Annotated in this window: 50 protein-coding genes (1 of these 50 cut by a window edge); 31 read left to right on the top strand and 19 right to left on the bottom strand. The window is 45.7% G+C overall.

Features of this window, described 5'->3' with window-relative positions:
- A protein-coding gene (locus QUB08_RS15540) for a phosphatidate cytidylyltransferase (RefSeq protein ID WP_333225564.1) crosses the window boundary here: on the top strand, positions 1-342 show its 3' portion. The gene continues 576 nt to the left of window position 1, outside the view; only the last 342 of its 918 coding nucleotides appear in the window; its start codon lies off the left edge, out of view; the stop codon is at positions 340-342.
- A gap of 156 nt (positions 343-498) precedes the next feature.
- On the opposite strand, the gene QUB08_RS15535 is transcribed toward QUB08_RS15540, so the two are convergent.
- Together QUB08_RS15535 and QUB08_RS15530 are read right to left on the bottom strand one after the other, a co-directional pair.
- Entirely contained in the window at positions 499-1,302 is an 804-nt protein-coding gene (locus QUB08_RS15535) for a DUF2993 domain-containing protein (RefSeq protein WP_333225563.1), read from the bottom strand.
- A gap of 621 nt (positions 1,303-1,923) precedes the next feature.
- Positions 1,924-2,082, bottom strand: a complete 159-nt coding sequence (locus QUB08_RS15530) for a hypothetical protein (RefSeq protein WP_333225562.1) — start codon at positions 2,080-2,082, stop codon at positions 1,924-1,926.
- A gap of 109 nt (positions 2,083-2,191) precedes the next feature.
- On the opposite strand from QUB08_RS15530, the gene QUB08_RS15525 reads away from it, so the two are divergent.
- Positions 2,192-2,986 carry a pseudouridine synthase gene (locus QUB08_RS15525; RefSeq protein ID WP_333157546.1) on the top strand — a complete coding sequence of 265 codons (795 nt, stop codon included), beginning with the start codon at positions 2,192-2,194 and terminating at the stop codon, positions 2,984-2,986.
- On the top strand, positions 2,983-3,864 hold the full coding sequence (locus tag QUB08_RS15520; RefSeq protein ID WP_333157540.1) for a RodZ domain-containing protein: 882 nt from the start codon (positions 2,983-2,985) through the stop codon (positions 3,862-3,864). The genes QUB08_RS15525 and QUB08_RS15520 overlap by 4 nt, the downstream gene beginning before the upstream one ends.
- A 371-nt stretch (positions 3,865-4,235) precedes the next feature.
- Here QUB08_RS15520 and malQ read toward each other — a convergent pair whose 3' ends face one another.
- The 4 genes from malQ to QUB08_RS15500 form a co-directional block, all read right to left on the bottom strand.
- Positions 4,236-5,744, bottom strand: coding sequence for a 4-alpha-glucanotransferase (malQ, locus tag QUB08_RS15515; RefSeq protein WP_333225561.1), 1,509 nt, complete (start codon positions 5,742-5,744; stop codon positions 4,236-4,238).
- Positions 5,745-6,208: 464 nt separating this feature from the next.
- Positions 6,209-6,334, bottom strand: coding sequence for a photosystem II protein Y (locus QUB08_RS15510; protein WP_333157538.1), 126 nt, complete (start codon positions 6,332-6,334; stop codon positions 6,209-6,211).
- Between the two features lie 175 nt (positions 6,335-6,509).
- A complete protein-coding gene (locus QUB08_RS15505; protein ID WP_333157537.1) occupies positions 6,510-7,268 on the bottom strand; it encodes a MinD/ParA family protein in 759 nt (252 codons plus the stop codon).
- 71 nt (positions 7,269-7,339) lie between these two features.
- The gene (locus tag QUB08_RS15500; protein WP_333225560.1) at positions 7,340-9,130 is read right to left on the bottom strand and encodes a CHASE2 domain-containing protein; all 1,791 of its coding nucleotides are present in this window, start codon (positions 9,128-9,130) and stop codon (positions 7,340-7,342) included.
- 336 nt (positions 9,131-9,466) lie between these two features.
- Here QUB08_RS15500 and QUB08_RS15495 point away from each other — a divergent pair, with 336 nt between their 5' ends.
- The 6 genes from QUB08_RS15495 (at position 9,467) to QUB08_RS15470 (ending at position 14,658) form a co-directional block, all read left to right on the top strand.
- A complete protein-coding gene (locus QUB08_RS15495; protein WP_333225559.1) occupies positions 9,467-10,207 on the top strand; it encodes a DUF928 domain-containing protein in 741 nt (246 codons plus the stop codon).
- 142 nt (positions 10,208-10,349) lie between these two features.
- Positions 10,350-11,084, top strand: coding sequence for a DUF928 domain-containing protein (locus QUB08_RS15490; RefSeq protein ID WP_333225558.1), 735 nt, complete (start codon positions 10,350-10,352; stop codon positions 11,082-11,084).
- Positions 11,085-11,219: 135 nt separating this feature from the next.
- Positions 11,220-11,960 (top strand): DUF928 domain-containing protein, encoded by a 741-nt coding sequence (locus QUB08_RS15485; RefSeq protein ID WP_333225557.1) that lies wholly within the window; start codon positions 11,220-11,222, stop codon positions 11,958-11,960.
- 37 nt (positions 11,961-11,997) lie between these two features.
- Positions 11,998-12,792: an HAD hydrolase-like protein gene (locus QUB08_RS15480; protein ID WP_333225556.1), complete on the top strand. Its 795-nt coding sequence runs from the start codon at positions 11,998-12,000 to the stop codon at positions 12,790-12,792.
- 402 nt (positions 12,793-13,194) lie between these two features.
- Complete coding sequence (locus tag QUB08_RS15475) at positions 13,195-14,412, top strand: DNA double-strand break repair nuclease NurA (RefSeq protein ID WP_333225555.1); 1,218 nt, start codon at positions 13,195-13,197, stop codon at positions 14,410-14,412.
- Between the two features lie 27 nt (positions 14,413-14,439).
- On the top strand, positions 14,440-14,658 hold the full coding sequence (locus tag QUB08_RS15470) for a hypothetical protein (protein WP_333225554.1): 219 nt from the start codon (positions 14,440-14,442) through the stop codon (positions 14,656-14,658).
- Between the two features lie 122 nt (positions 14,659-14,780).
- Here the strand turns inward: QUB08_RS15470 and QUB08_RS15465 are convergent, their stop codons facing one another.
- Complete coding sequence (locus QUB08_RS15465) at positions 14,781-16,832, bottom strand: ABC transporter ATP-binding protein (RefSeq protein ID WP_333225553.1); 2,052 nt, start codon at positions 16,830-16,832, stop codon at positions 14,781-14,783.
- Between the two features lie 209 nt (positions 16,833-17,041).
- On the opposite strand from QUB08_RS15465, the gene QUB08_RS15460 reads away from it, so the two are divergent.
- Positions 17,042-17,563, top strand: coding sequence for a GNAT family N-acetyltransferase (locus tag QUB08_RS15460; protein WP_333225552.1), 522 nt, complete (start codon positions 17,042-17,044; stop codon positions 17,561-17,563).
- A gap of 70 nt (positions 17,564-17,633) precedes the next feature.
- On the opposite strand, the gene QUB08_RS15455 is transcribed toward QUB08_RS15460, so the two are convergent.
- Complete coding sequence (locus QUB08_RS15455) at positions 17,634-18,956, bottom strand: tetratricopeptide repeat protein (RefSeq protein WP_333225551.1); 1,323 nt, start codon at positions 18,954-18,956, stop codon at positions 17,634-17,636.
- Positions 18,957-18,989: 33 nt separating this feature from the next.
- Here QUB08_RS15455 and QUB08_RS15450 point away from each other — a divergent pair, with 33 nt between their 5' ends.
- The 4 genes from QUB08_RS15450 to hisC all read left to right on the top strand — a co-directional run bounded on the left by QUB08_RS15450 (position 18,990) and on the right by hisC (position 23,391).
- Positions 18,990-20,291 (top strand): esterase-like activity of phytase family protein, encoded by a 1,302-nt coding sequence (locus QUB08_RS15450; RefSeq protein ID WP_333225550.1) that lies wholly within the window; start codon positions 18,990-18,992, stop codon positions 20,289-20,291.
- 414 nt (positions 20,292-20,705) lie between these two features.
- Entirely contained in the window at positions 20,706-21,560 is an 855-nt protein-coding gene (locus QUB08_RS15445; RefSeq protein ID WP_333225549.1) for an alpha/beta hydrolase, read from the top strand.
- Entirely contained in the window at positions 21,557-22,270 is a 714-nt protein-coding gene (locus QUB08_RS15440) for a glycerophosphodiester phosphodiesterase family protein (protein WP_333225548.1), read from the top strand. Before QUB08_RS15445 ends, QUB08_RS15440 begins: the two co-directional genes overlap by 4 nt.
- A gap of 74 nt (positions 22,271-22,344) precedes the next feature.
- Positions 22,345-23,391 (top strand): histidinol-phosphate transaminase, encoded by a 1,047-nt coding sequence (gene hisC / locus QUB08_RS15435; protein WP_333225547.1) that lies wholly within the window; start codon positions 22,345-22,347, stop codon positions 23,389-23,391.
- Between the two features lie 89 nt (positions 23,392-23,480).
- Here the strand turns inward: hisC and QUB08_RS15430 are convergent, their stop codons facing one another.
- The 7 genes from QUB08_RS15430 to QUB08_RS15400 all read right to left on the bottom strand — a co-directional run bounded on the left by QUB08_RS15430 (position 23,481) and on the right by QUB08_RS15400 (position 29,692).
- Complete coding sequence (locus QUB08_RS15430) at positions 23,481-23,948, bottom strand: type II toxin-antitoxin system VapC family toxin (RefSeq protein WP_333225546.1); 468 nt, start codon at positions 23,946-23,948, stop codon at positions 23,481-23,483.
- Positions 23,942-24,247 carry an antitoxin family protein gene (locus QUB08_RS15425; RefSeq protein WP_333225545.1) on the bottom strand — a complete coding sequence of 102 codons (306 nt, stop codon included), beginning with the start codon at positions 24,245-24,247 and terminating at the stop codon, positions 23,942-23,944. Before QUB08_RS15425 ends, QUB08_RS15430 begins: the two co-directional genes overlap by 7 nt.
- 46 nt (positions 24,248-24,293) lie before the next feature.
- Positions 24,294-25,094 carry a class I SAM-dependent methyltransferase gene (locus QUB08_RS15420; RefSeq protein WP_333225544.1) on the bottom strand — a complete coding sequence of 267 codons (801 nt, stop codon included), beginning with the start codon at positions 25,092-25,094 and terminating at the stop codon, positions 24,294-24,296.
- A gap of 143 nt (positions 25,095-25,237) precedes the next feature.
- Entirely contained in the window at positions 25,238-26,878 is a 1,641-nt protein-coding gene (locus tag QUB08_RS15415; protein ID WP_333225543.1) for a 2-isopropylmalate synthase, read from the bottom strand.
- A 227-nt stretch (positions 26,879-27,105) separates the two neighbouring features.
- Complete coding sequence (locus QUB08_RS15410; RefSeq protein WP_006633075.1) at positions 27,106-27,627, bottom strand: LabA-like NYN domain-containing protein; 522 nt, start codon at positions 27,625-27,627, stop codon at positions 27,106-27,108.
- Positions 27,628-27,964: 337 nt separating this feature from the next.
- Complete coding sequence (locus QUB08_RS15405; RefSeq protein ID WP_333105463.1) at positions 27,965-28,615, bottom strand: response regulator transcription factor; 651 nt, start codon at positions 28,613-28,615, stop codon at positions 27,965-27,967.
- 651 nt (positions 28,616-29,266) lie between these two features.
- On the bottom strand, positions 29,267-29,692 hold the full coding sequence (locus tag QUB08_RS15400; RefSeq protein WP_333105464.1) for a ferredoxin: 426 nt from the start codon (positions 29,690-29,692) through the stop codon (positions 29,267-29,269).
- Positions 29,693-29,949: 257 nt separating this feature from the next.
- Here QUB08_RS15400 and groES point away from each other — a divergent pair, with 257 nt between their 5' ends.
- The 7 genes from groES to QUB08_RS15365 all read left to right on the top strand — a co-directional run bounded on the left by groES (position 29,950) and on the right by QUB08_RS15365 (position 34,514).
- Positions 29,950-30,261 carry a co-chaperone GroES gene (gene groES / locus QUB08_RS15395; protein WP_332945088.1) on the top strand — a complete coding sequence of 104 codons (312 nt, stop codon included), beginning with the start codon at positions 29,950-29,952 and terminating at the stop codon, positions 30,259-30,261.
- A 138-nt stretch (positions 30,262-30,399) separates the two neighbouring features.
- Positions 30,400-32,040, top strand: a complete 1,641-nt coding sequence (gene groL, locus QUB08_RS15390) for a chaperonin GroEL (RefSeq protein ID WP_333130301.1) — start codon at positions 30,400-30,402, stop codon at positions 32,038-32,040.
- Positions 32,041-32,218: 178 nt separating this feature from the next.
- Positions 32,219-32,557 carry a flavoredoxin gene (locus QUB08_RS15385; protein WP_333225542.1) on the top strand — a complete coding sequence of 113 codons (339 nt, stop codon included), beginning with the start codon at positions 32,219-32,221 and terminating at the stop codon, positions 32,555-32,557.
- Positions 32,558-32,708: 151 nt separating this feature from the next.
- Positions 32,709-32,969, top strand: coding sequence for a hypothetical protein (locus tag QUB08_RS15380; protein ID WP_333225541.1), 261 nt, complete (start codon positions 32,709-32,711; stop codon positions 32,967-32,969).
- A 41-nt stretch (positions 32,970-33,010) separates the two neighbouring features.
- Entirely contained in the window at positions 33,011-33,337 is a 327-nt protein-coding gene (locus tag QUB08_RS15375; RefSeq protein ID WP_333225540.1) for a hypothetical protein, read from the top strand.
- 89 nt (positions 33,338-33,426) lie between these two features.
- Entirely contained in the window at positions 33,427-34,089 is a 663-nt protein-coding gene (locus tag QUB08_RS15370; RefSeq protein WP_333225539.1) for a glutathione S-transferase family protein, read from the top strand.
- A complete protein-coding gene (locus QUB08_RS15365) occupies positions 34,086-34,514 on the top strand; it encodes a hypothetical protein (protein ID WP_333225538.1) in 429 nt (142 codons plus the stop codon). Before QUB08_RS15370 ends, QUB08_RS15365 begins: the two co-directional genes overlap by 4 nt.
- A gap of 255 nt (positions 34,515-34,769) precedes the next feature.
- Here the strand turns inward: QUB08_RS15365 and QUB08_RS15360 are convergent, their stop codons facing one another.
- Positions 34,770-35,708, bottom strand: coding sequence for an SH3 domain-containing protein (locus QUB08_RS15360; RefSeq protein WP_333225537.1), 939 nt, complete (start codon positions 35,706-35,708; stop codon positions 34,770-34,772).
- Between the two features lie 640 nt (positions 35,709-36,348).
- Positions 36,349-36,534: a hypothetical protein gene (locus tag QUB08_RS15355; protein ID WP_333225536.1), complete on the bottom strand. Its 186-nt coding sequence runs from the start codon at positions 36,532-36,534 to the stop codon at positions 36,349-36,351.
- 319 nt (positions 36,535-36,853) lie between these two features.
- Here QUB08_RS15355 and QUB08_RS15350 point away from each other — a divergent pair, with 319 nt between their 5' ends.
- Positions 36,854-37,735, top strand: coding sequence for a glycerol acyltransferase (locus tag QUB08_RS15350; RefSeq protein WP_333225535.1), 882 nt, complete (start codon positions 36,854-36,856; stop codon positions 37,733-37,735).
- Between the two features lie 395 nt (positions 37,736-38,130).
- Here QUB08_RS15350 and QUB08_RS15345 read toward each other — a convergent pair whose 3' ends face one another.
- Complete coding sequence (locus QUB08_RS15345; RefSeq protein WP_333225534.1) at positions 38,131-39,516, bottom strand: 2-polyprenyl-6-methoxyphenol hydroxylase-like oxidoreductase; 1,386 nt, start codon at positions 39,514-39,516, stop codon at positions 38,131-38,133.
- A gap of 317 nt (positions 39,517-39,833) precedes the next feature.
- On the opposite strand from QUB08_RS15345, the gene QUB08_RS15340 reads away from it, so the two are divergent.
- Both QUB08_RS15340 and QUB08_RS15335 read left to right on the top strand, forming a co-directional pair.
- Positions 39,834-42,935, top strand: coding sequence for an MFS transporter (locus tag QUB08_RS15340; protein ID WP_333225533.1), 3,102 nt, complete (start codon positions 39,834-39,836; stop codon positions 42,933-42,935).
- 853 nt (positions 42,936-43,788) lie between these two features.
- Positions 43,789-48,402 carry a response regulator gene (locus QUB08_RS15335; protein WP_333225532.1) on the top strand — a complete coding sequence of 1,538 codons (4,614 nt, stop codon included), beginning with the start codon at positions 43,789-43,791 and terminating at the stop codon, positions 48,400-48,402.
- Between the two features lie 101 nt (positions 48,403-48,503).
- Here the strand turns inward: QUB08_RS15335 and QUB08_RS15330 are convergent, their stop codons facing one another.
- On the bottom strand, positions 48,504-49,682 hold the full coding sequence (locus tag QUB08_RS15330; RefSeq protein ID WP_333225531.1) for a WYL domain-containing protein: 1,179 nt from the start codon (positions 49,680-49,682) through the stop codon (positions 48,504-48,506).
- Positions 49,683-49,930: 248 nt separating this feature from the next.
- Here QUB08_RS15330 and QUB08_RS15325 point away from each other — a divergent pair, with 248 nt between their 5' ends.
- The 7 genes from QUB08_RS15325 (at position 49,931) to csx18 (ending at position 57,403) form a co-directional block, all read left to right on the top strand.
- Positions 49,931-51,490: a Cas10/Cmr2 second palm domain-containing protein gene (locus QUB08_RS15325; protein WP_333225529.1), complete on the top strand. Its 1,560-nt coding sequence runs from the start codon at positions 49,931-49,933 to the stop codon at positions 51,488-51,490.
- Entirely contained in the window at positions 51,466-52,452 is a 987-nt protein-coding gene (locus tag QUB08_RS15320; RefSeq protein WP_333225527.1) for a CRISPR-associated protein, read from the top strand. The genes QUB08_RS15325 and QUB08_RS15320 overlap by 25 nt, the downstream gene beginning before the upstream one ends.
- A complete protein-coding gene (gene cmr4 / locus QUB08_RS15315) occupies positions 52,452-53,285 on the top strand; it encodes a type III-B CRISPR module RAMP protein Cmr4 (RefSeq protein ID WP_333225526.1) in 834 nt (277 codons plus the stop codon). The genes QUB08_RS15320 and cmr4 overlap by 1 nt, the downstream gene beginning before the upstream one ends.
- A 3-nt stretch (positions 53,286-53,288) precedes the next feature.
- Positions 53,289-53,717, top strand: coding sequence for a hypothetical protein (locus QUB08_RS15310; RefSeq protein ID WP_333225524.1), 429 nt, complete (start codon positions 53,289-53,291; stop codon positions 53,715-53,717).
- Positions 53,710-55,338 carry a hypothetical protein gene (locus QUB08_RS15305; protein WP_333225522.1) on the top strand — a complete coding sequence of 543 codons (1,629 nt, stop codon included), beginning with the start codon at positions 53,710-53,712 and terminating at the stop codon, positions 55,336-55,338. Before QUB08_RS15310 ends, QUB08_RS15305 begins: the two co-directional genes overlap by 8 nt.
- Before the next feature lie 83 nt (positions 55,339-55,421).
- Positions 55,422-56,840, top strand: a complete 1,419-nt coding sequence (locus QUB08_RS15300) for a hypothetical protein (RefSeq protein WP_333225521.1) — start codon at positions 55,422-55,424, stop codon at positions 56,838-56,840.
- Positions 56,841-57,118: 278 nt separating this feature from the next.
- On the top strand, positions 57,119-57,403 hold the full coding sequence (gene csx18, locus QUB08_RS15295; protein ID WP_333225519.1) for a CRISPR-associated protein Csx18: 285 nt from the start codon (positions 57,119-57,121) through the stop codon (positions 57,401-57,403).
- Positions 57,404-57,671: the final 268 nt, after the last annotated feature.

The raw sequence follows: 57,671 nt of genomic DNA, 5'->3' as shown, positions 1-57,671 counted from the left end.
AGCCTATCCCACATCAGTCCTAAAAAAACCGTTGAAGGTGCCGTATTTGGAGTTTGCGGCAGCATCGCCGTGGCAGTCGCTGGTTCTTGGTATTTGCACTGGCCGGGGTGGCAGTATACTGGGGCTGCTTTTGGTCTGTTGATTGGCGTGGCTAGCCTGTTGGGAGATTTAACTGAGTCGATGATGAAGCGAGACGCCGGCGTTAAGGATTCGGGACAGTTAATCCCCGGTCACGGCGGCATTCTCGATCGCACCGACAGTTATGTTTTTACCGCGCCCTTAGTCTACTATTTTGTCACTTTACTCTTGCCCGCGATCGACTCTTTTTTAATTAATCGGTAATTGGGAATTGGTCATTGGTCATTGGTCATTGGGAATTGGGCATTGGGAATTGGTCATTGGGAATTGGTCATTGGCTATTTATTCCCAGGATCTACCGAGGAACCAGGTTAAAGTCAACTGTCAACTGTCAACGGTCAACTGTCAACTGTCAACTAACTAAGGCAAAACTCTAATTCCTCCCCGACAAACAATCTCCCCCGGACTCAAAATCAACTCTTCTATCTCAACTTCCGGCCCAAAATCAATTTTAAAACTATTGAAATCACTGCTCTTTAGTTCTCCATCCATTTCGATTTCTGGTGATTCAAACATCAATTCGCGACCGCTGGCTATCCGTAAACCAGTCCGCAATACAAAAGGAATTTGCGTACCGCCAGCGCGCAAAATTGTCGCCGAAAGCGTTAACAAACCCGCCTCAATTGCGATCTGCGAATTTTGCAACTTCAGCGAATTTTCCCTATCTTTTAGTGGCAGCATGGGGAGCAAAAATTCGCTCAAAGCTAAGCCAAGCAAAGGCGCTTTCAGCGACGCATTCAAATCCGCTTGGCTGACCCTCAAAACGCCTGCCACGGGAACGGATTCCAGGAGGCGCAGGGGTTGGCCTTTGAGAGCTTGACCGAGGTTGATGCGAATGCCACAGCCCTCTATGGCAACTTCAGTTAGGTGTAGTCCTTTATACACAGCACCGATCGCGGCGGCCGTGACTTTGGGGATCGCACCGCTGAAGATTTGTCGATCGCTCCCCTCAATTTTCACCTTCAACTCGTCCACATGCTGAACTTGCGATCGCAGCCACAACTGCACCGCCGGAGACAGCACCGCGCTCGCGATCCGGCTGCCTTGACTCGGCGAAGGTCTCCCCGGTTCCTCGCCGAGATTAACAGTCCCACCAGAGCCAGCAGCGCCATCTCTATTGTCAAATAGAAGAGAGTCTCGATCGACAGTCATAAACAATTTCATAATTTGACACTCCTCGCCCTGAAGGCACGAGGATTATTAAGACATTTCGATCTTAATATCCCTAGTAATAGGGTTCCCAGGCTGACCACGAAAAGCACATAGGTGTGTAGTCATATCTCAAGAGTGAATGTTTTGGGCGTAGACTTTCCCCCAGTCCGGGGGTAGGTTTTTAAATCTTGTCTGATCTGGTTATTGTACCATATTCATTTGTTGAGATGGATGTGTTTTTTTAGTGGAAAATGGAAAAAGCCGTCCGATCAGGACGGGGTTTTAAACCCAATCTTCTGATAAACCTTAATATTCAAGCACAGAAATTTAACTAGAGCTTGCACATCCAATCTCAAAAACCCGGTTTCTGCACAGATATATCGCCGTCAACCTCTGATTTTCCTTAGAAACCGGGTTGATGAACACAAGTCCGATTAACTCCAAAATCAAGCAGAAATCTGGCATCAGCCACGCCAGAAGCAGAAAAATTCTCACCTTTGTCACCTTGGGCTCTTTGGGTAGTTCACGAGTTGTGCGATCCCGATGAAAAATTCGCGATCGAGCGTATAAATTTAACCAGCAGTACGGGATTTATGGTAGTGTGGGTTTATGGTCGGGTCAGACCCACACCTTTCAAACCAGCCGCACATCAACGGTGCAAACCTGTGCCTGCCGCGAGTCTTTTCGTCGTAGTTTTTGCACAGCATTCAGGGTAATGCCATAAGGACAATCTGCACCGGGCACAAGGACAATCTGTGCCATGCCGGGCGTCCTGTAATAATTGGTCAGCACTATAATTTATTCCCAATCAGGAATTGAGCATTGCTAGTACGGTTAATCAATTAACCGTGTCGTGTTTCCTCCCCACCGTTCGCTCGTTGGGGATTTCCACACTCCCGTCATGTCTGATGAAAGGCTGCAAAAAATCCTCGCCCAGTGGGGCATTGCCTCTCGCCGTCTTGCAGAACAGATGATTGTAGCTGGACGAGTCCGAGTTAATGGCAATATTGTTCGCTTAGGAGAAAAAGCGAATCCCGATCGCGATCTCATCCAAGTCGATGGAGTCCCGGTGAAACCAACGGATAAACCCGCAAAGGTCTATCTGTTGCTCAACAAACCGGCAGGCGTAGTTTCTACTTGCAGCGATCCAAGATCCCGATCGAAAGTTCTCGACTTGCTGCCACCACAACTGCGCTCCGGTCAAGGCATCCACCCCGTAGGACGCTTAGATGCAGATTCCACCGGCGCCCTCTTGCTCACCAATGATGGTAAGCTGACATTTTGTTTGACCCATCCGCGTCACTCGATCGCCAAAACTTATCAGGTTTGGGTGAGCGGCGATCCCCCGGAACCCATACTACAAAAGTGGCGTCAGGGCATCATCTTGTCCGGCCGAAAAACTTTGCCCGCGAAAGTTAAAGTTATCGATCGCGCGCAAGACCAAACTCTGTTAGAAGTCATGCTATCAGAAGGCAGAAACCGACAGATTCGGCGAACAGCCGAGCTATTGGGATATCCCGTGGTGCGCCTGCACCGCACAGCCATTGGCCCGATTCAATTGCAGCGGCCTGGTTTGCCAATATTGCCACCAGGCTGCTGCCGACCCCTAGAAGATGCGGAAATTATTTATTTATGGAATCTAGTCAACCTAACATCAATAAGCGTGCCAGTAAATTCCCAGGAGCACAGCATATGACAAAGAATTTATTGTTTTTATTCTTCAAAACAACTAAGCAGAAACTGCACTCCCAAGAGCCAGAAACAGCTCAGAAGAAGCTAGCGGAAATTGGAACTCAACTCCGTCAGTACCGCGAACAGCAGTCGATTTGTTTGGACAAAGTAGCCGTGGTAACAATGATTCGGCGGAATCTGCTACAAGCAATCGAGGACGGTCAACTCGACCAACTTCCCGAACCCGTCTACACTCAGGGTTTGATCAAGCGCTACGCTGAAGCAATGGGTTTGGACGGAACTCAGTTTGCCGACTTTTTCCCGATCGAACCGGCGCCGCGATCGAGAACCAAGCTATCCTGGCAAGATGGGCCTCAGTTGCGGCCGATGCACCTCTACCTCTTTTACACCTTTCTAATTATCTGTTCGGTCAATGTCTTATCTCAGTTGATGAGCGGTTCTATTACCGCAAAAAACGGTGCGGGAGTCGAAGAATTAGCGCTTGGGCCGCAAGAACAAGCTCGCGCCGCTGCTGAGGCATCAAGAGCCTCACAAAATCAGAAACCGGATAGTTACGAGGCTGTCGAAGCAGTAAGAACAGGTCAAAGTTTAGATAAATCTGGCAATAAACCAGTAATGGTTAACGTCACTTTTAAAGCAGAATCGTGGATGCAGGTTAAAGTCGATGGTAAAACAGAGTTTGAGGGAACTTTGCCGACCGGGACTGTTCGCACCTGGGGGGCTCAAAAGCAATTGGTAGTGGTAGCAGGTAACGCCGGCGGGGTAATGGTTGCTGTTAATAACGGACAAGCCGAACAACTCGGAGATCCGGGAGTCGCCAAAGAAGTAGTTTTTAAAGCAAACGAACTCAATCCTGCAGCACCGCCCAAAAATGAAGGTTGAGTGTTAATTGGTAATTGTTAATGGCTAATAGGTAATAGCAGGCCCTCCACAGATTTTAATTAGAATGTCCCTCTTTATTGACTCATTACCAATTACCAATTACCCATTCTATCAAACCCGGTTGCATCGGAATATTCAAATCCACCAAACCGTAAACCACGGATGGTGCAACCGGAATTGCTCTAATTCATCTGCGTTAATCTGTGTTGATCTGCCCTCATCTGCGGTAAAAAAAAGAGAATGTATTAACCGCACCGGACAAGGGATTGACGCTGATTCACGCAGATAAAGAGTAGAGAGATAGGAAGAATTCCGATGCTAACAGATTTGATATTACCCATTAACAATTACCAATTACCCCTTACCGACGCTCAATGTTTATTAGGAGCGCGCCCGGAGATGTAAGTCATAGTTTTTAGCCGATCGCGCACTTCCCAATTCAAAGCTTCGGGTCGATACCGCCATCCCCAATTTCCCTCTGGTTTCCCCGGAAAATTCATCCGCGCGTCAGTATCTAAACCCAACAAATCTTGAAACGGCACAATTGCCATATTAGCAATAGAAATCCAACCCATGCGGATTAAAGACCAGTGAATTCCTTGGGGATCGATGCAGCCCAAATAACGCATAACCTCATCTCTTTCGTAGTTTTGCAGTTGATTGAACCAGCCGACAGTCGTGTCGTTGTCGTGGGTGCCGGTGTAGACTACGGAGTTGCGATCGTAATTGAAAGGCAAAAAAGGATCGCCCGGACCACCGGCAAAAGCAAACTGCAAAATCTTCATTCCTGGAAACTCGTATCGATCGCGCAAAGCTTCCACTTCTGGAGTAATTACCCCTAAATCCTCAGCGATAATCGGCAAGTTACCAAACTTCTCGTTAATTAGATCCAATAAAGCTGTTCCCGGCGCTTTAATCCACTCTCCCTCGATCGCAGTTTCTTCTCCGCGCTTCACCGCCCAGTAAGCGTCAAATCCTCGGAAGTGGTCGATCCGAGTTACGTCTACATAAGCGAAAATCGCTTCAAAACGCTGCACCCACCACTCAAAATTATTTGCTTGCAAATTCTCCCAATTGTATACCGGGTTGCCCCACAATTGACCTGTATTGCTGAAGTAATCAGGGGGGACTCCCGCCATTAAAGCTGGTTCTCCGGTGGCTTCATCCAAGCAAAATATTTCTGGATGAGACCATACATCCGCGCTGTCGTGAGCTACATAAATCGGAATATCGCCAATAATTTTAATGTCCCGCAGGTTAGCATAGCGTTTCAACTCCGTCCACTGGCGAAAAAACTCAAACTGGACGTATTTGTAGTAATAAATCTCAGCATTTAGCTGCTGGCGCCACTTCTCTAGGGACTTTGGTTCTCGACGGGCAATTTCTGGTTCCCAATTGTTCCAGCTAACACCGCCAAAGTGATCTTTTAGTGCCATAAATAAGGCGTAATCTTCCAGCCAATTCTCTTTGCTTTCGCAAAAACCTGAGAATTCTTTTTGCTGGATCGGGGATGCTTTGGCTTTGAAGTTTTCGCAAGCTTTTTTGAGCAAAGGCACTTTCAGGGCGATCGCCCGATCGAAGTCTACATAATCCAGCGGAAATTCTGGTAAATTAGCGAAATCTTCATCGCCGAGCAATTGCTCGTCCCGCAGCAGTTCTGGGTTGATCAGCAGCGGATTTCCCGCCATTGCTGAATAGCAGGAATAAGGAGAATTGCCGTATCCTGTCGGCCCCAGCGGCAATACCTGCCAGTATTGCTGGTCGCTCTCTACTAAAAAGTCAATAAAGCGATATGCTTCTATTCCCATGTCTCCAATGCCAAATCGACTGGGAAAGGACGTGGGGTGGACTAGCATGCCGCTCGATCGGGGAAAAAGCATAATCTATCTAAAGATATAGGAATTTAACATTGACAATTTGACCGATATTCCCTACCAGTTAAACTTCGTAGTTTTTAGGGGGATTGTTAGGGCAAATACTTTTGTGATTGTCTCATATTTTCTGCGATAACGTGCTTACCAAATATTTTTATGGAACTCTACTCATAAATCCTGAGTAAAGTTCAAAACATCAAAATCAGAAATTACACGATCGCCCTGCTTTCACAGCTAGGTTTTTTTACTCAGGCTCGTTTGCTGCAACAAAGTATTTTGCTTGAGCGTAGCCGGTTTTTGCTTAATTTTTAAATCTAACTTTTCTTTTGTTTTCGCCCCATCTCTCTACAGTCGTAAATTGCCCGCCAACAATCAGCCATCACTTAAGCAGAGGCAATGCACAAATCAGCCGACTGTTTTTGTATCTCAAAAAACAGTCGGCTGTGGAATTACCTGAAAAGAGGCTGAGTTTAAGCTTGCTTGTTCAACATTTTCTGCACTTGTTTGAGAGCTATACTGCCGATGTTGTAAGCAGCCCAGCCGCCCGCCAACAATACGGGCATCAATACTATTAGTATGCGGAAGTCAAATTCCATGAGTTCTCCTCCTAAAGTTTTTTAACAAATTCTCATAATCTATTTGTATCTCATTTTGTCGCCATTCTCTTGACTCTTTAACCAAATATTCGGGATACGCAGGAGGACATCGCTCCGCAAGAATTGAGAGCGAAAGCGAAACTCCTGGGCGGGATCTCGGCATTCGCTGCACCAATTATCCCACAATCTGTTTGGCAATCCCTTCCACCACCTTAGTTAGAGGGTCGTTAGGGAAGTGCAGCGCAAACACTCCCTTGCTGGCGAGTAGCATCATCTTGTCGCTGTGGGGCAGTACCCCTGCCACTGGGATGTTGTAGATACTCTCTACTTGCTGCTTCAAATCCTCGAAATCCAGGGATTCTGGGGCTTTATTGATCGTCATCAAAATCTTGGGAACTTCTAATTTGCGGGCCACATCTACCGTGACAGCCGTTCCCTGAAAATCTTGCTGATCCGGACGCAGAATCAGCAGCAGGATGTCGGAAATGGTGATGCTGAGGAGGGTTTCTTCGTTGAGGCCCGGGTGCGTGTCTATAAATAGGTAGTCTAAGTTCAAAACCTCGATCAGTTCTTGAAAGCCGTCGGTAAGCAGTCCCACGTCGTAGCCTTCCCGCAAAACTCGCGCTATCTCCCCTGCTTTAATGCTCGAAGGAATCAGGTAGAGGTTGCCGTTACTGGCTAATGGTGGCAGCAGCGAACTCACATTGTAGGCCGTATCCGCGATCGGACACCGGCCCCACAGGTAATCGTTCAGGCAGCGATCCATATTGCTCTCGCTGAAACCGAACAACACGTGAATCCCTGGTGATTGAATGTCTGTGTCCACAATGGCGACCCGATTTCCGCCGCGAGCGATAATAGATGCCAGGTTTGCTGTCGTGTTCGATTTGCCAGTTCCGCCCCGGTAAGAGTGGACAGAGATGATTTTGGACATGATCTGCGTATGAGCGTAAGAAACGGCGAGAATTAATTATGATGCAATTCTCGATGCAGTCGAGTTGCCTGTCATTCTTCCTTGGCCCCCAAATCCTCCTTGTCAGTTAAACTATCACTTTTTTCATCTTTTATCCTCTTTTCTGCGCCCCTGCGCTGTCGCATCTGTTTGGCTTTGGTTTGCAAATCGCTGAACTCGTCATCAGGTTTAGTTTCGGCTGAACTAGCACCACAACGGGTATCTATCGTGACACCCGTTTGAGAGCCACTTTCCGATTCAGTCAGGGCGGCGCGCTGCTTCTGCTGTTTGGCTTTTTCCTGCAACTGAGCTAGGTATTCGTCTGTCTGACTTTCGGCCTTGGGAAGCTCTGGGGTACTTGCAGTTATTTCTTGGGGCTCGGAAGGTACTTTTTCAGAGGTTTCTTGTTTGCTAATTCTCAGTTTATCTTTCTTTTTCTGCAATTCTTTAAAAAAATCAGATTCTGTGATTTCTGCGACTTGCTGTTCTTTTTTGGCTTGGTCTATTTCGATTTTGAAGACTTGTTTTACTCGATCGCTAATTGCTTTCCCGTATCCGGCTTTATTAAATCTCTCTGCTGATACAATGCTACCGCCAGTTACGATTAATGCTAATGCGGGCGCTGCCACAGGCACCCACCCTCCCAACATAAAAATCCCAAAGCCGATCGCGCAGCACCCGGACAGCAGTGCTCCAAATGTCACCGTCAACTTCGCTGGGTGAGCCATCCGCGATGCCAAGGTTCCTCCCACAATTGACCATCCCGAAATCCACATGATTTCTGCCCATTCCGGCCAAAACCACAACATCGGTCTGTTGTCTAAAACTGCACTCAGAATTTGGCTGACTACTTGTGCGTGTGCCACGATCCCCGGCATGAATTGGTTTTTTTGCTGTCGCCCACTATAAGGAGTATAAAATAAATCTTTAACGGTTTCTGTGGTATAACCGATGAGAACTATTTTATCTTTAACTAAATTCGGGTCTACTTTCCCTTCTAAAACATCGGTAATTCTGACTTGGTTTGCGACTTGCTGCTTGGAACGATAGTTAATTAATATTTGATATCCCCTGACATCGGCATTTTTGTATCCTCCGTCATTGCTTGCTAGTTGTTTTAATTGGGTTTTTCCCAGCCATAAAGATTGATCGGGTGCAAGTTTGGGAGAGATTTTTTGCCCTTGCAGGTAGCGGAGTGCTAGCTGGAGGTTGAAGGAAGCTAAAACTTGAGAATTGTCATTGCAAAGATGTTTTTGGGCCGAGGAGTTGCCGTCAATTTTCGGCGGTTTCATAAATAATAAAGCCCTGCGGAGTATGCCACCCGGATCGACTCCGAAATCTGCAAATCCCACCCGGTTTTGTGGCAGCCCCGGCGCAGGCGGAGAACCGGGATTGTCCGGGCTTCCGTCGGTGACTAAACATACCCCGATTATTCGATCGCTTTTTTGTAAAAGTTTAGTTAATTCCTCGCGCCCGTCTCCTAAAGGTACGTCTCGCAGTACATCTAAACCGATGACTGCCGGCTGCATTTTGTCAAGTTTTTTTAAGATTTCAGCTATTGTGCGATCGGATATCGGCCACTGTTTCAGTTTCTGAATGTCTGCTTCGGTAATCCCCACAACTAGCAAACGCGAGTCTGGCTGTTCATCGGGACGCCACCTCACCATTTGGTCGTAAGCGCTTAATTCTACTGGTTCGAGTATTCCTAGCTGTCTGGCACCCATCAAGGATAATGTTACTGCCGCGCTGGCAATTAATACAGACTTAGCCAATGCTAGTGATGGTTTATACATTTGACTCAATTGAGCCGCTGCCGATCGAATTTTGTTAGATATTTTACTCATTATCCCAGCATAAAAGTTTGACTCGTTTCTGGAACAGCAGTTGTTTCACATTTCCCGCCTGCTGGAGACTTCCTCCATCTTAGAACACTCGGAAACTCCGACCGCTTTGTTACAAAAATTTACAGTACGTGGCGAGCAACTGTATCTAATGATACTTGCGACCTAGGCAACCTGATTTTTCGGACGGAGAATCCACTTGCCGCTCGAATTAATTAATGTTATTGATGATATGTCAAGGTTTAAATTGTGTATTTGCGCCCTCGACTAGCAGCTCAAAAATATTTGTCGTCATCAGCGAATGCCTGTGTTTGCAATTATAGTGAAAGGTAAAACAAAATGAAACGTTTTCTACATCGGGCTACACTTGCGGTCGCCGTATCTGCGATCGCAGCTACCGTGCCCAGTTCACTGGCACCGATGCGCGCACAATCCCAGCCGCTTCTGCTGAGTCAAAATGTTAATTTCAAGCCTCCCGATGTAACAGCCCCCGCCAACCGACAAGGAGGAACACATCGCGGCAACAAGCTTTGTCCAGCGGGTTTATCTATTACTCCTTTAGTACCTCCAACTAATATCGGTTTAACCCTAACGGATTCTCCCACAATTTTTGTCTATGTTCCTCAAACCTCTGCAAAAATAGAGTTTACTGTGCTCAACGACAAGGAAGAGGAAGTGGTCTACGAAAAAACATTTAAACTAGACAAATCAGGGATTGTTGGAGTTACCATTCCTGCTACCGTGGACAACAACAAATCCCTTGAAGTTGGTAAGCGATACGTGTGGTCATTTTCGCTAGTTTGCGACCCCGAAGACCGAGCGGCAGATTTAGTTGTTAAAGGGTTCGTGCAGCGAATTGAACCGCAGGCAACTCTCAAGAGCGAGTTGGCAAATCCCGATCCGATGACTAGGCTCAACGTTTATGCTCAAAATGGGATTTGGTACGAAACTATCGCTACTTTAGCCCAAATGCGGCGCCAGACACCGGGGGATGTGAAGCTGACAGCCAAGTGGACGCAATTATTGCAGTCCCAAGGACTGGAATCTGTTGCAACTCAACCACTGGTTGCGCCTCTTTAAATCTCGCTATTTCTTGAAGTTTTGTCGGTCTGCCGATGGCGATGTGAAAAGTGACCCATTTACTCGATCGCGCCCGGGGCTAAAACTCCGGGTTAACATTTAGAGATGCGCTCTATAAATATTTCTACAAGTTGGTGGAAAAATGAAACGTTTTATAAATTTTACTGCACTGGTGATGACTGTATTGACGATCGCCGTTACTCTCCCCAGTTTGCTTACACCGATGCAGGCTGTGCCTGCACCAATCCTGCTGAGTCAGAATGTTAATTTCACACCTCCCGATGTAACAGCCCCCGACAACCGGCAAGGGGGGACGCATCGAGGCTGTAAGTTACGGGATGGTTTATTCATTACTCCCTTAATACCTGAAAGCAATATTGGCTTAACGCTAACAGAGTCGCCAACATTTTTTGTATATGTTTCTCAACCGGCTGCTCAAGTAGAGTTTATTTTGCTAAACGCAGATGAATCCGAAGTAGTTTACGAAACTACTTTAAAAAATGACAAAGCCGGAATTGTTGGAGTTAGCCTTTCTGAGAAAGACAAGACAAAAAATATTGAGGTTGGTAAGCGATATGTGTGGTCGTTTGCACTAGCCTGCGATCCTCTGGAGCGTTCTGGAGATTATATTGTTAAAGGATGGATGCAGCGAATTGAACCCCAGGCAAATCTCAAGAACGATTTGGCAAATCCCGACCCTATGGCTAAGGTGATGGCTTATGCTAGAAATGGGATTTGGTACGAGACTCTTGCTACTCTAGCCGAAATGCGGCGCCTCGCACCCAATGATTCGCGGCTGACGACCGAGTGGACGCAATTGTTGCAGTCCCAAGGACTAGAATCGATTGCCGCTCAACCGCTAGTTCAGTCTTTTTAAGGCTGGCTATCTCTCATGGCTTTGTGGTTCCTAATATGATAGGAAGGTTGACCAATTTTTGGGTTGCGCCAGGGGTTTTAACTCCTGACGCGCAGTAGACAGAGATCGGTAAAATCTCTACAAGTTGGTGAAAGAATGAAACGTTTTCTACATGATGCTGTATTTTCGCTGGCTTTATCGGGTATCGCAGGTATTTTCCCAAGTTTTTCGGCGCCAATGCTGGCAAACTCTGCGCCAATTCTGCTTAGTCAAAATGTTAATTTCAAACCTCCTGATTTCGGCGCCCCGGACAACCGGAAAAAGGGGACACCTGCTGGCGTGATCTGTCCGAGAGACTTATCTATTATTGCTTTAATCCCTCCGAGCAATCGCGGTTTAACGGTAGCAGAATCGCCAATATTATTTGCTTATATTTCTCAAGCTTCGACTCGATTAGAGTTTATTTTGCAAACTCAAGATACAAACCAAACGCTAATTTACGAAACTACTTTCACAGTTGAAAAAGCCGGGATTGTCGGAGTTAGCATTCCTGCTACTCGTGACAAAAAGAAATCTATTGAGGTTGGGAAGGAATATCAATGGGTGTTTTCGGTGGTTTGCGATCCAGAAGATCGATCTACGGATTATTATGTTCATGGGTTAGTGCAGCGAATTGAACCTGTGCCAAGTCTCACAAGCGAGTTGGCAAATCCCGATCCTATGGCTAGAGCGATCGCTTATGCTAAAAATGAGATTTGGTACGATACTGTGGCTACTCTAGCTGATATGCGACGTAAAGCTCCTGACGATGCGATGCTGACAGCCGAGTGGAGGCACTTGTTGCAGTCCCAAAAGCTTGATTCGATCGCTAATCAACCCCTGGTTCAGTTTTTTTAAGAATGACTCCTGACTCACAACTAATGATTCTTCACTAATGACTAAGAACTTGCCAAATATTCTAGCTCTTGATTTTGACGGTGTGATTTGTGACGGACTAATCGAATATTTCCAAACTGCTTGGCGTACCTACTGTCAAATCTGGAAACCAGTCGAAACAGTACCAGATCCAGATTTAGCTTTGAGTTTTTACCGAGTGCGACCCGCCATCGAAACTGGTTGGGAAATGCCGCTGCTGATCCGCGCACTGCTGACAGGAATTTCCCCAGAGCAAATTTTGCTAGAGTGGCCCAATATAGTACCGCATTTATTGACCGAAAATAATTTGAAAGCGCAATCTGTCGGTGCTATGTTAGACGGATTGCGCGATAATTGGATTGCTGAGGATTTATCTGGGTGGCTGTCTTTGCACCGCTTTTATCCAGGGGTTGCCGATCGCTTGTACTCCTTGCAGGAGAGTTCGGTGAAACTGGCGATCGTCACTACAAAGGAAGGCCGTTTTGTGCGGGAACTTTTGCAGCTAGCAGGCGTACAAATGCCGCCGGAGTTGATTTTTGGTAAGGAATACAACAAGCCTAAACACCAAATTTTGCGGGAATTTTTGGCCGCGTCTGGCAAAGATTCGACTATTTGGTTTGTGGAAGACAGGTTAAAAACTTTGCTGTCGGTGAAGCAGCAGCCGGATTTATCTCAGGTGAGGTTATTTTTGGCTGATTGGGGTTACAATACTTTGCCAGAACGGGAATCTGTGGCTCAAAATCCACCAGTTAAATTGCTTTCTCTGTCCCAGTTTGCCGGAGATTTTGCAGATTGGCTGCCGATCGATTGTTGATGTTAGATTGGTTTACAGTGGTAATATTTTTTTCGCTGTTCAGAGTCAAAAAAAATCACAAAATTTTACATCTTTTTTGTTGACTTTTGCGGCCTAGACATGGTATTTTAATATAATGGGATGTTGGCAAAAATAATATTTTTGCCACCATCCCATTATAAGATAAATATAACAGAAAATCCTCAAAAAAGCAAGGATATCGAAAAAAAAAAAAGGTTTTTTTTTCAGGTACTCTTGACCTCACCAACCCGGTTTTTTTACTATTTCTGGGGGCGGGTACGAAGTATTTTAGTTTATCAAACCGCGTGTGTGACAAAAAAACAAGCTTCGGAACAAAAAAATTGAAAAGTGTTTTGATAATTTCTCAGCTTCAAAGCTTTCTAATATTGAGACTTAAAACCCATGCTCGATTTAACTAAAGCAGCCAAGGCAATGCAGGGAATGAGCCAACATTTGAATGTGGAAGCGGCAGCCGCTCGCCAGCGTTTGGAAGTGGCTCAGAATTTGCTGGTAAAGGCTGCAGCGGAACAGGAAAAATTGGTGGAATTGCAAGAGAATTGGCGCGATCGCACTTTATTCAATGCGGCCACGCCGATCGAACCCTTAGACGATCGCACCGACATCACCGCACCCCCCGCCTCTCACACAGTCTTTGCCACAGACGGATCGCAAATTTCCCCCAACCATCACGAAATAGCCTACTGCTACCTGCTAAACGTCGGCACAGTCATGCTGCACTACGGGCAAAGCCGCCACCCAGTTTTAGACAGCGTGCCCGAGGTTTTCTACAAACCCGAAGACTTGTACGGTTCGCGACAGTGGGGAATTAGAACCGAAGAATGGATGGGATATCGGCGCGCAGTTTCCGAAGCAATTGCCTTAGCAGAAATGGGCTGCAATTGGGCAAAAGTTAACGACAATAAATTACCCGCGCCAGCTTTAGCAATGGTAGACGGTTCCCTGATTTATTGGTTTTTGGAACAGTTACCCACCGAAGCGCGCGATCAAATTTTGCTGCCAATTTTAGAAGCTTGGGACAAGTTGCGTTTAGCAGGAATTCCCCTGGTAGGATACTTAAGCGCTTCTCGCAGCAGCGAAAGCTTATCTTTTTTGCGGTTTGAAGCTTGCACCCACGAAGTACCAGACTGCATGACAAATTGCCCTAACGTCGGATTTGCCGCCACCATTTCTTTCGCCGAAAAAGCACCTTGTCAAGAATTTGAACCTCTACGGGATGCCATATTGTGGGCAACAATCCTGTCGCCCGGACAAAGAAGCCCTTTGTGGAAATCCCAAGCTCGAATTTTAGATTTATACGGTCTTAATTCCGTCTATTTCTGTTACGTTCACGTTGGCACAGAAATTGCTAGAATAGAAGTGCCGGAATGGGTAGCACAAGATACAGCACAGCTAGATTTAGCATTAGGAATGATGCTGGCTCAAGTACACAAAGGCGGCGGGTATCCGGTGACGCTAGCAGAAGCTCACAATCAAGCGGTAGTCACGGGGGGCGATCGAACTCGCTTTTTCGCTTTGTTAGAGCAGCAAATGATTAAAGCAGGCTTAAAAAATGTCGGAATTTCTTACAAGGAAACACGGAAGCGCGGCAGTATTGCTTAAATTTAAAATTAGAGTTGAAAATGTTATATGCCAATAGAATTAATCATTTTAATTGCTTCCTTACTTGTATCTTGGCTGGTGTTTAATTGGGCTTTTAAAGTGTTGAAAGCCAGCATCGGCACAGCGATTGCTTTAGCAGCAATTGTGCTGGTGATGCAGTTATTGTTTGGCATCGGGCCAAATCAACTTTTCCAACATATAATTCACCTGCCGGAAACCTTGGGTAAAATGATTTCGGGCAAGTGATCCGATTTGGGATTGTTGATTCTTTTAAATACCCGACTTCTTCCAGAAGCCAGGTATCGGGAGATTCCGAGAATTTTCCTTCTTCCTTCTTCCCTCTTCCTTCTTCCTTCTTCCTTCAGATATTAACTTCCCAGCATTTGCAACTTGTACAAACTGGCATACAACCCTTCTTGCTGCAACAATTCTTCGTGGCTGCCAGACTCTACTAACTGCCCGCGTTTGAGCACTAAAATACGATCGACATTTCGGATAGTCGAGAGCCTGTGGGCAATAATTATCGCCGTTCTGTCCGCCATCAAACGCTCTAGAGCTTCTTGAATTAAAGCTTCCGTCCCCACATCCAAACTAGCAGTTGCCTCGTCTAGAACTAAGATACTGGGATTGCGAATAGCGGCACGAGCAAACGCTAATAATTGCTTTTGTCCCCCCGAAAGATTGGTTCCCCGTTCCCGCAATTGCGTATCATAACCTTGAGGCAACTGTTCGATTAAACGGGCAACATTTGTCTTTTCTGCTGCTGCTTGAATTTCCTCAATCGAGTAACTTTCTCCCAGGCTGATATTGCTCTTCACGTCACCAGCAAATAGAAAGCCATCTTGGATAATCACGCCTATGTGCCTGCGTAACTCTGCTTGAGGCAAATCCCGAATATCCACATGATTAACCAGAATCCGTCCTCGGCTAGGTTCGTAAAGGCGGCACAGGAGACGGATAATCGAACTTTTGCCTGCACCCGTAGGGCCGACTAATGCTACTTTTTCGCCTGATTTGATGGTGAAATTGAGGTTTTGCAGGACATATTCGTCTTGTTTGTAAGCAAACCACACGTTGTCAAATTGGATTTCTCCCGATTCAGAATTCTGCGATGTGGCATTTTCTCCTCCCCGAAGCTTGGGGGGATTGGCGGAGGGTGATTGGGGATTTTTAGGCACTAAACGATATTCGGAACTTGCTGGATTTTGATGATTATCTGCCAATTCTCGATCGAACGGAGACAAGTTGTAAGCCGTTGCCTCTGGATGTCCAGTTATCAACAACGGTGAATAACCTGCCCTTCTTCCTTCTTCCTTCTTCCCTCTTCCTTCTTCCTTTTTCCCTCTTTCTTCTTCCTTCTTCCCGCTAGTTGGATCTTTAATTTCGATGGGTTCGTTGAGAATATCGCTAATGCGTTCGACAGCGGTAAATCCTGCTTGAATAGCAGTGAATTTCTCAGCAAATTGCCGCAGCGGATCGAAGAGACGCTGAGCAAATAAAATGAATGCCGAGAGAGTACCGAAGTTAAGATTACCAGCTAAAACCCTTTGGCCGCCCATCCACAAAACGGCTGCAATCGCTACTAAAGCAATCCATTCTAATGTCGCAGATACGGCAGAGTCGTAAAATATAGTTTTGTCAACTGCTTTAATGTAGCGTTTATTCGTGACGCGAAACAATTCCGAGTTGAATCTTTCGCGGCGGAATAGCTGCACTACGCCAATACCAGTCAAGTTTTCTTGCAGTTGGGCGTTGAGATCTGAAAGTTCTTCTCTGGTATTGTAATTTGCTATGCGATATTGGTACTGGAAATAAACTATGACTGCGGTAATGGGTATCATCATCAGCACCAACATTAAAGCAAGTTGCCACTGCATAGTAAACATGAAAATGGCAATTACTAAAATTGAAAATAAATCGCTGACAATGCCGATCGCCCCTGAAGAGAAAACCTCTCCCAAAGCTTCCACATCGCTGGTGAGGCGAGTCATCAGTTTACCGACAGGAGTGCGATCAAAAAATCTCACTGCTAGCGATGTGACGTGCGCGAACAAATCATTTCTAATATCTGTAGTAATTATTTGCCCTACTTTCGTGACTAAATAGCCTTGAAGTGATTGCAGTGCTAATCTAAGTGTTATAGTTAGCATGAGCAAAACTGCCAAAATATTCAATGCAGCAGATAAAGGCACTCCCCGCAAGAACTCGTAGGTAGGTTCCGAGCGAATTACCGAAATTGCCTGTCCGATGAGAATGGGTTGAATTGCTCCTGAGACTGCTAGCGGTACTAATAGTGCGATCGCAATAATCAGCAAGCGTTTGCTGCGGGTTGCGTAAGATGCCAACCTCATGAATAACCGCCAGTCTGTTTCCTGGCCGGATCTGTTTTTGGTGTCTGCTACTGGTGAGGAAATAGTCATTGATGGCAAAAACTGTACAATATATCTAGTTAATAATTGTAACAAATAAAATGAAGATTTGGCACTACTATCAGTAACAGGCAAGATGCCTGTTTCACAAAGAGTGTTTTCTTGTAACAGCAGGTTGGGTTGATGAACGAAACCCAACCAAAATGTTTGTAGGCTGACAAAACAGGTATTATAATCTACTGGTAGAACTTATATTTATTATGCAAGAGATAGAGACAGCCCGATTGTATCTGAGACAATTTACGCCAGACGACTTAGATGAGCTGTACCGCATCTACAGTGATGCAGAAATAATGAAATACTTGAGAGGAGTTAAAACTAGAGAAGAAACAGAAAGCGCCATTCATACCATGCTCAAACGTTGGGAAGAAAACAACTTCGGAATGTGGGCTTTAGTACATAAAATAGACGGTAAAATGATTGGTCGCTGCGGACTGAATTTTCTGGAGAAGACACCGGAAGTTCAGCTAGGCTATGCGCTCGACAAAGTTTATTGGAATCAAGGATTGGCGACAGAAGCATCTTTGGCTAGTCTAAACTATGGATTTCAAATATTAAATTTGGAGAGAATAGTTGCGATCGCCCTCCCAGAAAATATAACCTCCCAGCGGCTGATGCAGAAAGTTGGCATGAAATATGAAAAAAATGCTCATTACTACGAAACAGATGTAGTATATTATTCTGTCTCGCGAGAAAGTTACCATTCAAAAGTAGTTTTGTAGGGTGCGCCTAGCGCACCTTACTGCATTTAAATTACTCGCATCGCAAATTGGCATTATTGTCGGCTGAAAACTACGAAGTTCTTTGCAATTGCTTGTTAACTTTTTCAATTTTCTTAGCAAAATACTCTTGTCTGTGTCCCAATCTTTTAGCCACGTCCCACCCTTTTTGATAGGATTCCAAAGCTTTATCGTAAGCCTTCATCTCTTGATAAACTTGACCGATATTGTCATAAGTGTTCATCAATCCGTAGAAATTGTAAGCCCGCTCTTCTAACAGCAACTGCATTTGATAAATCCGCAAAGTCGGCTCCCACTGCTTTTGCGATCGATAAAGTAATGCTAATTTATCTAAAGCTTCGCTAGCTTGGGCATACTGTTGAATAGGGACGGCTAAATTGTAGGCTTCCTGATAGTATTGAGCGGCTAAATTGATTTGACCTATGGTTTGGTAATCGCTGGCGATCGCAATTTTGAGCGGTGGTATGGCGCTGGGATTTTGTAAGTTAAGATACACTGAGGCTAGTTTTTCCCTAGCTGCGATCGCCTTTAGGGGTTGTTTCGACTGTTGGTAAACATAGGCCAACTGTCTCAGAGTATCTACCTCTGTTGGAGGAGTTACAGGCTGCGGCGGCGCGCCGTTTCCCGCAACTACAGCAGCATTTTGCACAGCAGAATTAGCAGCAAATAAAGCGCGGTTTTCCTGAATTAAAGTAGCCAATTCCTCATACACCGGAGCAGCTTTATCGTAACTCAACCAATTGATGTGAATAAGCCCGATCGCCTTCAAAATCTGACCTTCAGCCAATATATCTTGGTTTTGGCGCGCCTTTTCGAGAATTTCTTGGTAAACTTCTACAGTCGGGCCTTTAGCGCGCACCTGCTGAAAAGCCGCTGCGAAGACGGGGAGCAACTCAGTATTAAGTGGTACTTGGGATTTGACTTCTTTTTGAATTGCTTGTAACCGTTTGGTAATAAGCTGTAGTTCGAGGTTTTTACCGTTACTCCAAGCAACACTTCCCACCCGACTCAAAGCAGCAATTTCCGCCGCCGGGCCCAGATACCTCCGCAGCCGCAATTCTCGGAACCAAATTTCAAAAGCACCCGCGCCGTCTCCCGCTTGCAGTTTAGCCGCTGCTTCTAAGTTTAACTCTTCCAAAGCCGCTGTCAGTTCGTCCCGCTGAGTGCTGCTCAAAGATTCACTGGCAGGAGCTAGGGGATCGGGTGTGGTAAGTTCTAGAGGATTAGGAGAAAATTGATCGAGGGCTGGTGGATTAGTTTGGGCGCTAGCAATAGAACCAGCACACAGCCACAAGAAAAGCAAGCACCCAATTGGTACAGAACTTCTGATTCTCAAAATTTGGTTGCCGCGATTCGGCATCTTTTCTGGAAACATCAAGTTTTGCATATCTACAAAACGGTATAAATTATGTCACAAAGATGGCACAAAAGCAAACTGTTCAACAAGAGCAACAAAATAAATGTCACCGCACTGAGCAATTATTGGGATTTAAAGACGCTGGGCGATCCTCTTCGTTGGCGTAGCCCCCGTAGGGGCGGGCTTCGCCAACGTATTTTACGCTTATTCAGTCTAGCCCTAATTCTCTTAACTGTTTGCACAGCTTGCGCCCCCCCTCCCGCAGTTGCTAGAGACCGCTCTTTTCCAGAATTGTCCCTAGAATTTTTGGGCGAGTACCAATTGCCAAAAATGAATTTTGAAGGAGTACCCGTCGGCGGTTTGTCAGGAATTACCTACGACCCCAAAGGTATTAGTGCAGTCACTTCCAAAGCTTATCGCTTTTACGCTCTCTCCGACGACCCCAGCGAAAACGGAGAAGCGAGATTTTACAGTCTCCGACTAGACCTCACATCAAGCGATCCAGCAAATATTCGCCTAAAAAAAGTTACCGTTGAAGGCGTTACCTCCCTCAAAAAAACAGACGGTGAAACCTTCTCTTGGGGTTCCATAAATCCCGAAGGCATCGCCCTTTCTCCCCGCAATTCAGTATTTGTCGCCAGCGAAGGCGTTACTCATGTGGGCATCCCTCCTTTTCTCGGTGAATTTGACCTCAAAACAGGGCAAATGCGGGGAAATTTGCCGATACCAAAGCGCTATATTCCCGATGCCAGCGATGAAAAACAGCAGCAAGGAGTGGTGGACAATTTAGGTTTTGAATCTTTAACCATCGACCCAGAAACCTTTAGTCCAGGCGGTCTAGATCCGTTTCGTTTGTTCGCAGCTACGGAAGCGCCGTTAATGCAAGATTTAGACCCCGAACAGGCAAGCAAACTGCGTATTTTACATTATATCATCGTCGATAAAACGCCGCAATTAGTCTCAGAAAATCTTTACAATCTCGACCAAGTTCCCATGACTATTTTGAACGGTTTAACAGAATTAGTAACTGTCGGTGGCGGTCAGATTCTGAGTTTAGAACGTTCTTTTGGGCTGTCGGGATACAGCGCTAGGATTTATCAAATAGCAGTTGGGGCGGCTACAGATACTTCGAGAATCCAGAGTTTTAAAGGGCGAGTGGCAGTCGAACCTGTTAAGAAAAAGTTGCTGCTAGACTTAAGCGAACTCGGAATTCCGCTGTACAATTTAGAGGGAATGACCCTCGGCCCGCGCTTGCCAGATGGCAGCCAGAGTATAGTTTTGGTCAGCGATGACAATTTTGATGAAGCGCAGAAAACTCAGTTTATCTTGTTGAGTTTGAAGGGCAAAGGTTAAGTCATAAGGGCGGGCTAGAAGCCCACCCCACCCCACAAGAAAATTTATTGTTTGTGAAGAAACAATATTGCCTGTTTATGAAAACTGTAGAAGAAAATTCACTCTTTGTGGAACAGGCATCTTGCCTGTTCATAAACAGGCTAGAAGCCCACCCCACCCCACAAGAAGATTCTTTGTGAAACAGGCATCTTGCCTGTTTATCAAAACAGTACAATAAAATTCACTCTTTGTGGAACAGGCATCTTGCGGGCTAGAAGCCCACCCCACCCCACAAAAAGATTTATTGTTTGTGAAAAAGGCCCGCAAGCCTGTTGAGGAAAACCGTACAATAAAATTCACTCTTTGTGGAACAGGCATCTTGCCTGTTCATAAAAAAGTTAAATCAAATTTATCCAAATATAAAACCCCCTAATTATGCCAAATCGTAAGACTTTACCATTACCAGAAATCGAACTTTCCTATCTAGAATGGCAGCCAGACACAGGAAAAAAAAAATCTGCCCGTTTGCTGCTGCTGCATGGTTTAGCAGATAGTGCGTGTGTCTGGACTAACTTGGGCAATTACTTGTCCAACCGCTATCATATTGTAGCGCCAGATATGCGCGGTCACGGAGAAAGTAGCAAACCGAAAACAGGCTATACTTTTGAAAGTGCGATCGCAGATTTAGAAGCTTTGATGGCACATCTCAACTGGCCCGACGCCCACATTTTAGGACATTCTTGGACGGGCAAACTAGCACCGATTTGGGCGAGGCAAAATGCCGATCGCTTTTGCAGTATGATTTTAGTAGACCCCATTTTCATCACCAAAATGCCCGCGGCGATGAAACTCACCCTGCCAATTGTTTACCGAAAATTAGACTGTCTCAAATGTGTGGGCCCGTTTGCGACTTTAGCCCAAGCAGAAGCAGCAGCAAAACAATCAGGAGAATACGCAGATTGGAGTGACGTGCAGCAAATGGTATTCCAACAGCAAATCGAACAAAAATCGGACGGAAGTTGGGGCAGTAAATTTGCGATTGCAGCCAGAAATCAGATATTTGCAGAAGTGATGAAAGTTGCCGGTTTAACTGAAAATATTGATATCCAGACTTTGTTTGTACAGCCGGAAAAAGGCGTAAATCGCATGGCTTGGCAAATGCAGCCGTATCAGACATACTTGAAAAATCTTACCGTTGCAAAAGTACCGGGGAATCACTGGTCTTTTTTGACTCAACCTGAAACTTTTAATCAAACTGTGGCAGATTTTTTAGAGGGCACAAGACAGTGAATTTAGAAATTATCGCACATCGGGGATTTTCGGCGATCGCCCCCGAAAATACTTTAGCAGCTTTTGAATTGGCGATCGCCCGTGGAGCTCATTCGATCGAATTTGACATCCAGCTATCCGCCGACAACGTACCAGTGATTTTTCACGACGCAACACTGGATAGAATCACTGGAGTTTCTGGCAAAGTTAGGGAAACAACCCTGTCTCAATTGCAGACACTTAATGCGGGAAAATGGTTTAGCGATGAATTTTCACAACAAAAAATTCCTACCTTAAAAGCCGCATTAACCATACTCAAAAATGTTGACAAATTTCTTTACTTTGATGTCAAACCTCACTGCGAGTGGTCGGATTCAGATGTCGCTGATTTTGTCAATACTCTGAAGGGCGAAAACATCCAACACAAATGCGTTATTACCTCTTTTAATGATAAATTTCTCGAACAAGTGCGGCGGCTATCTGGCAATTTGGCGATCGGACACATTGTTGCTAATCTAGAAGCATACAAAACTCAATTAGCTCAAGCTGTGGCCCATCAGGATAATTTGATTAGCAGTCAGTATCGCGTGTTGCTGGAAAACCCCGCGCTAATTCAAGAAAGCCGGAGTCAGGGAGTTGACATTGTGGCCTGGACGGTGGACGATCGAGCGGATATGCAAAAGTTAATTGATTTGGGTATAACGCGGATAGTCACTAATTGTTTGATATAATTTGTTTAACTTGATATCTTGCACCATTATCAAGAACGGGCTCTTCGGCCCGTTCCACAAAACTCAATTAATAGATGAATTACTTTCGCAAAAGCATCCACGAAATGTCTGGCTATGTGCCGGGGGAACAGCCACCGCTAGGCACAAAAATTATTAAACTAAATTCTAATGAAAATCCCTATCCACCTTCTCCCACAGCCTTAAAAGTGCTTCAGGAAATAGACGGAGAAATGCTGCGGCGCTATCCCGATCCAACTGGCAAAGTTTTCCGCATTGCTGCTAGTAAAATTTTTGGAGTTGCTGACGATTGGATTATTGTAGGTAACGGCAGCGACGATTTATTAAATTTGATAGTTCGCGCTGTGGGCGAATCTGGGAAACAGATTGTTTGTCCCGCGCCAACCTATGTATTGTACCGCACTTTGGCAGCAATTCAAGATGCAGAATTTGTTGAAGTTCCTTATCCCGACGACTACAAGTTACCAGTCGATTTGCTAATAGCAGCCCAGGGTGCAGTGACATTTATAGCTTCGCCAAACAGTCCATCGGGAACAGCCATATCTGTTGCCGATTTGGAGAAACTGGCTAAAGAGTTATCGGGTATTCTTGCGATCGACGAAGCTTATGTAGATTTCGCCGAGGAAAATGCTTTGAACTTGACAAAAAAATACAGTAATGTTATAGTTTTGAGAACGCTTTCAAAAGGTTATTCCCTGGCAGGATTGAGGCTGGGTTTTGGCATAGCAAATCCGGCGCTGCTGGCAGAATTAAATAAAATCAAAGATAGCTATAATGTGGATGCTTTAGCCTATGCAGTGGGGGCGGCTGCGATCGCCGATCAAGACCACAAAACAGCCAACGCCGAAAAAATTAAGGCTTCGCGAGCCAAACTAGCCGTTAGCTTCAAGGAATTAGGCTTTGACGTTTGGCCCTCGCAAACCAACTTTTTGTTAGTTAGGCCACCAAAAGGCGATGCAGAAAGAATTTATCAAACACTGAAAGTACGGGGAATATTAATTCGATACTTCAATCAGCCGCGATTAGAAGACAAATTGCGGATTAGTGTAGGTACGGAGGAACAGAATCAAATCTTAGTTAAAACTTTGAAAGAAATCCTCTAAATAACGATCGCACTAAAATTAGTTTCTAGTGATGACTTTAGTCCTATGATTTTTATGAGGACTTTCATTCCTGACTACACACAGCTTCATTACGGATAATTATTAGGATTGTCAATCGCTAACCCTTCGGAATGAGCAATATTCAGCAATCGGCTGTCCGCAGAAACAAAAATTAGTTGAGTTTCTGGCATTGATGTTAAAACAGATTGAACGCGCAAAGCTGACGCTAATTGCACAGAATCATAAGCCCGCAGCGGGTTTTGCATCACCAGTGCGCCCGCTGTTTCTATCAAAGTGCGATCGACTTCAAGAACTTCATACTGGTTGTCAAAATCCGTGCGAAAATCTTCCATAAGTTGGTCAACCTCATCGACAGATAGACTACCCTCTCGTTGACGGCGTGAAAAAGCGCTGCATACCTCCACCCAAGTAATCTGAGAAATCGCGAGAAAGTTACCTGCTGCAGGAAAAGTAATTGATTGAATCCAATTACTTCCCAATTCAGGCACATACCGTTTAACCAAAGCGCTGGTGTCTAAGAAATAGGCATTTACCACGGGCCACGATCCTCAATAACGATTTCAGAAAGAGGTTTTCCCACTCTTCCCTTGAGTTTTTCAAACAGTTCGCGCCGCTTTTGTTCTGCGGCTGCATCTAGCTTAAACTGTTTTGTTGGCAAACCCATCAATTTTCGTACATCCATCAACTTAATCGCCTTTTCGCGATCGCCCTTGAGTTCTTCCGGCGACACTTCCGCTACAATTGTGATTTGCACAGTATCCCCATCATTCAATGACAAAGGACTCAGAGGACGAAAAATCCCATTTTCGTAGATAGCAGTAATAGTTTCTGGCATAATTAGCCTCTTAATTAAATGCTTTGACTTATTGTACTTCTTTTAATTACTTCGTTGCCACCACAGCCAAATTCCAAGCCAAGCGCTTCATCAAAGGCAACTTTTTCAAAAAGCCATCCCACCCTTCCAACCGAGAATATTCCGGTTTCAATCTCTCTTGTTCAATGATAATCTTTTTCCAATAACGCTCCTCATTCGGATGCACTTTTTCGATTAAATAAAAGCGCAAAAAAATCCACAGCGATGTCAGCCAAAACGTATCATAAGCCGTCTCCGAAAACAAAGACTTGACCAAATTCACAATATTAATATCCAAAGGAGTTTCATCCTCCGTCCGCACCTCAGTAGCCATCCTGCGGTAAACATTAATCACCGGATTGTGCTTCATCGGGTCCCAAAAACAAGCTTTACCCCCAGGCTTCAGGACGCGGTGCATTTCGCGAATTGCCTTTTCAGGTTCCGGTAAATGGTGCAACAAATTAGAAGCGTAAACAATATCAAAACTATTGTCCGGGAAATCCAGTGCCATTGCATTCACCGTACAGCCCTCTATTTTGACGCAGTTTTTTTCAGCCAATTTCAGAGCAACTTCTACCATGCCCTGAGAATAGTCGGCAGCCACACAATCTGCGCCTTTTTTAGCAAAATAAACGCTATTTTCTCCCGCGCCGCAGCCTAAATCTAAGAGGCGTTTGCCTGTAATATCGCCCATTTGCTGGACGATAAATCTGTTTTCTGGGGCGGTGCAAGCTTCAAAATAATCATTAACTCGAATGCCTTCAATATCGATTGTGGATGCCCAAGCATCGTGGAATTGCCGCTCTTTTTTTAAGGTTTCGTCTTGCATTTTTCAAGAGTTGGTTATTAGTAAAAAAAAGTAATTTTAAACCGCAGATAAACCCTGATAAAGGCAGATTAATTGAGATTTATCTGCTTCGATCTGGGTTCGTCTGCGGTTTATTTCAACAAAAAGGGCTGACAAGAAATTTATCAGCGCTGTGCTTTTGCAACAACTTGATTTCCGATCGGAGTTGGCTGTTCGGAGGATTTTTCAGCACTATGCTGCAATGCCTGATACAGGCGATTTAAAGCACTGATGTATGCTTCTGCGGACGCTACGATAATGTCGGTATTTGCGGAGTGACCAGAAAATACTTTGCCTTCGTGGCGCAAGCGAATTGTTACTTCCCCGATCGCATCTATTCCCGCTGTCACCGACTGTACAGAAAACTCGATCAACTCGTTGGGTACGTTTACCACCCGGTTAATTGCCCTGTAAATCGCATCCACAGGCCCAGTGCCGATCGCAGCATCGGTCAATTCTTCGCCCGCCGGATTCCGCACAGTGACAGTTGCTGTCGGGCGAGATTTGTCGCCGCAGGAAACTTGCACCAATTCTAACCGGAAAAGTTCCGGTGCTTGGTGCACTTCGTTATTGGCGATCGCCTCTAAATCCCAATCAGTAATCTCTTTTTTCTTGTCTGCCAAATCCTTAAACTTGACAAAAGCCTTATTTAGTTCATCGTCTGCCATTTCAAAACCCAACTCTTTCAAGCGAGTGTGGAAAGCGTGGCGACCCGACAATTTACCAAGCACGATTTGATTTTCTGTTAAGCCGATCGACTCAGCGTCCATAATCTCGTATGTCCGCTTATTTTTGAGTACTCCGTCTTGGTGAATTCCCGACTCGTGAGCGAAAGCATTTGCCCCGACAATCGCCTTATTTGGCTGCACCAACATCCCCGTCAAAGTGGAAACCAAGCGGGAAGTTTTGTAAATTTGGCGCGAGTCAATATTTGTCAGCGGTTCCTCCGAATCTGCAGCCCGGCCCAAGAACGGATTATAATATTGGCGCCGCACGTAAAGCGCCATTACTAACTCTTCCAGAGCGGCATTTCCCGCCCGTTCCCCAATCCCGTTAATCGTGCATTCTAACTGTCGGGCGCCATTTTTCACAGCTTCCAAAAAGTTAGCAACAGCCAATCCTAAGTCATTGTGACCGTGAACCGAAATAATCGCGCGATCGATATTCGGCACATTTTCCTTAATTCCGCGAATCAAAGCCCCAAATTCGCTCGGAGTCGTATAGCCGACAGTATCGGGAATATTAACAGTAGTCGCACCGGCGGCGATCGCCCGTTCTAGAACCTGATACAAAAACTCCGGTTCCGATCGACAAGCATCTTCCGGCGAAAACTCCACATCATCCACAAAAGATTTAGCGTAAGCTACCATTTCCGGCACAATTTCCAGAACCTCAGCCCGCGTCTTTTTCAGCTTATATTCCAAGTGAATATCGGACGTAGCCAGAAACGTATGAATTCGCGAATTTGCTGCTGGTTTCAGAGCCTCTGCTGCTGTTTTAATATCCTCCTTTCTCGCCCTCGCTAAACCGCAAATTGTCGGCCCATTTTCTGTGCCAACCGATCGGGCTATTTTTTGGACTGCCTCAAAATCTCCCGTGCTGGTGAAAGGGAAACCCGCTTCAATCACATCCACGCCCAATCTCGCTAACTGTCGAGCAATAGTCAGCTTTTCATCCACATTCAGAGATGCACCCGGAGATTGTTCTCCGTCCCGCAAAGTCGTATCGAAAATAATAATCCGGTCTTGACTTGGTTGAGTTTTCATAGCTCTAAAAAAGTGTTCTCCTGATTTTTACTTGTCCGCTGTTCTGGGCAATTAGTACCAGTCACCAGTCTTGTGTTTCGCGCCCATAACGAATAATTAATAATTAACAACCCATAACGCCTGACTGCTGACTGCTGACTAATAACTAATGACTAATAACTAATGATTAATGAAATCGGACTGCTTCCCTGTCAACTGTCAACTTTCAACTGTCAACTGTCAACTGACTAATAATCCATCTTTTCGATATGTTCCCGAATTTCATTCAGGTCTATATACCTATCTGTAGCATTTCGTAACTCTCTAGCAATCATTCCTTCGGTGGATACCACAGTAATATGAGTATTTTTCGATCGCAGTAGCTCTATAGCCCGCTCAAAATCCCCATCTCCGCTAAACAGCACAACTTGGTCGTACTGATCCACCGTATTAAACATATCAACCACAATCTCAATGTCTAAATTAGCCTTTTGAGAATATCTGCCCGAAGCATCGTCGTAATATTCCTTAAGAATTTTAGTGCGAACCGTGTAACCTAGACTTATCAAAGCATCTCGAAATCCCCTTTGATCTTGGGGGTCTTTCAGACCCGTATACCAGAAAGCATTGATCAAGATGACATTCGGCTGCGAAGTTTTGAAATATTCGAGCACCCTGCGAGGATCAAAAAACCAACCGTTCTTTTGTTGAGCGTAGAACATATTGTTCCCGTCCACAAAAATAGAAAGGCGGTTCATTAAGTTTGTCATAGAAACTTAGACCTAATAATTGTAGAAAGAAGTTAATCTAAATATCACATTTTAGCAACATGGAGCTAACTGAGGCAATAGATTAGACTTCAGAAAACTCCATCTCCCCAGTATTTCATATTTTCGGCTCTACCGCCAGAGGGTTCTTTTAAACCTGCTTGCATTTTAGCGAGGGGCCCTCACAAACTATACGCCTAGTAACTCAATACCGGCTGCCGTGTCAAGGTTAATGGCGCCTTCAAACTACCGCGCCCACCGTCCTACCGCCAAGCAGGCATACCGAAGCGCATAGCAGTAGATTTTGCTCCCCTGATTTCATAGCGCAGACTACCTCCGCTCAAGCCTTTTTGCTTTCAAGAGCCCAGCGAGCTAACTCTGTCCGGTTGTGCAGACCTGTTTTGCCCAGCATATTGCTGACGTGGCTTTCGATAGTCCGCTGGCTGACATTCATCACGTCTGCGATCTGGCGGTTTGCCATACCCTGCGCTAGCAACTGTACCACCTTTAACTCAGTGGGAGTCAATTCGACATTGCGGCGCGCCTTAATTTTTGTGCCACTCTCTATACCGGGATTTGAGTGGCGAATCAAGCGGGAGGCAGCTTTCAGAGAAGATTCCACTTGGGCGACCAGTTCTTCTGGTTCAAAAGGCTTGACTATATAAACGTCCGCCCCAGTGCTCAAGCCTTTTACTCGGTCTGAACTTTGACCTTTTGCGGACAAGAAAAGAACCGGAATCCAGCTCGTGCGAGGGTCTTCTCTGATGTGTTTGACTAAAGTGTAGCCGTCCATTTCCGGCATCATCACATCGCAGATAATCAAGTCGGGAACTTCTTGTTCTAGTTTTTCCAGAGCGTCTCTGCCGTTTTCTGCTGTAATGACGTTGTAACCCCGAAACTCCAAGTAGTCCTTGACCAGCAAGATCAAGTTGGGGTCGTCGTCAACCAGCATCAGCCGTTTTTGCTCTCCTGAATTATTGTCCTTTGTCATGTTTATTCCCGCTAAAGTATCCCGCACGCTTCCTTGTTTTCACTTCTGTTTTTTCCGTCAGTCCCCCGCCACCCGGCTGGGGGTGGAGGACGACGATCGACTGAAGGGATGGCGGTGAGGGAAAGCGGGGCGGGTATTACCGCTTTCCAACCTATAATTGACGGCTGTTTGTGAGTGTCTTACGACCTGGAATGCAGCCCAAACCTGTAATGGACGATCGCCCTGTCAAGATCAGCCTTGATTGATTGGAGATTCCCTAACAGAGCCCAAGTTAAATATCTTTAATCTCGATCGGTTCAATTTCAGGTTAATGCCCCGGTTTTAAATGATACTTCTGATATAGAGAAATTTAAGCAGACTCCCTACTTACGTATTTAACTGTTTCTAGTGTAGTTTGGCAACCTGCTTAGTGTCGGCCACTGAGAAATTTTTGCACAAAATTTCACAGTTCCTCCGATCTATTTTTTTTACTGTACCTTTTGAGAAACACAAGGAACACGGGAAGCCGCAGAAGGAAGACAAGAACCTAACTACAGTTTTATTGAAATGTAGCAGGTGCGATCGCCCGGACGCCAAACTGTCTCAAATTCTCACCCTTAACCTTAAATTTAACACTTTACCTATAACCCTGTACTTTAAACAGCGCTATACTTAAATGTTTTGCTGTGCATCAGGAGGCACAGGCAAAGGATGAGTTAAGAAAGCGTATTCTTGAACGACCTTTGAGTTGAGGAGATGTTCCTGAATAATTCTCTCAATGACGGGGGGAGTAACGTCGCGATACCACACTCCGTCTGGATAGACTACCATAATCGGGCCAGACGCGCACACTCGCAGGCAATTGGCTTTCGTGCGAAAGACGCAGGTTGGTCGAGTGGCACTTGGCTTGTCCAACCCCAATTCTTGCAAGCGTTTTTTTAAGTAATTCCACGCCTCCAGACTGGTTTGCCGATCGCAGCACTTGGGCACGGTTTGGTCGGCACAGATAAAAATATGCCGCTCGATTTGAGCGATTCCCAGGCTTTGGACGCAAGCACTCAAGCCTTGGCTGCAAGATTCCTCGTTATTTTCTGTCATTGTCTTCATCAATCAAAAGTAATTGGTTAGCGGTCTAAAGTCATCACCACAGCCCCCACTCCCCCCTCTCCTTCCCTCCAACTCATGCTCGGTTCGGGAACCCGTACTGACAACTAAGTTGCGATCGCCCCTGACTAAAGCTAAATTAGCACTCAGGAGTCGAGAGTGCTAATATGTCAGTTGTAAGTAGTCCGCTGTTGCTTTCATAGCGACCCTGACCCCTGACTGACGACAATCTGTAATCTGGAGATTTATTTATGGCAGCAGTATCACTGAGTGTTTCTACCGTTAAACCGTTAGGCGAGCGCGTGTTCGTGAAAGTAAGCGCTAGCGAAGAAAAAACCGCCGGCGGCATCCTTCTACCCGACACAGCTAAGGAAAAGCCCCAAGTAGGCGAAGTCGCGGCCGTTGGCCCCGGCAAGCGCAACGACGACGGCACTCGCATTGAAATGGAAGTCAAAGTCGGCGACAAAGTTCTCTACTCGAAGTACGCCGGCACCGACATCAAACTCGGCACCGACGAATACGTCTTGCTTGCAGAAAAAGACATTCTGGCGATCGTTAACTAATTAATCATTAGTCCTCAGTCCTTAGTCATCAGTCATTAGTTTAAAGCGAACGCCGCCAAACAACTAATGACACGGGACAAATGACTAAAATCCATCATCCCCAATCCAAAATCTCAAACCCTCTCATCCCCAAAAACTATGGCTAAGCGTATTATCTACAACGAAAATGCACGTCGCGCCCTCGAACGCGGTATGGACATTTTGGCCGAAGCAGTGGCCGTAACCCTCGGCCCCAAAGGCCGTAACGTGGTTCTCGAAAAGAAATTCGGAGCTCCTCAAATCGTCAATGACGGCGTTACCATCGCCAAAGAAATCGAACTAGAAGACCATGTAGAAAATACAGGCGTTGCTCTAATTCGTCAAGCTGCTTCCAAAACCAACGACGCAGCAGGCGACGGTACCACAACTGCTACCGTTTTGGCTCACGCAATGGTCAAAGAAGGTCTGCGGAACGTAGCAGCCGGCGCAAATGCGATCGCCCTCAAGCGCGGTGTTGACAAAGCAACCACGTTTTTGGTAGAAAAAATTGCCGAACACGCCAAACAAGTAGAAGATTCCAAAGCCATCGCTCAAGTCGGCTCCATCTCTGCTGGTAACGACGATGAAGTCGGCCAAATGATTGCTAACGCAATGGACAAGGTGGGCAAGGAAGGCGTGATTTCCCTGGAAGAAGGGAAGTCTATGACCACCGAATTGGAAATCACCGAAGGGATGCGCTTCGACAAAGGCTACATTTCTCCCTACTTCGTCACCGACACTGAGCGGATGGAAGCGATTCTAGAAGAACCCTTCATCTTGCTGACAGACAAGAAAATCGCTCTGGTACAAGATTTAGTACCTGTGCTCGAACAAGTAGCTCGTTCCGGCCGCCCGCTGTTGATCATTGCAGAAGACATTGAGAAAGAAGCTTTAGCTACCCTCGTTGTCAACAAACTGCGCGGTGTGTTGAACGTGACTGCTGTTAAAGCACCCGGTTTTGGCGATCGACGCAAAGCCATGTTAGAAGATATCGCCGTATTGACCGGCGGTCAACTAATCACCGAAGACGCCGGTTTGAAACTGGAAAATACCAAGCTCGACATGATCGGCAAAGCCCGCCGCATCACCATCACCAAAGACAGCACCACAATTGTTGCCGAAGGTAACGAAGCCGCCGTCAAGTCCCGCTGCGAACAAATTCGCCGTCAAATGGACGAAACCGAGTCTTCCTACGACAAAGAAAAGCTGCAAGAACGTTTGGCCAAATTGGCTGGCGGCGTCGCAGTGATCAAAGTCGGCGCGGCTACCGAAACAGAAATGAAGGATCGCAAACTGCGTCTTGAAGATGCGATCAACGCTACCAAAGCTGCTGTTGAAGAAGGAATTGTTCCTGGCGGCGGTACAACTTTGGCTCACCTGACTCCTCAATTGGAAGAGTGGGCGAATAGCACTTTGAAGGGCGAAGAATTGACCGGTGCTTTGATTGTGGCACGGGCTCTGGCTGCTCCTCTGAAGCGGATTGCTGAAAATGCTGGTTTGAATGGCGCTGTGATTGCTGAGCGCGTCAAAGAAAAGCCGTTCAACGTCGGTTTCAATGCAGCGACAAATGAGTTTGTCGATATGTTTGAAGCTGGTATCGTTGACCCTGCGAAGGTGACTCGTTCTGCTCTGCAAAATGCCGCATCTATTGCTGGTATGGTGCTGACAACCGAGTGCATCGTCGTTGACAAGCCTGAACCGAAGGATGGCGCTGCTGCTGGCGCTGGCGGCGGCATGGGTGGCGGCGACTTCGATTACTAAGTCGATCTTTTGATGGGGCGGGCCCAAAAGCCCGCCCTGTTATATTGATAACAGTTTTTAGTGTTAGGTATAACTTTAACTCTGAAGATAAATTAATTAAATTATTTTTTTACTCAAAACGCAAGGTCACAACCTAATGGCCAAACCCTGCGTTTATATAAAAACTAGGAATTTTAAAATGGCTAAAACAAATGTGGAGATAATTCCCAACGAAGCCTTAGTAGTTCGTGGTGGTCGTAATCATCCAGAAGATATTCAACGTGCCATAGGAACCCACCCCAGCGGCCTCACGGGAATTTCTGTAGAATGTGCAGTAGAATTGTCTGTAGCAGAATTAGCATTAGCAATCCCTCACAGACAAGTGGGTGTTACCACAGTGGCTAAAGTTCGCTCGGAAGGTGGAGATGTCATCCGTACTTCTGGCAGAAGTTTAAATCATGCAACTCTCACTGGCTTAACACCAGAAAAAGCAAGTCTTCTGCTGATACCAACGATTCCTAACCCATCTAGGACTTAGGCAACTGGCACATAGATTAGGGTGCGTCAGACCCTCAAACCCTGGTTATATTAATCCATCACTTCGTCTGACGCACCCTACAAGCTCATCTAAGTGAGTCAGTTGCGTAAATCTCCCCATCAAAAAATTCATCTTAAGTGTAGTAATAAATATGAGTTCTCCTAGAATCTTTGCAGACTTTCATAATGCTGATAAACAGAGTCGCCTTCGTCTGAATTGTGTTGGTACAATTGAAGATTTGAGTCGCCAAAATATTAAATTGCAAAATGGTCAATTGCTCACCCTCTATAGCGAAGAATTAGAAGTGGATGGCGTAGTGCAATATTCTGAAGAGGAAAGTCTTTGGGTGGCAGCAATTGATTGGGAGCAAATTAGACAAGTAGAGGATATGCTTCTTCAAGCAACTGTCTAGTTAGGGATTGCTCAATATTCATCTTTGGGAATGGAAATAATATGAATCTATCATTTAAAGATTTAAGATTTATTATAAAAGCCATTGAACATCAAATAAATGCCTATAAAGAACGTTTGCAAGTAATTGAAGATGTAGATGAGGATGAGGCTGCCGAGCTAGGGAATGATATTAAATTTTTAGAGCTTCTCCTCGCAGACATGACGACAAGTTTAGAGCAGAATACTGGACGGGAAAATATCGCTTATGAACAAGCGCTATCTGAAGCCCTAGAAGAGACTTTTGCAGAGTGGGAAACTAGCGAGGCGATGACGGCGGAGGAGGCCTGTAAACGGCTCAGAGTAATTTCAGCTCAAGCTCTCGAATAACTTTGAGAGAAGGCAGCCAAAACTGAGCAGCCTAAGTGCATAATCAAAATGTGGCTTCTATTACGTTTGAATAACCACCCCCACCATTTATGAAACTTTATCATACTCCCATTTCCCCGAACTCTCGCCGCGTGTGGATCGCCCTCTTAGAAAAAAACCTGCCTTTTGAATTAGTAGAAATCCACTTGGACGGCGATCACTTAGAGCCAGAATTTATCGCAATGAATCCTTTTCACCGCATCCCTGTTTTGGTGGATGATGACTTCACTGTCGTCGAGTCTCTGGCAATTCTTGACTATCTAGAAACGAAGTATCCCGAACCGGCAATGCTGCCAAAAGAACCGAAAGATTTGGCAGTTGTGAAAATGGTAGAATTGGTCACGGTTAACGAACTTCTACCGCAACTTTACCCGCTAAGCAGTGAAAAAATGGGATGGGGAACTCCCCAACCGCAGGAAATCGAAAAGGCTAAGGAAAAAGTCGATACTGTGCTGAAATTCTTTGAAGGCTTGTTGGACGATCGCGCTTTTTTCGCTAGCAACACTGTCACGTTTGCCGAGTGCGTTGCCGGCACTGTCGTGCCCTTGCTATCTTGGGTTGATGTTTCCCTAGACGGCTATCCTAAAATTCAAGCTTGGTGCGATCGACTAATGTCGCGTCCTTCATGGCAGCAAACTCAATTCACCGAGGCAGATTTGGCGACTTTCGTATCTCGGAGACAAAAGTTTCTCGCACAAGCTGAAGCCTCATGAACCAATCAATTGTGAAGCGATCGCTCTTTTTCCTAGCTATTTTCACCTGCATCCAAATTCCCATCGCAGCAATGGGGCAACCCGCCGCCCGATCGAACTACCAAGCAATTAACGCTAAACAGTTCCTTGCCGATCGCAAAATTACCCTCTCCAACCCCAAAGATATCGCAGCAAAACTTTTTAGCAGCGACACAGAATCTGAAGGCCGAAAAAGCGACCAAATTTCAGTTGAATATCCCACGCGAGAAACAGCCGTAATTCTCCAAACCGTCGTCGGTTTAGCTGACGATTCTGTTGCCGGAATGCGACACCGCATCGAACTCAGACTTAGGCAAAATAAGTGGGAAATTGTCTGGATTGGCAGACAATCGAAGTGTCAACCAAATCGCGGACACCAAAATTGGGCAAGCGGCCTCTGTAACTAGAAAGGTCGATCGGCTTTTTGCTTAAATTTCTTCACCCCGCCTTCGTTGCGAGGAAGGAAGCTAGGGCTTGACGCAACCGACGAAAAACACAAACCCAGAAAGATTCGCTATCGGTCGGTTCCGACAGAAATAAGTTATTCGTATGTAAGTCCAGGAAGCAGTCTGGGCTCCGCGTTCCTAGCTGCGCGACAATCTTCAAACTATTTTCGGTGTCGATCGCTCTTTTTGACTAAAAGAGCGATCGAACTCAGAAGTTTACTTGCACATGATTAAATTTCCCGCCGAGATGAATCCGGCCACAGGGGCTGAAATCTCAACCCAATTGCGATTTTCTCCATTCTTATCTTTCACTAACTGGAAATTGGGTACAAGCGTTACTTGACCGTTAGCCGGTACACCGCCTTTAACAGCAGAAGTCTTTGAAGGCTCGGTGCGGATAGCTAGACCCCTTGGCGCTACGCGAGGTTCTACTTGGCGGCACAGACTTACTGGGCCCGTTGCAGGTGCTGGTGCTGGTGCGGGTGCTGGTGCTGGTGCTGGTGCTGGTGCAGGTGCTGGTGCTGGTGCTGGTGCGGGTGCTGGTGCGGGTGCTGGTGCGGGCGCCGGTGCTGGTGCTGGTGCTGGTGCTGGTGCTGGTGCTGGTGCGGGCGCTGGTGCGGGCGCTGGTGCGGGCGCTGGTGCGGGCGCTGGTGCGGGCGCTGGCGCTGGCGCTGGTGCGGGCGCTGGTGCTGGTGTCGCTGCCGGCCTTGGGGAAGGAGTTTGACTAATTGTGGTGCTGGCTGTTGTGCACGAACCTAAATTAGCCTCGTTGTTGGGATAGCCGCTAGCTACATACCCTGTGACGGGAGCGGTAATTTGAATCCAGAGGCGACCGTCGGAGGCTTTAACAGAAGTAGCGCCTTGGGACAGTGTTACCTGAGTGTTAAGTCCTACCCCGCCCACTCTAGGGGATTTGGGGTCTGGGTTCTGGCGAACGGTCAAACCTTCTTTGGGAGTGACTTTACGGCAAAGGTTGCCAGCCTGGGCTATTTGAAACGTCGCGCTATCTTCAAACGAAATATTTTCCGCATTTTGACTGACAGTGGATGTTGATGGGGCGGCAACACCGATGGCATTCGCCTGCAAACTTCCGACTACGATCGCGATCGCGCCCAGCAATGCAGCGGGTTTATTCCAGCAATTCAAGTTTTTCATCCGTTCAACTCCTCACTTAACCACAATCATTATCTTAATTGCAGGTCAATATAGCAAAAAAATCGATTTGTCTTCCACAAAAAAGCTTTACATAACTTTTTTATGACCGCAAGTCAAGTTTTATTTATATTATTTAATGTTTGGTGAGTTGAGCGAAGGCAAATAAAGCTGCTACGCCGATAAATGACTCATTATGCCACAGTGGGGGAGGGAGAAGGCGAGAGTGTCTGAGTCGGGGAATGGCAGAGGGGGAAAGTAAACAGTTAAGTGTTTAAATGCGGGACAGTTTACTAGGACTGCAAGTCATTTGTTGTGTTCGTTAAACCATTTAGCTGTCAGTTGTTGCAGTTGAGTAATATGGGGCTACATTTCATGTGAATTCTTGGCAGCTTCGAGAGCGAGATTGTGCTGGAGATGCTCCCAGATTCTGAGTGACAAGCGATTGGAGCGATCGACCCCATCGTCGTAGTGGGCTGGCACAAGCCGGATACAGTTCTTCGATCGCGCTCACATAACTTCACTGTCGATCGTACCTTACTTAAACAGGACTTACGCACTCAAGGGCGTTAAATCAAGGGTTTGAGATTGCTTCACTACTTTATCTTCGGACAGAAAATCTTAGTACGTGCGCCCACGACTATTAAAATTGTGGCAAACAGCGCAAATCGCTAGCCTTGACCCGATGGCTGGCGTCAATTTGATAAAATCTTCCAAAACGGAAACTTATCGGCTTGAGGCACAGTTGTGTTTTTGTGGCTAAAGTCGCCCCGCCATCAGCGACAGTTGCTGTAGCTGTTTGCAAACGGTTTTGTTCCTGTGGAGACAACCAGCACAAAACCTCCGAACAAAAGCAGCCCGCTCAAATCAGAAACCAAATATTTGCGCCAATTCTGATTTAATTATATTGCTATAGCAACCGCACTCGATGTTTATGAGGTTTTCACTTGCTATAACTAATGCGGTAGGTTCCTTCGGAATGGGATCATATTAATGATAGGAAAAATCTTTTTCTCGCAGGGCGATGGCGATTAGCGCACGCACAAGGAGAGGAAAAACCCAACTAATCTCCTCGCTTCTTCCTTCTTTCCCAAATAACTAAAGCCTTCTCTATTCGAGAGTTAAAGCTTTCTTCCTTCTGCTATATAATGACCAAAGCGTTAAATATTTTTGCAGTGACAAAAACTACTAACAAAAAAGACGGCAAATCCTCTAAATATCCCTTTGACGGTCTATCTTTAGACGATCGCAATCCCGACTTCATTGAGCTTTGGTTGCCAGTCTGGGAATGGCTGTACCGCTACTATTTTCGCGTACAAAGCGACGGCTGGCACCACGTCCCCGCGAGCGGAAAAATGCTCGTTGTCGGTTCTCACAACGGGGGAATCGCCGCTCCAGATATGTTTATGTTCCTATACGAATGGTTCCGCAGGTACGGCACCGAACGCTTGGCCTACGGATTGATGCACCCGACGGTTTGGCAAGTTTCTCCTGATGTTGCTAGCATGGCGGTTCAGTGTGGAGCCCTCAAGGCGCATCCGAAAATGGCGATCGCAGCTTTGCGAAAAAATGCCCCAGTTCTCGTCTATCCGGGCGGCGCCCAAGATGTTTTTCGCCCCCACCACTTGCGCGATCAAATCTACTTTGCGGGACGCAAGGGATTTATCAAATTAGCATTGCGAGAAGAAGTGCCAATTTTACCAATTATATCGCATGGTGCCCACGATACTTTGATAGTTTTGGCAGATTTGTACGAACAAGCAAAGCAATTGCATGAATTGGGGATGCCGTGGCTATTTGGCATCGATCCGGTGGTATTTCCGGTGTATTTGGGATTGCCTTGGGGATTGAGTATTGGGCCTTTGCCGAACCTGCCTTTACCCGTGCAAATTCGGACTCGCGTCTGCCAACCGATTGTATTTGAGAGGTATGGTTCGGAGGCTGCGCGCGATCGCGATTATGTTGATGCTTGTTTCGAGCGAGTTACCACCCAAATGCAACAACAATTAGATTGTTTGGCTGGCAATTGAGAATTGCACAAGTCTACATTATTCTAGGCTGCAGCAACCGATTTTTTTTACGACTATATAGCGTGAAGCGCGAGGGATATGGGTAAAAAAAACTGGTTTCTTGACTCCTGTGAGTAAGTCGTGACTGCAAACATTTTTTGAAATTAATCCATTAGATTTATTTCAAAAACCGACAATTGGGGTACAAAATCGGATTTTACCCATCTTAATTACGTGAAATACCCGAAAACCGCAGTCGCAAAAGTCATCCTTTTTATCATGCAGGTTCTAGCGGAAATCATATCAGGTTAAATCAACGCATATGAATAGGATTTCATCTGCGTTGATCTTCCTTCATCGGCGGAAAAAAATAGAATATAGAATAGGCAAAAATAACCTGATTCTGTATAAACTATTTATATTAATTCTGCCTTCTGCCGAACGGTGACTAATTGCCCGATCGCCTTAACCGCAATACTGGGATGAAAAAGTATAGCCGGCGACTCAATCATGTGCAGAACTTCCAAAAATGCTTGACAAACTTTACCATCTTCGACAAGGACTTTTAACACCAGATCCATATAATCAATTGTCAGTCGTGTAGCGAGGTTTAGTTTTGCACCTTCACTTAGAGGATAGCGGGAATCCTGACTGATGGCAAACATCCAAGGAATAGTGTGTAATTTTGCTAGTTTTTGTTGAAATTGTCGCGCCAAGCCTGTTAAATCGCCTTCTGGATACCGCTCTCTTTGCTTTTGCAAACATTCATCTAGCATCTGAGCATCCAGTGCAGCAACGGTCATTCCTTGGCCATAAACTGGGTTGAAAGCGCAAACTGCATGACCGATAATTACCAAGTTTTCAGGGTAGCGGGAGAGGCGATCGTAGTGTCGCAAAAGGTTTTCTGTACCTCGATAACTATAAATAGGAGTTAGCGGTTTCGCATCTTTAATTGCATGATAAATTATCGGAGTTGGGAGAGTGCGGGCAAATTCTACAAAACCTGCTTCGTCTGTGGGGGGATAATCACGATCGCCCCCGGCGAAACCCACCAGCCAGCGATTGCCTTCGATCGGGAAAATTGCACCGCCACGGGTGCGGAACGGCGGCCCTGGTGATACAAATACTGGCGCTGTGCCTGACAATTTACCACTGCATTCATAGATGCGGGTGGCATAGCCGACAAAAGCATTGATAACGGTTTCTTGCGGAGGTTCATAGCCTAAACTTTTCAACCATTTAGGTGTTTTGGAAACTTTGCCACCAGCATCGACAACTAAATCTGCATACAAATTCTCTGCATGGATGTTTGCTGGGTTGTGGCGATCGCGAAAACGCACCGATACGCCAGCAATCTTCGCGCGCGAGGCATTCGCCAGCAACCCCGTTACTGTGCCTCCTTGGAGGAAATGCACGTTCGTATTTTCAGCTAAGCGGCGGCGGATTTGCCAATCAAGTAAATCCCGACTGAACATAATTACATCATTTAGATCCGGGCTAAATTGCGGGGCCCAACCTGCCGGACTAAACCACCCGATCGACCTCGGATCTAAACTAGGAGCACCAGCAGCTACCAGTTCGTTTTCCAAGCCGGGAAAAAACTCTTCTAGGATGATTCTTCCCCGATTTAAAAGGATGTGAAGGTGACGGGATGGAGGAATACCGGGGCGAGGTGCGGGTTTTTCTGGAAAAAAATCTCGTTCAACAATACTTACTCGGTCGAAGTGTTTTGCTAATACTCTAGAGGCCAACAGTCCTGCTAGACTGCCGCCAATAATAATTGCATGACTTTCTCGCTGCACTATTGAATTCCTTCAAAGCTAATTTGCTATGCCATTCGTTGATGAATTGTGAAGAATTTTTATGGGCTTCTGTGCCGACTCTTAATATCGATCGACCAAAGATTTTCCTCTGCGATTATTTTAATCAGACTTAAATACCACAAATATCCCTCAAGTGACAGCCAGCCACAGACATATTTTTACACTTCCAACTGTAGGGGGATGCTTTAGCTCGACAATAAGGCGATGCTTGCCATTGGGGGCATGAGTCTAAAACTATACATTGGTTAACTTGCGCCAATGAGCGCGCGCACCCACTCCTTAACGAGGAATATACTATGTATCAAAATTTGCCAATAAATCCACAACTGTATAACATCGGGTTCTGGCTGGCCCAAGTGCCAGTGGAGCAGACTACAACAACAAACAGAGTAGAAGACGCAGCACTCCTCTATTCCGGGCCGCAATTTTTTATCGCCTTGATAGCTGGAGTGGTACTCGCCTGCGCTTTCCAACTTTTGCTAACAAATTTATCAGTAGCAGCCGGCCTTTCGTACATGGGACAATCCCACGACGACGACCACCACTCGGATAGCGGCAGTTCCCCAGTCCGCCACATCGGCCGAAAGGTAGGTACTTGGACGCTAATCACCGTCACCATCGCCCTATTCTTTGCTTGCTTGCTAGCAGTTAAGCTCAGCTTGATTAGCAGCCCCGGTTTAGGTGCGATCGTCGGTTTAGTCGTGTGGGCAACCTATTTCTCAATGCTTGTTTGGGTGAGTTCCACCACCGTCGGTTCCTTGATCGGTTCCGTCGTCAACAGCGCCACAGCAGGCTTTCAAGCCATTGTCGGCACCGCAGCCTCGGCTATCGGTGCCAAAGCAGCTAGCAACCAAGTAGTCGCCACAGCCAAAGCAGCAGCAGCAGCAGTGGGCCACGAACTCGGTAGCGCGATCGACCCCACAAGCTTGCGCGAAAACGTCGAAGACTACATCCAAAGCCTCAAACCGCCAGAATTAGACATCAAAGGGATGCGTAGCGAGTTTGAAAAATTACTTAATGATCCGCAACTAAAAACCATTGCAGCCGAAAATTTGCCGAATCTCGATCGGCAAACTCTCGTAGATTTAGTAAGTTCGCGATCGGACTTATCAAAACGCGACGTAAACCGGATTGTAGACCAACTTCAAGATGCTTGGAAACAAGTAGGAAAACAAGGGCAGCCATCAGACGGCATCGCCCAATTAGTAGACTATCTCAAATCTGCCAAATCTGGAGATCTGGTCTCAGATAAATTGGCAAGCCGGGTAGAAAAAGCCCTCAGCAATCTGGGCGGTCAAAATTCTGGACAAAGCCCGACCATGATGTCCCAAGCAACGACAATGGCAGTCAATGCTTTAATGGGAATAGTATTGGGTCGCACGGATATTTCTGACTTAGATCTTGAAAAAGTAGTCGGTCAGCTCAAAGAAGCTAAAGACAAAGTTACCCAGCAAACTGATAAAATTACCGCTCAAGTCAAAGGCGAACCCGTAACATACAGCCCAATTCGTGCGGACGTAGAAAACTATCTACTCAACACTTATTCGTGGCAGATGAACCCCCAAGCCATCGAGCGCGAATTTCGCGACGTTCTCTACGATCCGACAGCCGATCCGGGAACTGTGCGCCGCGAATTAGAAAAACTCAAACAGTCTAATTTTGCCGAAATCCTGGCTAGTAGAGGTGTTTTTACCCAAGACAAAATTAAAGAAATTTCCCAGGAATTAGAAGCAATTAGACAGCGCGTTTTACAAACTGTGATCTTTGCCGAGGAGCAAGAAAAATCTCGCGATTTGCAGTGGCGGGTAGAAACTTATTTGAAGCTGACGCCGAAAGAGGAATTGACAGCAGCAGGTATCGGGAGCGATTTCAAAAAAATCTTAGAGGATTCCGATGCTAGTTACGAACAGTTGCGCGCGAGGCTTTCTCCTTACAACCGCGACAGTTTTGTGCAAATTCTCCGAGGTCGCGAAAACTTCGGATTCCAGGAAGTAGAACAGATTGTTCAAGAGTTAGACAGGACGCGAGATGTAGTTTTAGCAGATGCTACAGGTCTGCAAGAAGCAGCGCAAGCCCGACTAGACAACCAGTGGCAAAGAGTACAAGAATACTTGAAGTCTACGGGCAAAGAAGAACTCAATCCCGAAGGCATCAAGCGCGATTTGAAAACGCTGCTGGATAACCCAGAAGCGGGAATGTGGGCCCTGAGAGCTAGAGCTTCTAGGTTCGATCGCCAAACTTTGGTAAAATTGCTATCTCAGCGGAAAGACCTCAGCGAAGACCAAGTAAATCAGCTTCTCGACAGTGCCGAAGAAACTTGGCACGGCGCGCTGCATGCGCCGCAAAAGTTAGCCGAAAAAGCTAAGGATCAGTACGACCAAACCACAACCGCCCTTGCAGATTACCTTCGCAATACTGGCAAATCAGAACTCAATCCTGAAGGGATTAAGCGGGATTTGACAAAACTTCTGGAAAATCCCAAAGAAGGAGCTTTAGCGCTGCGCGGCCGTCTGTCTCAAGTCGATCGCGATACTTTGGTAAAACTGCTTTCTCAAAGACAAGATTTGAGCGAGGAACAAGTCAATCAAATTATCGACCAAGTGCAGGAAACTCTCGGCTCGATTGTGAAAGCGCCGCGCCGTTTGGCAAAACGTGTGCAAAGCCAAGTGCACGATTTTCAGAGTGTTTTAGAAGATTATTTGCGTAATACGGGCAAGGATGAGTTAAATCCCGAAGCCATCAAGCGCGACTTGCAACTGCTGCTGCATGACCCGAAAGTCGGCGCTTACAGTTTGGGCGAGCGCTTGTCGCACATCGATCGTGCTACAGTTGTGTCTCTGCTGTCTCAGCGGCCGGATATTTCTGAAGCAGAAGCCAATCGTATTGTCGATGGAATTTTGTCGGTGCGCGATGAGTTCGCACTGCAAATTCAGAAAATACAGGAGGGTATTCAGTCGGTAATTGACGGGATTCTCGGAAAAATTCGGGATTACCTCAATTCGCTCGATCGCCCTGAACTCAACTACGAAGGCATTACGCGGGACGTGCGGAAGTTATTTGACGATCCGCAAGCCGGATTTGATGCTTTGCGCGATCGGCTGGGTCATTTCAACCGCGATACTTTAGTAGCACTAATGAGTTCTCGCGAGGACATTTCCGAAGCAGATGCCAACCGCTTGATCGACCAAATTGAAAGAAGCCGCAACACCGTCTTGCAAAGAGCAGAACGCTTGCAGCAAGAGGCACAGCTTCGCCTCGAAAGCATCAAACTGCAAGCCGAAAAACAAGCCGAAGAAACTCGGAAAGCTGCAGAAGTTGCCTCTTGGTGGCTGTTTTTCACCGCTCTTTCCTCGGCGGCAGCAGCAGCAGGCGCCGGTGCTTTAGCCGTCATCCGATAAAAAAGACTTTAGTTGCGATCGGATTGCAGATAGTGCCTGATATGAGTTTATACTGATATCAGGCACTAATGTTAGTAAAGGATTTGATCGGGGAGTGGGAACGGGTGTATTTAACTTTTTGGTACTGTTTAAGGTTATTGGTAAGCCCGCTCCTATCGGTTTTTTGAAGATGGTAAACACTGTGAATTTATACATCTTAATTAGCAGTTTGGATTCATTCAAAATAGAAAAGTGAAAAGCCGATTTTTTTGATTGTTGTATATTTTATGGGCAGATGTAATAAATAAAAAGTCGCCGGATATTCATTGCCTCTGCTATGACAATTTTTGAACGCGGTTCAAGCTTCTCGGCTGGATAGGCTTTTAGGCTTATTCCACTACTCCTGCAAGGATTGCTATAGGACAAAAATCAAAAAAGCTGCTGGAATGAGAACATTTTTGCGCGCAAAACTCGATCTGCCAGTCCGCTCTCTCCTCAATACTTTTTTGGTACAATATATAGTTAGGGTTCTCAACCCAGCACGCCTGTTCTCCCAACCGCCCGCCGCCCTGGCTGCGTCAGTATCAAACGCGAACTGTTTTGAGTTCGATCGGCCGTTAATTTTGAAGATGCCGATCGTCAGGTTATAACTTGTAGGTCATTAGGTTGTGCATAATAGGGAACTAAAGCTGTGAAAATACTACACTGACTGTGGGGGGCAAGATACCGGATACCTTGGAACTACCAAGGGCTTTGCTTTCGTCAGCCCAGAACAGTCCCAACACGCAGGCCCTGCGATCGCCAATGCTAAACAACCTACGTCTCAAACCTCTCCTGGCTAGTTGCCTATTAGCACCGTGAGGAGGGCGACGCCATGCAACTCCGAAAAAAAACACTATTAATCATCGGTGCAGCGCTGATCAGCCTGATTGTGGTTCTGTATGCCACTGCATCAACTATTTTGCTGCATGATTTTCACAACCTCGAGGCACAGTACGTCCGCCAGGATGTCGCACGGGCTTTGGACGCATTAGATGATGACTTGTCGAATTTAGACACCAGCGCCCAAGATTACGCCGAGTGGGACGATACTTACTCTTTCGTCGAAACACGGAACGAAAATTTTGTCAAGTCAAATTTCGTCGATTCGACATTTATTTACTTGAGACTAAACTTCTTGGTACTGCTGGACTCCAACGGTAAGACGATCTTCAGCAAAGGTTTCGACCTTAAATCCCAAACCGAAATCCCGATTCCCGAAAGCTTAAAACAGCACTTGACCGAGGCGCTACTAGACTCATCGACAGTGGATGGCGATCGCCCCGCCGCCAAAACAGGCGTCCTCACCCTGCCAGAAGCCAGGCTGCTGATTGCCGCCAAGCCCATCTTCAACAGCAACGCCCAAGGCCCATCGCGGGGGACGCTAATCTTGGGACGCTACCTCGACAGCAGCGAAATCGGTTTGCTTTCAGAACTGACTCACCTGTCAGTGGATTTTAGATTGCCGAGTTTAGATTTTAAAGTGGGAGCCGCGAACTACTCCGGGCACAGCGCCAAGGCGCTGGCTCGCTCTAGGCAGGAGTTGGAAAATGTCAAACTCAAAATTTCCAACCTCAAATCAGTAGAAATTTTAGTCGAGCCACTCAGCGACACCTTAGTCGCAGGATACGCCCTGATTCGCGACATCCACGGCAACCTAGCGTTGCTGCTGCGAGTAGAGACAGATCGCATCATCTACGGCCAAGGTCAGGCTACCTTGGAGCTGTTTACCTTATCAATACTGGCAGTAGGTTTAATATTTAGCGCCATCACCCTGCTGTTGCTAGAAAAATTAGTCTTGGCGAGATTGGCTTCCTTGAGCACCAGCGTCAGCAACATCGCAGCCAACGGCGACCCAAGCTTGAGAGTTCCTATGGCCGGAGCAGATGAACTCGCAAGCTTGGCCGACGCCATCAACCGAATGCTAGAAGCATTGGGCAATTCTCAAGTCGAACGTAATGAAAGCGAAGACCGCTATCGGTTGATGGCCGAAAACTCAACCGACATGATCACCAGACACGACCCCAAGGGCGTGTTTATTTACGTCTCACCCGCCAGCAGGGCTTTGCTGGGATACGAACCTTCGGAACTCATCGGCCGCGTCCCCAAGGATTATTTTCACCCCGACGATTTAGAAACCATTGCCAAAGCTCACTGGAAAGTCCTGGCGCTCCCAGTTACTTACACCGTCAGCTACCGCATCCGCCGCAAAGACGGCAAATACATTTGGTTTGAAACCACCGGCCGCACGATCAGCGATCCCCAAACCGGCGAAGTCCAAGAAATTATCGGCATTTCCCGCGACATCACTGTGCGGAAGCAAACAGAACAAGAACTGCGAGAGAGCGAAGCTGCAATTAAAGCTTTGTATCAAGTGACTTCGGGTCCCCGTACAGACCCGCTCAACCACCTCTCTACATTTGATTTGCGCCTCCAAGAACTGCTGGGAATGGGATGTCGGCATTTAGGCCTGTCGGTGGGAATTTTGTCCTGCATTCAAGGCGACAACTATCAAATAATGGCTGTTGAGTGTCCCGACGGGTCGATAGTCAAAGACCAAATCTATGATCTGGAAAAAACTTTCTGCGTCGCTACGTCAATGGCAAAAGAACCGATCTACTTTGAGTCGGTGCGATTTTCGGGTTTTTCCTTTAACCTTGACGATCGAGCTTTCCCCATTGAAGCTTACATGGGCATTCCCGTCACGGTGGGAGGTGAAGTTTACGGCACTCTGTGCTTCTTTTCTCCGACTCCTGTGACAGAACCGTTCCGAGCTGTAGACAGAGAGTTGATGAAACTGATGGCTCAGTGGGTGGGAAGCGAACTCGAACGCCAGCAAACCGACGTAGATTTGGCAAAAGCTCGCGATCAAGCACTGGCGGCTACTAGAGCCAAAAGCGAATTTTTAGCCACCATGAGCCACGAAATTCGCACTCCGATGAATGGAGTCATCGGCATGACCGGTTTGCTGCTGGATACCCCCTTAACTCGCGAACAGCGCGATTTTGTAGAAACTATCCGCAGCAGCGGCGATGCCTTGCTGACTCTGATCAACGATATTCTAGATTTCTCGAAAATTGAGTCGGGCAAATTGGACTTGGAGGAACATCCGTTTGACCTCCGCACTTGCATTGAGGAATCTCTAGACTTGGTAGCTGCTAAGGCGGCAGAAAAAAAACTGGAAGTGGGTTACTTGATCGATCGTACAGTACCGGCAACGGCGATCGGCGATAGCACCCGCTTGAGGCAAATTTTAATCAACTTGCTCAGTAATGCTGTTAAATTTACCGACGCTGGAGAAGTGGTGGTTTCGGTGACTGCCAAAAAGATTTCAGTGCCGGCGGCTAAGGCTAAAGAACCGCCATTAATTGCTGGCGAACCGGTAGCAATTAACCCAGCATACGAAATACATTTTGCGGTCAAAGATACTGGTATCGGCATTCCGAGCGATCGCATGGATCGGCTATTTAAATCTTTCAGCCAGGTTGATTCTTCAACGAGCCGGCAGTACGGCGGTACCGGATTGGGTTTGGCAATTAGCAAGCGTTTGGCCGAAATGATGGGCGGCCGGATGTGGGTGGAAAGTATGGGTAGTTTCGCGGGCAATCCTCCTGCCGATTTTAGATCATCGGCAGTTTTTGATGTGGGATGGGCAGAATCTTGCGAAATTGCCGAAAAATATGGCTCTGGCAAATCTGTACTCAGCAACAAGCCGATCGCCCAAAATACGAAATCTGTTGGCTCTACTTTTTATTTTAGTACGATCGTTTCTGGCTGCAAGAATTCCTTACCAGTTAGCTTGAGCAATTCTCAACCTGAATTAGCTGGCAAGCGAGTCTTAATTGTCGATGACAATGCTACCAACCGCAGAATTTTGACTCTCCAAGCTCAGTCTTGGGGAATGGTGGCTAGGGCTTCAGCTTCGGCTCGTTTGGCTTTAGATTGGCTGGCTGCTAAAGAAATGTTTGACTTGGCAGTTTTGGATATGCAAATGCCGGAAATGGACGGATTAGCTTTAGCGGCGCAAATTCGCCGGTATCCTGATTGCGAAAAGTTGCCGTTAGTGATGCTAACTTCGATCGGCAGGCAAGAAATTAACCCCCCTTCTATGGAGATGGATTTTGCTGCTTTTTTGAGTAAACCCATCAAACAATCTCAGCTTTACAATGTTTTAATCAATATTTTTGGAGAACAGACAACTGAATTTAAAGGGCAGCGCACTACCGGGTCTTTCTTGCAAACCATACCCGTGCTGGCGGAGAAATTACCCCTGCGGATTCTGTTGGCTGACGATCATTTGGTGAATCAGAAGGTGGCTTTGCAAATTTTACAGCGGATGGGGTATCGCGCGGATGTGGCGGGAAACGGTATCGAAGTGCTCGAAGCTTTGCGCCGGCAGCCTTACGATGTGGTGCTGATGGATGTGCAAATGCCGGAAATGGACGGACTGGAAACTACTCGCCACATCCGCGAGCAATTTTCAGCAGATTTAACTTTAGAAAATGACACGGGAGAATCAGAAGTTTCCGCAACTGATGAGCAATCTAATAATCTAGACTGGACTAAAAATCCCACGGGAGAATCAGAAGTTTCCGCAACTGATGAGCAATCTAATAATCGAAAATCGAAAATCGAAAATCCCAAATCCACTGAGGAATCTAACAATCGAAAATCGAAAATCGAAAATCCCAAATCCACTGAGGAATCTAACAATCGAAAATCGAAAATCGAAAATCGAAAATCGACGAGGCCTTGGATTGTGGCGATGACGGCAAATGCGATGCAGGGCGATCGCGAAGAGTGTATGGCTGCGGGGATGGACGACTATTTGAGCAAGCCGATCGCAATTGAGCAGTTGGTGCGAGCTTTGATCGCGTGTAAATCTCGATCGAACTCCGCATTCGATTGTCTGCAGCCGATTGTTTGTTTGGATGCCACGGCGAAACAGATCGAAGGAACGAGTGAATTAGAAGTGCGATCGAATGTGGCTATTGCGGGAAATCCACAACTGACAATTCTCAATTCGCCGGCAGTCGTCGATAGTGGTGCATCAAATGTCGATCGGGCTTTGTCAGAGAGCCACGATTCCCTGAGTGCCAAGATTATAGAGGGACTGCGAGATGTGGAAGCTTTGGAGGAGGCGATCGAGATTTACCTCGAAACAGCTCCCGAACTGCTGCGAGGCATCTCTATGGCTCTGTGCAACGCCGATCCGCTGGCTTTACGGCGATCGGCTCACTCCTTGAAGTCGATTAGCGGTACTCTCGGTGCTTTTCGCTTGTTTGAGCTGTGCGAGGAACTCGAAATCATGGGCCGCATGGGAACAGAGGCGAACAAGCCTTTATCTGATCCGGCCTGCGCGCTTTTAGAAGAGGTTGAGGCCGAGTATCAAAGAGTTGAAACGGCGTTGAAAATAGAAATGCAGTACAGCGAAACAATGACAGAATAATTAACAACTGATAACTAACTATTGTTCGTGGGTGGGGGAGGGTTTTTGATATGGTTGGTTTTAGGCCTAGGCATTGATGGTTGGTGAAACCCTCCCTAGGATTACAAGCTGTATCGATCGATCAAATCTCTCGCTGCTTGTCGGTGTTTTTCTACCAAACTCGGCGGGGAAAGCACTTGGGCGCTATCCATATATCTGTTCACCCACAGACTAAATTCGTTCAAGGAGCGATCGGGCAAATCGATCTGATAATCCACATAAAGCACTTTGCCAAAACTATCCCTTGGGCCTTCTTTAATCTTTTGTCGCGGATGCCGCCGATCGCCCTCTAAAATAAATCCCACTACTTTCTCAAAAAACCGCACTTTCACTTTTTCCAACTTCAGTTGACCCTGCAATTCTGCCTGCTGTTGCTCTGGCTTGCCCAAGAACAGCCCCCAGCCGTTTTTTAACAACTTTTGAGCTATTTTCAAACGGTGTTCCTGTACGGCTAAACCGCGCCCTTCTGAATCAATAATTTCGCAGTAGTCACTAAAGCGATTCACCCGTTCTACGCTTAAGTGTCCGTTTTCGCAATCTTCGCAAATCAGGTACCAAGCGATATCGTGATAGATCAGTTGCAGGGGCCAGATGCGCCGGAAACCGACTTTGCCTTTACCGTAATAATCGCTTTGACGGTAAAGTTCGATCGCCTGACCCCGAACAATTGCTGTTTCTACGATGTCTAATTTGTGAAATAGGGTATTGCGATATTCTTGGCGATCGCTCATTTCGACAGGATCGGTGTAAATAATCGCACGATTCAGGTGTTCGCGAACGGGATAAAACAATTTACCTTTGAGTTCGATATCTAGTCCGCGCAACAGTTTCGTGAGTTTTTCACAAATTTTGCGGGCTTGGGGATTTCCCTGATATTTGGCTTGAGATGCTATTGCTTGAAATGCGAATAGTAGTTCTTCTCGATTCATTGCGCCGGTACCGAGATAATAGCCGAAGCGATACATTCGTTTGTCGAGGATTCCGTAGTGGCGCAAAGTTTCTAAATCTTTGCGAATTGTGGGAGTTGCGGGATAGTTTTCGGGAAATTCGATGTTGAATTCGGCGGCAATTTTCTGTAATTGAGATTGAACTTCTAGCAAGGCATCGTGATATTTACTGTCGGATGTTTCGGTGTTCGAGTGTCCGATTCCGGGATGGTTTACTAATGTGGCGATGAGGATCATGATGCGATCGAACGTTAGTTTGTCGGCATAGGGGTGAGGGGTTGGTTTTTTGGCCATGATGGGTGGATGGGGTAAAATGCTGAAAAGTCAAGTAAAAGACAATATTGACATAAAAATATATAAATGTTTGAAAGCCATTATTCGGATAGCTTTAGGTTTTGAAAAAAGTTTGATAAATATTGTGAATCTGAAGACATGAAGCTGGCTCGGCTGATATATTGAGTTGAGTAGAACTTAAGCAGTTAGCTACTTGGAACACTACCAGCAGCATTCAGGTGGGCATTGCCCGCCTTAAAATTGAATTTATGTCTGCATACACTGCGATCGCCTTTGCCCCCGTTCAAGGCTTTATCGAGAAATCCCGCAAACTCCGAGATTTATTTGGGGCTTCTTTGATTCTGTCTTATCTGAGTTACAAGCTAGTAAAGCAAGCCGAAAAATCAGGTTTAAATGTCATTTCTCCCGGTTCCCCGAACATCCAGAAAGGAATGCCCAATCGGATACTTCTGAAAGGAAAAGGGGAATTTTCCAGGAATGACGTGACAAATACTCTTCAGAAGTCATGGCAAGAAATATTAAATGAATGTCGAGTTTGGATAGAACGAGAAGTACCTCCTAAAGAAGAATACTTTTGGCAGCTAGAGTGGATGCGATGGGGTTTATACACTTGGGAGATATTTTGGGGACACGGAGATTCGATAGAATCTGCGATGAAGAATTTAGAAACTCGCAAATTGCGTCGCGATTGGACGGCAATTAACTGGATTGGCGACAGTTCGAGTTTGACTGGCACGGATGCGATCGCCTGGCCGCGTTTAGGTTTGGAACATAGAGAACCAGGGCGGCAGCTATCCGATACAGAAAAAGCTGAACTTAAGGATTTCTATCAACGTCTTTCCTGTGTCTTAGAAAATCTTCCCCCAAATGGCGAACCCGAAGGAAAATTTCTTGCACCTAATGAAAGATTAAGTATTCCCGAATTAGTCAAGCGATTAGTAACTCGCGACGAAGATATTGCCAGAAACATTGGGATATCTCCGCTTGAAACAGGATTTAGCGACATTATTCGTGAACCAGAACACTGGACGGGCTGGTTTATGGGAGACGGTGATAAAGTTGGCAAAAAACTTCAAGAAATTGCTCAAAAAGAAGGAGATGAAGGTCTAAAAATTTTCAGCGAAGCCATGCGGAAGTGGGGAAAGGAGTTTATGGAAAATTTCCCCAAAGACAAAGGGCGGATTGTTTACGCCGGCGGTGACGACTTCCTCGGTGTAATTTACAGCAGCAAACCCGAAAAGCCCCCAGAACCTATAGAGGCATTAGAATGGTTAATGGGATTGTCCGATGAATGGAAAGAGCACGGTCAGGATATTAATTTAAGTGTTGGTTTTGTTTGGGCTGGTCACAGTGTGCCGCAGCGAGATATTCTTCAACACTGTCGGGAGGCGGAGAAACGGGCGAAGAGTTTGGGGCGCGATCGCGTTACAATTCGAGTAGTTTTTAACAGCGGTCAATACGTGCAGTGGACTTGTCCTTGGGATTATTTGCACATTCTCAAAAAATACAAAGACCGGGACGGCAAAAGCTGGGATCAAAAGCCAAACTGGAGTCATGTTTACAAAGATTTAGCTCATCTAAAAAATCGTCATGCTATTAGTTTTAATCCCCAGGAAAACAGCCCAGACGATGAATTAGCTTTAGCTCTTTTTCAACTTTACTTTCAAGACGAGAAGAACTTAGAGAAAAACTGGAAGCACATCGTCGGCGATTACCCAAATCCAGAACAATCAAAACAAATTATTTACTGGATTAGTGACCTAATAAATGTGGGATGGCAGCTATGTTCCAATATCTCATCACTATAAGTCCTTTAGGATTTATGTACGGGAGTTCTGGCGGATTTCTATCGCCCGAAAATCTAGTCGGACGTTCTGGGGCAAAATTCCCTCCAGAAGCAGCTACTCTCTCCGGTCTATTTTTCAGCACCAACAAAGTTAAGTCCTATATTTCTCCAAAAGAACTTAGTGATAATTTGTTTGTCGCTGGCCCATTCTGGGCAAAATCAGACGATCCTGAATACTTTTACGTCCCCATTCCTTGGCATAAAGTTGTTGCTAAGAAAGGCGTGGATCAATGGAAAATGAAATCGGGGAAATGGCATCGCGAATTTGAAGATTTAGATCCAGATTATTCCTGGCAAACCGTTAATTCTTGGGATAATTCACCTGCTGTCATTAAGAAAAATGGTGATATTGCTGATATTCCTTGGAAATACGTCCCTATCTTGCATCCAAAAACAAAAGATGACGAACGCTGCACTTTAGCAGAAGATGGTTTGTTTCTGGAAAATTCCGTGCAGATGGATGATGAATGTTGTCTGGTTTATCTCTCAACTCATGCTTTAGTAGATGGTTGGTATCGCTTTGGTGGCGAAAATCATTTGGTTGAAATCAAGAGTATTGAACTGCCTAATGACAGCCCAATATTAAAACTTCTGCGCCAACCAATTCAGCGTTCATTTGCTTTGATCGCGCCGGGGATTTGGGGCTCGAACAAATTTTCATACCGCTATCCCAAAAATGAAGATTTTTCCCAAAAACGACCGGAGATGCTCACAGATAAACCCATTTCTTATCGCTACCGCGCGAAAGGAAAAATGGGACGCGGACGCTATGCTGTTCCTCCCGGAACTGTCTATCTTCTCAGAGAACCTTTAGATAAAACTTGGTGGGAATTCCCCGAAAATTGGTTTCCCAAAGAAGGTTTTAGCCTGAAACAAGTTGGATGCGGTTTGTGTTTGCCAATTGAAATTCAAGGAGTTGAATAATGTACAAAAAAGCTTACGGTATTATTGAAACCCTTGCTCCTGTTCATGTGGGAGCAACGGCTGGTGAAGAAAGCGGTAACTTAAACTTAATTTTCCGCGACCAGTTTACTCAAACTGGCATTATTCCCGGTAGTTCGATTCGGGGAAGATTGCGATCGGAAATCCGCCGTAGTCTGGGAGAAGCTGAAGCTAATAAATGGTACGGTCAGGAAGCAGAATCCGGGAAACCAGACAGTACCACTGAGTCGGTAGTTAAGTTTGAATACGCTTCGCTGCTGTGGTTGCCAGTATTTTGTCCCGGTCAACCAATTGTTTGGGTAACTTGTCCTCGTTTGCTGAAACGCTATCAGCGAATTGCTGGAGATTATGTCAAGCTAAAAGATGGTACATCCCTCAAATCAGCTAAACCTCCAGCTAATTATACAGGTTCTCAAACCTTAAAAGCTCTCGACGTAAATGGCAAACCAAAGCTATTTTTTAACTTTGGCTTTTTAACAGTTGAGAAAACTCAGGATTTGTCTGCTTGGTTTCCTTTAGGAGAGGAATTGCCAGCCGTTGTTGTGGCTGACGATGAAATTGCCATGATTCACGATATGGCGTTATATCGTCAGAGTCGAGTTGCCTTAGACAAAGAGGAAAAAAAGGCTAAAAAAGGAGCTTTTTTTAATACTGAAGCTTTGCCAGAAGGCACAATTTTAGTATTTCCGATCGCCATCAAAGACAACCAAGAGACATGGCAACCTTTTGGCGCGTCTACTGGCACAGATATTTATCTCGGCGGTTTAGAGTCAATTGGTTTCGGTCACTGCTATCTAACCTTAAAGGAGGTATAATTTATGGCTTGGGAATCTTACAAATTAGACCAAGAAGCTCACGATTTAGTTGTCAAATATCGTGACAAAAAAGACGCTCTCAATCAAGCCTACAAAATGCGCGTTGCAGTTGCTTACGGTTTAGAGCGATTTTGGGGAGAACAGTTTCGGTTAGTCAAGGATCGAGATAAGGCTGATTATTGGCGGGATACTTGGAAGGCGCTAGTCAAAATTATGGCAAATGCGGGCGTTAAAATTCCCAATGATAATGTCAGTTCTGACGATACAGCAGCCATTAAAATTATGGCCAATAAATTGTGGGATTTTCCTATAGAACAGCGGAAAGTAGCTATAGCTGTGCTGACTCAACTTTGCGACAGTATGGTTTGGTGGACTCAGCGCTACAAACCTACTAATAGTAACAGCAATTCGGGAGGTGAAGACAATGAGTGATAGCGATGATATTCCTTTGATGTTTCGCGCCCAAATAGAAGGGCGCTGTCAGATTCAGCGCTTAATTCCCAAGGCACCTAGACAACAAGCTTATGACTGGGCTAAAGAATGGATCGCTGGTGTTTCCAAAGAAGTTCCCGACTTTGACTCAAAGACAATTCAAACTAAAGCGTTTAAAATCACTTGGCGATTTGTTTCTAATAGCGGTCAAGATGAGGGAGTCATCCGCCCTGTGACTGGTACAAAAGGTTGGCCGTTATATCCCGGTGCTAGTATGAAAGGCGCGTTCTTGCGTGCTTGCACTGATGAACAAGCAATGAAATATTGCGGCGGTCAACTTTCCCAAAAAGACACGAAACCTGGAATTTTACGCTTTCATGGTGGCTATCCCGCAGATGGAGACTGGACTAAAAAATCTCTAGTAGATGTTGTTCATCCCCAAGAGGATTGGCAAGTTAAAAAGAATGGTAGCCACAGTGCTTTTATCCAGATATCTCTGCATCAGCCCACTTTAGTTTTTGGCATTTCCAGCACAGTAAAAGTCAGCGAGGAAGAATGGACAACTATCTGGGAAATTTGGGAAAAAGCAATGGAACGTGGCATTGGTTCTAGGGTGAGCGCTGGTTACGGTCAACCGAGAAAGCACGGGAATAGTAATCTGCTCAGCATACAGTTAAAAGGTCAAGGTTTAGCATCTCAGTTAATAGACAAAACAAGCGAATTTCGCCCGAATATGTTTAAAGCTGCTTTGCGGGGTCATACTTTGCGCCTATTCAGCGGCCTTACTGATGAAAATTCTGCTGAAGAATTGACTAAAGAACTATGGGGGGGATTTGCAGGTAAAAACGGGGCAATTGTTGGCTTACTGGGAATTGCATTTAATGCTGTAGAATTAGATTTAGATAGCTATAGCTACGGCACGAATGTCATGCCTACTTATGAGCTAGTGGACGGAACGCTGAATATTCTTTGCATGACGGCTAAGGCTGAACAACAAAGAAAAAACTTGAAAGTCTTGATTCCTCAACTGATAAAATTCTCTCTGCTATTTGGAGGTTTTGGTAAATCGTGGCGACGAGTTGACCATCGCCTCTTTTTTAAAGAGTACGTAACTGGTAATCATAACCCGATGATTGGGTGTCATTGGCAGTTTGGAGAAAAATCAAATAGTCTCTGCTGTCCTGTGAATGAATTGAGTGATATTACTAATTTTCTGAATAGTTTTCAGAAAAGTCTAAAACAGTGGGTAAAGTTAAAAAAGAAAACACTGAGTAGTTCAATCAGCAGTTGGCGGGAAGCATGGCATCCAAAAAAAGTTGAAGTTTGGGGTCGAATTGCTAAAAATCAGCTAGATAGTAAAGCTGTTCGATGGTTCCACGGCCCGTACTTGGGATCGCAGTCAATTAAAAAATCAGTGCTAACTGGTGAGATGAGTCAAATAGGCTGTATTTGGCATCGAATGTATCCGCGCTATACTACTACAAATGGTCAACTACAATCTACCAAAGAGTATGTGGAATTACTGACTATTTTCCCTGATGAATCCGAATCAACTGAAGATTTTCTTGACTATTTAGATAGCACTAGCGACTTTATCAAACTTTGGCCAATTGAGGAATAATTATGAATATCTGGATTGTGACAACTGGCAGCAGCGATGTCAAGCTCAAAACTGATGAGCACTGGGGGACTTTGTTTAGAAAGGTGAGAAGTCAATTATATAACCGTCAGTTTACACCTACACGACCGCCTAACACTGATGATGACGAGCCTTTCATTGTACCAGCTAGAGCGATGGGGATGGTTTATGGAACGCAGTTAACCGATGAATATTATCAGGATTTGCACTTTCCGCTGTTGGATGCTTTTTCGGCAAAGCTTTTAGAGAAAGGTAAAACACATCCTGACAGAATAATTGTGATTTTGACTAATCAGGAAGTAGTTTTTGATGATCAAGAAAGAACTATAGACAAAAGCCCCTATTGGCAGGATACTTGTACTCTAAAGCCGATATTTGAACGGTATTTTCTGGAAAGGATGTCTAAAGTTAAATCAATTGATTATTTGGAATTAAAACCAAAATCTAAAGATGAGGGATTAGATAATTGGAATAAAGCACTGTTGCTGGTTCAGCAAGTTTTATCTAGTTTAGAGTTTGACAAAAATGCAAATGTCTATGTTAGCCATCAGGCGGGAACTCCAGCTATTTCTTCGGCTGTTCAATTTGATTGTTTAGCAAAGTTTGATAAAAAAGTCAAGTTTCTAGTCAGCAATGAGTATGAAGAAAAGCTAGCAGAGAAGGGTGATTTCATAGAAAGCTCTACTTATTTACAGGGGATGAAAATTCAAGAAGCAAAAGCGCTATTAAAGCGTTATGACTATTCTGGAGTAGAGCGCATTTTAAACCCTTACTGGAAAGATTCTTCTGATCCGCTATTGGTGGAAATTCGCGATTTGTTAGGAATGGCGGTGCAGTGGAATTTTGCTAAGTTTGAAGATTTTGGTAATGCTAGGGGAGAGGTTGCAAAAGAGCGTGTTAATCAGTGGTGGTGGATGGGTTATGAAGCTGCTTATTTGGGAGTAGTGCGTCTCAGACAGGGAAACACTGTTGAGGCTCTATTTCACAGTTTTAGGGCTGTGGAAGGATTGATTAAAGAATGGGCATTAGATAAGTATCAGCCACAAATTCAATACTCTAATCCCAAGCAATCAACTACAGCATATATCCATGATGTAAATCTGCCTCAGAATTTACGATATTGGTTTAATGCAAATAGAAATGATAGGTACAATAATGTGGGTTTGTTTGGTAAAGCATTATTTACTTTACTGGAAGCGTCTTATCCAAAGAATCAATGGGATAAAAATGTAGATATCCAAGTAGTTGCTGGCAATACCATAGATGAGAGAAATGTGACTTTTCATTCCTTGCGTGGATTGCAGGAAAATGATGTTTTCAAAGCTTGGAATACTGACAATCGAGAGAAATGGGAATCACGAGTTTTGGGCTGTTTAAATTTTGTTTCAAATCAAAACTTTGTTTCGTTAAAATCGGCGAGTTTGATGGCGAAGGTGCATGACGAATTAGTTGATGCGATCGACCATTACGAACTGCAAAATTAAGCCAATAAATCTACCACTATTTCACCGATCCGCCGGGGGTTAAAAACCCCCGTCTCATAGCAAAAGTCAGTTGAAACTGACTGCACAATCCCACCTATAAACTCCCCAGTCCTCTTTGAGAGGACTTGAGCTTTGAGCCAGGGTTTTTAACCCCTGGCGGACTTTGAGCCTAGGTTTAAAACCCCCGGCCGCCTCACAAACTTAACTAAAATTTTCACCTTCAACCACTATCTACAACTAAACTTTACTATCCATATTCAACCCAAAATAACACAACTATGTACATCACATCTCGCGCATCCACAATCCGCAACTTTTCCCTAGCCGCCGTCAATGGCACCATCACTCTCATCATTCTCCTAATCGCACCCCTGGGATTAGCGGCCGTAATTTCTAACACATTCCTAGTCACAGTAGCCACTTTTTTCGCATCCACCGTCGCTGACCAAATTGTTCGCTACCTCCAACCTTCTCGCGCCCAAGAAATCCCAAATTCGTTAGATTCTAGCCCGGACTATTCGCAAATTATCCCACGGGATTCGCAAAGTTTAGAACGGAAATAAATTGCTCTATCTTGACCAAAATTCTGTAGGGGCGGGTTTTACAAACAATATTTGAAACTCACCAACCATCTACATAAACCCGCCCCCACACAGCCAATAATCTCCATCAACCTTGATTTATATAGAATGCAAAAAATATAGATTGAGATTTGTTGTTGGGTGGGGGCGGGTTTATTTGTTCTGTCAATTATTGGCGATTATTGTTGGTGAACCCGCCCCTACGATGATTCAAATTGAGATTTGTTGTTGGGTGGGGGCGGGTTTATTT

Source organism: Microcoleus sp. BR0-C5 (assembly GCF_036705045.1).
Classification (GTDB): domain Bacteria; phylum Cyanobacteriota; class Cyanobacteriia; order Cyanobacteriales; family Microcoleaceae; genus Microcoleus.
This window is presented reverse-complemented; position numbering and strand designations above follow the sequence as displayed.

Coding starts and splice junctions, on each gene's coding strand:
- QUB08_RS15535 (WP_333225563.1), bottom strand. CDS start 1,302: ATGAAATTGTTTATGACTGTCGATCGAGACTCTCTTCTATTTGACAAT.
- QUB08_RS15525 (WP_333157546.1), top strand. CDS start 2,192: ATGTCTGATGAAAGGCTGCAAAAAATCCTCGCCCAGTGGGGCATTGCC.
- QUB08_RS15520 (WP_333157540.1), top strand. CDS start 2,983: ATGACAAAGAATTTATTGTTTTTATTCTTCAAAACAACTAAGCAGAAA.
- malQ (WP_333225561.1), bottom strand. CDS start 5,744: ATGCTTTTTCCCCGATCGAGCGGCATGCTAGTCCACCCCACGTCCTTT.
- QUB08_RS15510 (WP_333157538.1), bottom strand. CDS start 6,334: ATGGAATTTGACTTCCGCATACTAATAGTATTGATGCCCGTATTGTTG.
- QUB08_RS15505 (WP_333157537.1), bottom strand. CDS start 7,268: ATGTCCAAAATCATCTCTGTCCACTCTTACCGGGGCGGAACTGGCAAA.
- QUB08_RS15500 (WP_333225560.1), bottom strand. CDS start 9,130: ATGAGTAAAATATCTAACAAAATTCGATCGGCAGCGGCTCAATTGAGT.
- QUB08_RS15495 (WP_333225559.1), top strand. CDS start 9,467: ATGAAACGTTTTCTACATCGGGCTACACTTGCGGTCGCCGTATCTGCG.
- QUB08_RS15490 (WP_333225558.1), top strand. CDS start 10,350: ATGAAACGTTTTATAAATTTTACTGCACTGGTGATGACTGTATTGACG.
- QUB08_RS15485 (WP_333225557.1), top strand. CDS start 11,220: ATGAAACGTTTTCTACATGATGCTGTATTTTCGCTGGCTTTATCGGGT.
- QUB08_RS15480 (WP_333225556.1), top strand. CDS start 11,998: ATGACTAAGAACTTGCCAAATATTCTAGCTCTTGATTTTGACGGTGTG.
- QUB08_RS15475 (WP_333225555.1), top strand. CDS start 13,195: ATGCTCGATTTAACTAAAGCAGCCAAGGCAATGCAGGGAATGAGCCAA.
- QUB08_RS15470 (WP_333225554.1), top strand. CDS start 14,440: ATGCCAATAGAATTAATCATTTTAATTGCTTCCTTACTTGTATCTTGG.
- QUB08_RS15465 (WP_333225553.1), bottom strand. CDS start 16,832: ATGACTATTTCCTCACCAGTAGCAGACACCAAAAACAGATCCGGCCAG.
- QUB08_RS15460 (WP_333225552.1), top strand. CDS start 17,042: ATGCAAGAGATAGAGACAGCCCGATTGTATCTGAGACAATTTACGCCA.
- QUB08_RS15455 (WP_333225551.1), bottom strand. CDS start 18,956: ATGTTTCCAGAAAAGATGCCGAATCGCGGCAACCAAATTTTGAGAATC.
- QUB08_RS15450 (WP_333225550.1), top strand. CDS start 18,990: ATGTCACAAAGATGGCACAAAAGCAAACTGTTCAACAAGAGCAACAAA.
- QUB08_RS15445 (WP_333225549.1), top strand. CDS start 20,706: ATGCCAAATCGTAAGACTTTACCATTACCAGAAATCGAACTTTCCTAT.
- hisC (WP_333225547.1), top strand. CDS start 22,345: ATGAATTACTTTCGCAAAAGCATCCACGAAATGTCTGGCTATGTGCCG.
- QUB08_RS15425 (WP_333225545.1), bottom strand. CDS start 24,247: ATGCCAGAAACTATTACTGCTATCTACGAAAATGGGATTTTTCGTCCT.
- QUB08_RS15420 (WP_333225544.1), bottom strand. CDS start 25,094: ATGCAAGACGAAACCTTAAAAAAAGAGCGGCAATTCCACGATGCTTGG.
- QUB08_RS15415 (WP_333225543.1), bottom strand. CDS start 26,878: ATGAAAACTCAACCAAGTCAAGACCGGATTATTATTTTCGATACGACT.
- QUB08_RS15410 (WP_006633075.1), bottom strand. CDS start 27,627: ATGACAAACTTAATGAACCGCCTTTCTATTTTTGTGGACGGGAACAAT.
- QUB08_RS15405 (WP_333105463.1), bottom strand. CDS start 28,615: ATGACAAAGGACAATAATTCAGGAGAGCAAAAACGGCTGATGCTGGTT.
- QUB08_RS15400 (WP_333105464.1), bottom strand. CDS start 29,692: ATGACAGAAAATAACGAGGAATCTTGCAGCCAAGGCTTGAGTGCTTGC.
- groES (WP_332945088.1), top strand. CDS start 29,950: ATGGCAGCAGTATCACTGAGTGTTTCTACCGTTAAACCGTTAGGCGAG.
- groL (WP_333130301.1), top strand. CDS start 30,400: ATGGCTAAGCGTATTATCTACAACGAAAATGCACGTCGCGCCCTCGAA.
- QUB08_RS15385 (WP_333225542.1), top strand. CDS start 32,219: ATGGCTAAAACAAATGTGGAGATAATTCCCAACGAAGCCTTAGTAGTT.
- QUB08_RS15380 (WP_333225541.1), top strand. CDS start 32,709: ATGAGTTCTCCTAGAATCTTTGCAGACTTTCATAATGCTGATAAACAG.
- QUB08_RS15375 (WP_333225540.1), top strand. CDS start 33,011: ATGAATCTATCATTTAAAGATTTAAGATTTATTATAAAAGCCATTGAA.
- QUB08_RS15370 (WP_333225539.1), top strand. CDS start 33,427: ATGAAACTTTATCATACTCCCATTTCCCCGAACTCTCGCCGCGTGTGG.
- QUB08_RS15365 (WP_333225538.1), top strand. CDS start 34,086: ATGAACCAATCAATTGTGAAGCGATCGCTCTTTTTCCTAGCTATTTTC.
- QUB08_RS15360 (WP_333225537.1), bottom strand. CDS start 35,708: ATGAAAAACTTGAATTGCTGGAATAAACCCGCTGCATTGCTGGGCGCG.
- QUB08_RS15350 (WP_333225535.1), top strand. CDS start 36,854: ATGACCAAAGCGTTAAATATTTTTGCAGTGACAAAAACTACTAACAAA.
- QUB08_RS15340 (WP_333225533.1), top strand. CDS start 39,834: ATGTATCAAAATTTGCCAATAAATCCACAACTGTATAACATCGGGTTC.
- QUB08_RS15335 (WP_333225532.1), top strand. CDS start 43,789: ATGCAACTCCGAAAAAAAACACTATTAATCATCGGTGCAGCGCTGATC.
- QUB08_RS15330 (WP_333225531.1), bottom strand. CDS start 49,682: ATGGCCAAAAAACCAACCCCTCACCCCTATGCCGACAAACTAACGTTC.
- QUB08_RS15325 (WP_333225529.1), top strand. CDS start 49,931: ATGTCTGCATACACTGCGATCGCCTTTGCCCCCGTTCAAGGCTTTATC.
- QUB08_RS15320 (WP_333225527.1), top strand. CDS start 51,466: ATGTTCCAATATCTCATCACTATAAGTCCTTTAGGATTTATGTACGGG.
- cmr4 (WP_333225526.1), top strand. CDS start 52,452: ATGTACAAAAAAGCTTACGGTATTATTGAAACCCTTGCTCCTGTTCAT.
- QUB08_RS15310 (WP_333225524.1), top strand. CDS start 53,289: ATGGCTTGGGAATCTTACAAATTAGACCAAGAAGCTCACGATTTAGTT.
- QUB08_RS15305 (WP_333225522.1), top strand. CDS start 53,710: ATGAGTGATAGCGATGATATTCCTTTGATGTTTCGCGCCCAAATAGAA.
- csx18 (WP_333225519.1), top strand. CDS start 57,119: ATGTACATCACATCTCGCGCATCCACAATCCGCAACTTTTCCCTAGCC.